The 56,336-nt window shown below is 69.2% G+C and carries 52 protein-coding genes, 1 tRNA gene and 1 pseudogene (2 of these 54 cut by a window edge); 31 read left to right on the forward strand and 23 right to left on the reverse strand.

Going from position 1 to position 56,336, the window contains the following annotated elements; translation table 11 throughout:
• From ACZ3H8_RS20530 to ACZ3H8_RS20565, 8 genes are all read left to right on the forward strand, one after another.
• On the forward strand, positions 1–406 hold the 3' portion of the coding sequence (locus ACZ3H8_RS20530) for a small secreted protein (protein ID WP_467403766.1). Its footprint begins 221 nt before the window's first position; 406 of the gene's 627 nt are visible here — the last part of the coding sequence; its start codon lies beyond the left edge, outside the window; the stop codon is at positions 404–406.
• A gap of 47 nt (positions 407–453) precedes the next feature.
• Positions 454–1,965 (forward strand): DUF7059 domain-containing protein, encoded by a 1,512-nt coding sequence (locus tag ACZ3H8_RS20535; RefSeq protein ID WP_467403767.1) that lies wholly within the window; start codon positions 454–456, stop codon positions 1,963–1,965.
• A 242-nt stretch (positions 1,966–2,207) separates the two neighbouring features.
• Entirely contained in the window at positions 2,208–2,405 is a 198-nt protein-coding gene (locus tag ACZ3H8_RS20540; RefSeq protein ID WP_467403770.1) for a hypothetical protein, read from the forward strand.
• A 304-nt stretch (positions 2,406–2,709) separates the two neighbouring features.
• Positions 2,710–5,532 carry a type I DNA topoisomerase gene (gene topA, locus ACZ3H8_RS20545; RefSeq protein ID WP_467403772.1) on the forward strand — a complete coding sequence of 941 codons (2,823 nt, stop codon included), beginning with the start codon at positions 2,710–2,712 and terminating at the stop codon, positions 5,530–5,532.
• Between the two features lie 122 nt (positions 5,533–5,654).
• On the forward strand, positions 5,655–8,714 hold the full coding sequence (gene tmk / locus ACZ3H8_RS20550; RefSeq protein WP_467403774.1) for a dTMP kinase: 3,060 nt from the start codon (positions 5,655–5,657) through the stop codon (positions 8,712–8,714).
• 196 nt (positions 8,715–8,910) lie between these two features.
• The gene (locus ACZ3H8_RS20555) at positions 8,911–10,116 is read left to right on the forward strand and encodes a DNA polymerase III subunit delta' (RefSeq protein ID WP_467403777.1); all 1,206 of its coding nucleotides are present in this window, start codon (positions 8,911–8,913) and stop codon (positions 10,114–10,116) included.
• Between the two features lie 205 nt (positions 10,117–10,321).
• Positions 10,322–11,872 (forward strand): alpha/beta hydrolase, encoded by a 1,551-nt coding sequence (locus ACZ3H8_RS20560; protein WP_467403779.1) that lies wholly within the window; start codon positions 10,322–10,324, stop codon positions 11,870–11,872.
• A gap of 229 nt (positions 11,873–12,101) precedes the next feature.
• Positions 12,102–12,175 (forward strand) — tRNA-Thr (locus ACZ3H8_RS20565).
• A gap of 47 nt (positions 12,176–12,222) precedes the next feature.
• On the opposite strand, the gene ACZ3H8_RS20570 is transcribed toward ACZ3H8_RS20565, so the two are convergent.
• The 18 genes from ACZ3H8_RS20570 to ACZ3H8_RS20655 form a co-directional block, all read right to left on the reverse strand.
• Positions 12,223–13,608 (reverse strand): tyrosine-type recombinase/integrase, encoded by a 1,386-nt coding sequence (locus tag ACZ3H8_RS20570; RefSeq protein ID WP_467403781.1) that lies wholly within the window; start codon positions 13,606–13,608, stop codon positions 12,223–12,225.
• Between the two features lie 65 nt (positions 13,609–13,673).
• The gene (locus ACZ3H8_RS20575; protein ID WP_467403784.1) at positions 13,674–13,877 is read right to left on the reverse strand and encodes a helix-turn-helix domain-containing protein; all 204 of its coding nucleotides are present in this window, start codon (positions 13,875–13,877) and stop codon (positions 13,674–13,676) included.
• Positions 13,878–13,995: 118 nt separating this feature from the next.
• A complete protein-coding gene (locus ACZ3H8_RS20580; protein ID WP_467404086.1) occupies positions 13,996–15,393 on the reverse strand; it encodes a DNA primase family protein in 1,398 nt (465 codons plus the stop codon).
• 5 nt (positions 15,394–15,398) lie between these two features.
• Positions 15,399–15,656: a hypothetical protein gene (locus ACZ3H8_RS20585; protein ID WP_467403785.1), complete on the reverse strand. Its 258-nt coding sequence runs from the start codon at positions 15,654–15,656 to the stop codon at positions 15,399–15,401.
• Complete coding sequence (locus tag ACZ3H8_RS20590; protein WP_467403787.1) at positions 15,653–16,531, reverse strand: bifunctional DNA primase/polymerase; 879 nt, start codon at positions 16,529–16,531, stop codon at positions 15,653–15,655. The genes ACZ3H8_RS20585 and ACZ3H8_RS20590 overlap by 4 nt, the downstream gene beginning before the upstream one ends.
• A complete protein-coding gene (locus ACZ3H8_RS20595; RefSeq protein WP_467403790.1) occupies positions 16,528–17,115 on the reverse strand; it encodes a DNA cytosine methyltransferase in 588 nt (195 codons plus the stop codon). The genes ACZ3H8_RS20590 and ACZ3H8_RS20595 overlap by 4 nt, the downstream gene beginning before the upstream one ends.
• A gap of 88 nt (positions 17,116–17,203) precedes the next feature.
• A complete protein-coding gene (locus ACZ3H8_RS20600; protein WP_467403792.1) occupies positions 17,204–17,674 on the reverse strand; it encodes a hypothetical protein in 471 nt (156 codons plus the stop codon).
• Between the two features lie 2 nt (positions 17,675–17,676).
• Positions 17,677–18,285 (reverse strand): hypothetical protein, encoded by a 609-nt coding sequence (locus tag ACZ3H8_RS20605; protein WP_467403793.1) that lies wholly within the window; start codon positions 18,283–18,285, stop codon positions 17,677–17,679.
• An 11-nt stretch (positions 18,286–18,296) separates the two neighbouring features.
• Entirely contained in the window at positions 18,297–18,485 is a 189-nt protein-coding gene (locus ACZ3H8_RS20610) for a hypothetical protein (RefSeq protein WP_467403796.1), read from the reverse strand.
• A 24-nt stretch (positions 18,486–18,509) separates the two neighbouring features.
• Positions 18,510–18,677 carry a hypothetical protein gene (locus ACZ3H8_RS20615; RefSeq protein ID WP_467403799.1) on the reverse strand — a complete coding sequence of 56 codons (168 nt, stop codon included), beginning with the start codon at positions 18,675–18,677 and terminating at the stop codon, positions 18,510–18,512.
• A 16-nt stretch (positions 18,678–18,693) separates the two neighbouring features.
• Positions 18,694–18,945: a hypothetical protein gene (locus tag ACZ3H8_RS20620; protein WP_467403800.1), complete on the reverse strand. Its 252-nt coding sequence runs from the start codon at positions 18,943–18,945 to the stop codon at positions 18,694–18,696.
• 151 nt (positions 18,946–19,096) lie between these two features.
• Entirely contained in the window at positions 19,097–21,322 is a 2,226-nt protein-coding gene (locus tag ACZ3H8_RS20625) for a cell division protein FtsK (RefSeq protein WP_467403802.1), read from the reverse strand.
• Positions 21,323–21,415: 93 nt separating this feature from the next.
• Positions 21,416–21,802, reverse strand: coding sequence for an RRQRL motif-containing zinc-binding protein (locus tag ACZ3H8_RS20630; protein ID WP_467403805.1), 387 nt, complete (start codon positions 21,800–21,802; stop codon positions 21,416–21,418).
• Positions 21,802–22,041, reverse strand: a complete 240-nt coding sequence (locus ACZ3H8_RS20635; protein ID WP_467403806.1) for a hypothetical protein — start codon at positions 22,039–22,041, stop codon at positions 21,802–21,804. Before ACZ3H8_RS20635 ends, ACZ3H8_RS20630 begins: the two co-directional genes overlap by 1 nt.
• A gap of 6 nt (positions 22,042–22,047) precedes the next feature.
• Positions 22,048–22,392 carry a hypothetical protein gene (locus tag ACZ3H8_RS20640; RefSeq protein WP_467403807.1) on the reverse strand — a complete coding sequence of 115 codons (345 nt, stop codon included), beginning with the start codon at positions 22,390–22,392 and terminating at the stop codon, positions 22,048–22,050.
• On the reverse strand, positions 22,389–23,354 hold the full coding sequence (locus tag ACZ3H8_RS20645) for a DUF2637 domain-containing protein (protein WP_467404089.1): 966 nt from the start codon (positions 23,352–23,354) through the stop codon (positions 22,389–22,391). The genes ACZ3H8_RS20640 and ACZ3H8_RS20645 overlap by 4 nt, the downstream gene beginning before the upstream one ends.
• Before the next feature lie 38 nt (positions 23,355–23,392).
• Positions 23,393–24,046 (reverse strand): GGDEF domain-containing protein, encoded by a 654-nt coding sequence (locus tag ACZ3H8_RS20650; RefSeq protein ID WP_467403810.1) that lies wholly within the window; start codon positions 24,044–24,046, stop codon positions 23,393–23,395.
• A 302-nt stretch (positions 24,047–24,348) separates the two neighbouring features.
• A complete protein-coding gene (locus tag ACZ3H8_RS20655) occupies positions 24,349–24,642 on the reverse strand; it encodes a hypothetical protein (RefSeq protein WP_467403812.1) in 294 nt (97 codons plus the stop codon).
• A 492-nt stretch (positions 24,643–25,134) separates the two neighbouring features.
• On the opposite strand from ACZ3H8_RS20655, the gene ACZ3H8_RS20660 reads away from it, so the two are divergent.
• The 4 genes from ACZ3H8_RS20660 to ACZ3H8_RS20675 all read left to right on the forward strand — a co-directional run bounded on the left by ACZ3H8_RS20660 (position 25,135) and on the right by ACZ3H8_RS20675 (position 28,841).
• Positions 25,135–25,515: a GntR family transcriptional regulator gene (locus tag ACZ3H8_RS20660; RefSeq protein WP_467403815.1), complete on the forward strand. Its 381-nt coding sequence runs from the start codon at positions 25,135–25,137 to the stop codon at positions 25,513–25,515.
• A 158-nt stretch (positions 25,516–25,673) separates the two neighbouring features.
• Positions 25,674–26,921, forward strand: coding sequence for an XRE family transcriptional regulator (locus ACZ3H8_RS20665; RefSeq protein WP_467403817.1), 1,248 nt, complete (start codon positions 25,674–25,676; stop codon positions 26,919–26,921).
• Between the two features lie 700 nt (positions 26,922–27,621).
• Complete coding sequence (locus tag ACZ3H8_RS20670) at positions 27,622–28,485, forward strand: transposase domain-containing protein (RefSeq protein ID WP_467403819.1); 864 nt, start codon at positions 27,622–27,624, stop codon at positions 28,483–28,485.
• 2 nt (positions 28,486–28,487) lie between these two features.
• Entirely contained in the window at positions 28,488–28,841 is a 354-nt protein-coding gene (locus tag ACZ3H8_RS20675) for a hypothetical protein (RefSeq protein WP_467403821.1), read from the forward strand.
• Between the two features lie 758 nt (positions 28,842–29,599).
• On the opposite strand, the gene ACZ3H8_RS20680 is transcribed toward ACZ3H8_RS20675, so the two are convergent.
• Positions 29,600–29,794 (reverse strand): hypothetical protein, encoded by a 195-nt coding sequence (locus ACZ3H8_RS20680; protein ID WP_467404100.1) that lies wholly within the window; start codon positions 29,792–29,794, stop codon positions 29,600–29,602.
• Between ACZ3H8_RS20680 and ACZ3H8_RS20685 the strand changes: the two are divergent.
• A pseudogene (locus tag ACZ3H8_RS20685) lies at positions 29,756–29,866 on the forward strand (IS5/IS1182 family transposase); the annotation flags it as partial. The gene ACZ3H8_RS20680 and the pseudogene ACZ3H8_RS20685 sit on opposite strands and share 39 nt — an antisense overlap.
• A gap of 189 nt (positions 29,867–30,055) precedes the next feature.
• Here ACZ3H8_RS20685 and ACZ3H8_RS20690 read toward each other — a convergent pair.
• The 4 genes from ACZ3H8_RS20690 to ACZ3H8_RS20705 all read right to left on the reverse strand — a co-directional run bounded on the left by ACZ3H8_RS20690 (position 30,056) and on the right by ACZ3H8_RS20705 (position 34,374).
• Positions 30,056–30,880 (reverse strand): glutamate racemase, encoded by an 825-nt coding sequence (locus ACZ3H8_RS20690; RefSeq protein ID WP_467403823.1) that lies wholly within the window; start codon positions 30,878–30,880, stop codon positions 30,056–30,058.
• A 385-nt stretch (positions 30,881–31,265) separates the two neighbouring features.
• Positions 31,266–32,546, reverse strand: coding sequence for an ATP-grasp domain-containing protein (locus ACZ3H8_RS20695; protein ID WP_467403825.1), 1,281 nt, complete (start codon positions 32,544–32,546; stop codon positions 31,266–31,268).
• Complete coding sequence (locus ACZ3H8_RS20700) at positions 32,536–33,747, reverse strand: ATP-grasp domain-containing protein (RefSeq protein ID WP_467404090.1); 1,212 nt, start codon at positions 33,745–33,747, stop codon at positions 32,536–32,538. The genes ACZ3H8_RS20695 and ACZ3H8_RS20700 overlap by 11 nt, the downstream gene beginning before the upstream one ends.
• 252 nt (positions 33,748–33,999) lie before the next feature.
• Entirely contained in the window at positions 34,000–34,374 is a 375-nt protein-coding gene (locus tag ACZ3H8_RS20705; RefSeq protein ID WP_467403827.1) for a winged helix-turn-helix transcriptional regulator, read from the reverse strand.
• Between the two features lie 524 nt (positions 34,375–34,898).
• On the opposite strand from ACZ3H8_RS20705, the gene ACZ3H8_RS20710 reads away from it, so the two are divergent.
• The 18 genes from ACZ3H8_RS20710 to ACZ3H8_RS20795 form a co-directional block, all read left to right on the forward strand.
• Positions 34,899–35,822 (forward strand): phytanoyl-CoA dioxygenase family protein, encoded by a 924-nt coding sequence (locus ACZ3H8_RS20710; protein ID WP_467403828.1) that lies wholly within the window; start codon positions 34,899–34,901, stop codon positions 35,820–35,822.
• A gap of 325 nt (positions 35,823–36,147) precedes the next feature.
• On the forward strand, positions 36,148–37,467 hold the full coding sequence (locus ACZ3H8_RS20715) for a KamA family radical SAM protein (protein ID WP_467403831.1): 1,320 nt from the start codon (positions 36,148–36,150) through the stop codon (positions 37,465–37,467).
• Positions 37,468–37,787: 320 nt separating this feature from the next.
• Positions 37,788–39,068, forward strand: a complete 1,281-nt coding sequence (locus tag ACZ3H8_RS20720) for an ATP-grasp domain-containing protein (RefSeq protein ID WP_467403833.1) — start codon at positions 37,788–37,790, stop codon at positions 39,066–39,068.
• On the forward strand, positions 39,065–40,333 hold the full coding sequence (locus tag ACZ3H8_RS20725) for an MFS transporter (protein WP_467403835.1): 1,269 nt from the start codon (positions 39,065–39,067) through the stop codon (positions 40,331–40,333). Before ACZ3H8_RS20720 ends, ACZ3H8_RS20725 begins: the two co-directional genes overlap by 4 nt.
• Positions 40,334–40,693: 360 nt before the next feature.
• Complete coding sequence (locus ACZ3H8_RS20730; RefSeq protein ID WP_467403838.1) at positions 40,694–42,016, forward strand: cation:proton antiporter; 1,323 nt, start codon at positions 40,694–40,696, stop codon at positions 42,014–42,016.
• A gap of 11 nt (positions 42,017–42,027) precedes the next feature.
• A complete protein-coding gene (locus ACZ3H8_RS20735) occupies positions 42,028–42,891 on the forward strand; it encodes a 4-hydroxyphenylpyruvate dioxygenase (protein WP_467403840.1) in 864 nt (287 codons plus the stop codon).
• Positions 42,888–44,555 carry a hypothetical protein gene (locus tag ACZ3H8_RS20740; RefSeq protein ID WP_467403843.1) on the forward strand — a complete coding sequence of 556 codons (1,668 nt, stop codon included), beginning with the start codon at positions 42,888–42,890 and terminating at the stop codon, positions 44,553–44,555. The genes ACZ3H8_RS20735 and ACZ3H8_RS20740 overlap by 4 nt, the downstream gene beginning before the upstream one ends.
• Positions 44,548–45,891, forward strand: coding sequence for an amidase (locus tag ACZ3H8_RS20745; protein ID WP_467403845.1), 1,344 nt, complete (start codon positions 44,548–44,550; stop codon positions 45,889–45,891). The genes ACZ3H8_RS20740 and ACZ3H8_RS20745 overlap by 8 nt, the downstream gene beginning before the upstream one ends.
• Positions 45,888–47,348 carry a type I glutamate--ammonia ligase gene (locus ACZ3H8_RS20750; protein WP_467403848.1) on the forward strand — a complete coding sequence of 487 codons (1,461 nt, stop codon included), beginning with the start codon at positions 45,888–45,890 and terminating at the stop codon, positions 47,346–47,348. Before ACZ3H8_RS20745 ends, ACZ3H8_RS20750 begins: the two co-directional genes overlap by 4 nt.
• Positions 47,335–48,360, forward strand: coding sequence for a GNAT family N-acetyltransferase (locus tag ACZ3H8_RS20755; protein WP_467403850.1), 1,026 nt, complete (start codon positions 47,335–47,337; stop codon positions 48,358–48,360). Before ACZ3H8_RS20750 ends, ACZ3H8_RS20755 begins: the two co-directional genes overlap by 14 nt.
• 35 nt (positions 48,361–48,395) lie before the next feature.
• On the forward strand, positions 48,396–49,811 hold the full coding sequence (locus ACZ3H8_RS20760; protein WP_467403853.1) for a phosphotransferase: 1,416 nt from the start codon (positions 48,396–48,398) through the stop codon (positions 49,809–49,811).
• Between the two features lie 5 nt (positions 49,812–49,816).
• Entirely contained in the window at positions 49,817–50,548 is a 732-nt protein-coding gene (locus ACZ3H8_RS20765) for a class I SAM-dependent methyltransferase (RefSeq protein ID WP_467403854.1), read from the forward strand.
• Complete coding sequence (locus tag ACZ3H8_RS20770; RefSeq protein ID WP_467403856.1) at positions 50,545–51,816, forward strand: lyase family protein; 1,272 nt, start codon at positions 50,545–50,547, stop codon at positions 51,814–51,816. The genes ACZ3H8_RS20765 and ACZ3H8_RS20770 overlap by 4 nt, the downstream gene beginning before the upstream one ends.
• Entirely contained in the window at positions 51,813–52,235 is a 423-nt protein-coding gene (locus ACZ3H8_RS20775; protein ID WP_467403858.1) for a GNAT family N-acetyltransferase, read from the forward strand. Before ACZ3H8_RS20770 ends, ACZ3H8_RS20775 begins: the two co-directional genes overlap by 4 nt.
• Positions 52,228–52,932: a gamma-glutamyl-gamma-aminobutyrate hydrolase family protein gene (locus tag ACZ3H8_RS20780; protein WP_467403861.1), complete on the forward strand. Its 705-nt coding sequence runs from the start codon at positions 52,228–52,230 to the stop codon at positions 52,930–52,932. Before ACZ3H8_RS20775 ends, ACZ3H8_RS20780 begins: the two co-directional genes overlap by 8 nt.
• Positions 52,929–54,098, forward strand: coding sequence for a methyltransferase (locus ACZ3H8_RS20785; RefSeq protein WP_467403863.1), 1,170 nt, complete (start codon positions 52,929–52,931; stop codon positions 54,096–54,098). The genes ACZ3H8_RS20780 and ACZ3H8_RS20785 overlap by 4 nt, the downstream gene beginning before the upstream one ends.
• Complete coding sequence (locus ACZ3H8_RS20790; protein WP_467403865.1) at positions 54,095–55,135, forward strand: GNAT family N-acetyltransferase; 1,041 nt, start codon at positions 54,095–54,097, stop codon at positions 55,133–55,135. Before ACZ3H8_RS20785 ends, ACZ3H8_RS20790 begins: the two co-directional genes overlap by 4 nt.
• Positions 55,132–56,336, forward strand: partial view of an MFS transporter gene (locus ACZ3H8_RS20795; RefSeq protein WP_467403868.1) — the 5' portion only. Its footprint extends 70 nt past the window's final position; only the first 1,205 of its 1,275 coding nucleotides appear in the window; it begins with the start codon at positions 55,132–55,134; its stop codon lies off the right edge, out of view. The genes ACZ3H8_RS20790 and ACZ3H8_RS20795 overlap by 4 nt, the downstream gene beginning before the upstream one ends.

Below are 56,336 nucleotides of genomic sequence, written 5' to 3' on the forward strand. Positions count from 1 at the left end.
GGCCTTCCAGGACATCGCCGACGCGGACAAGGCGCTCGCCACCGCTGTGCAGGGCGCCGGTACGCCGCCGGTCGACAACGGCGAGAAGCTGCAGCAGGACGCGGTCAAGGAGCTCAACGACACCGCCGCCGCCTACCTTGCTCTGAAGAAGCAGGTCGACGCTCTCGACGCCAAGGACCAGCAGAAGTTCGCGGACGGTCTGCAGGGTGTCGCCGACGGTCTGAAGAAGATCGAGAAGCTGGACCAGGACGCGCTGAAGAAGCTGCAGTCCGGCGAGCTCGGCAAGGCGATGGCGAAGGAGCCCGGCTGCCAGGCGGCGAAGACGTCGAGCCCCGCTGCCGGCGGGACAGGACCGACCCCGTCCGCACCGGCCAAGCCGTCCGGATCGGCGTCCACGAAGGAGTAGGCACCCTGTAGGCGGCGTTTGTCAGTGGTGGCCGCCACAATGGGCAGGTGAGTACGACCAGCCTTGTCCCAGGCCTTCCCTCGCCCGACCGCTCGCCCCGGCTGCGTGAGGCGCTCCTCGCCGCCGCTTTCACCGCCGACGGGCTGCTCGAGCTTCTCGGCGCACCTGCGTACGCCGCCCTCGCCCGCAGCGAGACCGTGCCCGCCCTGCGCGCCACCCGCGGGGACAGCGTCCTGGACACGCTCGTACGACTGTTCCTGCTCCAGCGACCCGTCGCGTACGAGCGGGCACGGGCCACGCTGCCGATCGAGGAGTGCCTGGCCGACGGCTGGCTGGTGCGGGACGGCGACGAGGTACGGGCCACGGTGGACGTGCGGCCGTACGGCGGCCCGGAGGGGCAGGACTGGTTCATCGTCTCCGACCTCGGGTGCGCGGTCGGCGGCGCCAGCGGTGCGAGCGGCCAGGGCGAGGGAGTCGTCCTCGGCGTCGGCGGAGCGTCCACCACGCTCGCCGGGATCACCGTCCGTACACCCGTGTCCTCCGCGCTCGACGTGGGCACCGGCTCCGGCCTCCAGGCGCTGCACGCCGCGCAGCATGCGACCCGTGTCACAGCCACCGATCTGAACCCGCGCGCCCTGCACTTCGCGCGGCTCACGCTCGCGCTCTCCGCGGCGCCGGAGGCCGATCTGCGCGAGGGCTCGCTCTTCGAGCCGGTCGGGAAGGACACGTACGACCTGATCGTGTCGAACCCGCCGTTCGTGATCTCACCCGGTGCCCGGCTGACCTACCGGGACGGCGGGATGGGCGGGGACGACCTGTGCCGCTCGCTCGTTCAGCAGGCGGGGGAAAGGCTGAACGACGGGGGTTACGCCCAGTTCCTTGCCAACTGGCAGCACGTGGAGGGGGAGGAGTGGCAGGAGCGGCTGCGCTCCTGGGTGCCGCGCGGCTGTGACGCCTGGATCGTGCAGCGCGAGGTGCAGGACGTGACGCAGTACGCCGAGTTGTGGCTGCGCGACAGCGGCGACCACCACGACGAGCCGGCCGAGTACGCGGCTCGGTACGACGCGTGGCTGGACGAGTTCGAGGCGCGCATGACCAAGGCCGTCGGCTTCGGCTGGATCACGCTCAGGAAGTCCGGTTCCAATCGCCCGTCGATCGTCGCCGAGGAGTGGCCGCACCCGGTCGAGCAGCCGCTGGGTGAGAGCGTGCGGGCGCATTTCGCGCGGCAGGACTATCTGCGTACGCACGACGACGCGGCGCTGCTCGCCGACCACTTCACGCTGACGGCGGAGGTCGTCCAGGAGCAGGTCGGGCTGCCGGGCGCGGAGGACCCCGAGCATGTGGTGCTCCGTCAGAACCGCGGAATGCGCCGGGCCACCAAGGTTGACACGGTCGGCGCGGGCTTCGCCGGCGTGTGCGACGGGACGCTGAGCGCCGGGCGGATCCTGGATGCCATCGCCCAGTTGCTCCACGAGGACCCGGTGCTGCTGCGCGATCGCACGCCGCAGGCGCTCCGGCTGCTGGTGGAAGAGGGCTTCCTGGAGCCGGTCCGCTCATGAGGTGAAACCGGCCAACATCCAGAAGAAGAAGCCAACATCCAGAAGAAGAAGGGGAGCGGCCGCCTCCGCCAAGCCCTCGGCGGGCCCCGCTCCGACCGGCACCGCGCGGCGCCGACCGGCACCGCGACCGGGCGGGTGAACCCACGCGGCGTTCACCCGCAATTCGCATCCGTGACGCCCGGAGGTGCCAGCCTCGGCCTCCGGGGCAGCACCTTGGCATCAGCGAAAGGCCGGGTACGGACATGGAGAGCGGGCCAGCGATCTTCGCCGGGACGGCGTTCACGCTGTTCGGGGCCGGGCTGCTGCTGTGGACGGGAGCGCGTCTGCGGCACCGGGCATCTGTCGCGCACGGAGTGAGTCCCGCCACGGCCGTCGCGCTCGCGACATTCTTCGGGGCCGCGTTCCTCGCCCTCGGCGTGTGGTGCTTCAGCCGCGTCTGATCCGCGTCTGATCTGCGTCTGATCCGCCCCTGACCCGCGGTCTGATCCGCGGTCTGATCCGGGTCTGGTCCGCGGTCCGATCTGGGGGCCGAAGCCCTGTCGTGCTGGTCTTGTGCCGGTCCGGGCGGCAGGAATAGCCGGAGTCGGGTTACCGTTCGAGTGGCCGTTGCGGGCTTTTGCCGTTTGACACGGGGGCGGGTTGTACCGTCACACTCCGCAGCGACAGCAGCGTCACAGCCGTGCCGCACCCAGTGCCGTACTGCCGTGAACGCCCACAGAGCGTCGACCGGAGAGAAGAGCGAAGTTGTCCCCGACCAGCGAGACCGCACAGGGCGGCCGCCGACTCGTGATCGTCGAGTCGCCTGCCAAGGCGAAGACGATCAAGGGCTACCTCGGCCCCGGCTATGTCGTCGAGGCGAGTGTCGGGCACATCCGCGACCTCCCGAACGGCGCTGCCGAGGTGCCCGAGAAGTACACCGGTGAGGTGCGCCGCCTCGGTGTCGATGTCGAGAACGACTTCCAGCCGATCTACGTCGTCAACGCCGACAAGAAGGCCCAGGTCAGGAAGCTCAAGGAGCAGCTCGCCAAATCCGACGAGCTCTACCTCGCCACCGATGAGGACCGCGAGGGCGAAGCCATCGCCTGGCATCTGCTTGAGGTCCTCAAGCCCAAGGTCCCGGTCCACCGGATGGTCTTCCACGAGATCACCAAGGACGCGATCCGCGACGCCGTCGCCAACCCGCGCGAACTGAACCAGCGCATGGTCGACGCCCAGGAAACCCGCCGTATCCTCGACCGTCTCTACGGCTACGAGGTCTCGCCGGTCCTGTGGAAGAAGGTCATGCCGCGGCTCTCCGCCGGCCGTGTGCAGTCCGTCGCCACCCGCCTCGTCGTCGAGCGTGAGCGCGAGCGCATCGCCTTCCGCTCCGCCGAGTACTGGGACCTGACCGGTACGTTCTCCACCGGCCGCGCCGGGGACGCCTCGGACCCCTCCAGCCTCACGGCCCGCCTGAACACCGTCGACGGACAGCGCGTCGCCCAGGGCCGCGACTTCGGTTCGGACGGGCAGCTAAAGTCCGGCCAGGTCCTGCACCTGGACGAGGCGAACGCCCGCGCGCTGGCCGCCGCGCTCCAGGACGCCTCGTTCGCCGTCCGCGCGGTCGAGTCGAAGCCGTACCGCCGCTCCCCGTACGCACCCTTCCGTACGACGACGCTGCAGCAGGAGGCCTCCCGCAAGCTGGGCTTCGGGGCCAAGGCCACCATGCAGGTCGCGCAGAAGCTGTACGAGAACGGCTTCATCACCTATATGCGTACGGACTCCACCACGCTCTCCGACACCGCGGTCGCGGCGGCCCGGGCGCAGGTCACGCAGCTGTACGGCGCCAACTACCTGCCGGACAAGCCGCGTGTGTACGCCGGGAAGGTCAAGAACGCGCAGGAGGCGCACGAGGCGATTCGTCCTTCGGGTGATCGTTTCCGCACTCCGGCCGAGACGGGTCTGACCGGCGACCAGTTCAAGCTCTACGAGCTGATCTGGAAGCGGACCGTGGCCTCCCAGATGAAGGACGCGGTCGGCAACAGCGTCACCGTCAGGATCGGCGGCCGGGCGAGCGACGGCCGGGACGCCGAGTTCACCGCGTCCGGCAAGACGATCACCTTCCACGGCTTCATGAAGGCCTACGTGGAAGGTGCCGACGACCCGAACGCCGAGCTCGACGACCGCGAGCGCCGTCTGCCGCAGGTCGCCGAGGGCGACCGGCTTGCCGCCGAGGAGATCTCGGTGGACGGCCACGCGACCAAGCCGCCGGCCCGCTACACCGAGGCCTCGCTGGTCAAGGAGCTGGAAGAGCGCGAGATCGGCCGTCCGTCGACGTACGCATCGATCATCGGCACCATTCTCGACCGCGGCTATGTCTTCAAGAAGGGGACGGCGCTTGTCCCGTCGTTCCTGAGCTTCGCCGTGGTCAATCTGCTGGAGAAGCACTTCGGTCAGCTCGTCGACTACGACTTCACCGCGAGGATGGAGGACGACCTCGACCGCATCGCGCGGGGCGAGGCCCAGGCCGTGCCGTGGCTGAAGCGTTTCTACTTCGGCGAGGGCGACGACGCGGGCGCCGCGTCCGGCGTCGGCAACGGCAACGGCGACCACCTCGGCGGTCTGAAGGAGCTGGTGACCGACCTCGGCGCGATCGACGCCCGGGAGATCTCCAGCTTCCCGGTCGGCGAGGGCATCGTGCTGCGTGTGGGCCGCTACGGCCCGTACATCGAGCGCGGTGAGAAGGACGCGGAGGGCCACCAGCGCGCCGACGTCCCTGAGGACCTCGCTCCGGACGAGCTCACCGTGGAGTACGCGGAGGAGCTGCTGGCCAAGCCGAGCGGCGACTTCGAGCTGGGCACCGACCCGGTCAGCGGGCACCAGATCATCGCGCGGGACGGCCGGTACGGCCCGTATGTGACAGAGGTGCTGCCCGAGGGCACCCCGAAGACCGGCAAGAACGCGGTCAAGCCGCGGACGGCCTCGCTCTTCAAGTCGATGTCACTGGACACGGTCACGCTCGAGGACGCGCTGAAGCTGATGTCCCTGCCGCGGGTCGTCGGCGTCGATGCGGACGGCGTGGAGATCACCGCGCAGAACGGCCGGTACGGCCCGTATCTGAAGAAGGGCACGGACTCGCGCTCGCTGGAGAGCGAGGACCAGCTCTTCAACATCACGCTGGACGAGGCCCTGGCGATCTACGCGCAGCCGAAGCAGCGCGGGCGGGCCGCCGCCAAGCCGCCGCTGAAGGAGCTGGGCACGGACCCGGTGAGCGAGCGCCCGGTGGTGGTCAAGGACGGCCGATTCGGTCCGTATGTCACCGACGGCGAGACGAACGCGACGCTGCGCACCGGCGACAGCGTCGAGGACATCACGCCGGAGCGCGGCTATGAGCTGCTCGCCGAGAAGCGCGCCAAGGGGCCCGCCAAGAAGACGGCGAAGAAGGCCCCGGCCAAGAAGGCCCCGGCCAAGAAGGCGCCGGCGAAGAAGACCGCCGCCAAGAAGACGGCTGCGAAGAAGACGGCTGCGAAGAAGACGGTCGCGAAGAAGACGGTTGCCGCCAAGAAGACGGCGGCGTCGGCGGACGAGTAAGTACGTATGTCGTCGCGTATTACGGGCGCTTTGTGCGAGGGAGCTTTCTCATCCTCTGTACAAAGCGCCCGTATGTTCGGCCAGGCCTCCGGGGAGCGGGGCGCTCCGGATAGGCTGGGCGGATGACGCGAGCCGAGCAGCCAGCCGAGCAGCAGGCGGTCGTGAGCACCGTCTCAGAGACTGCCTCAGACTCCGACGCATCCGACGCACTTGCCGCGGACTCACGTGAGCGAGCCGTGCGCGCCCTGCTGCGCTTCCCTCCGCTCAGGCGGTTGTGGAACGCCCAGGTCGTGGGCGGTGTCGGCGACGCCGTCGCCGTTCTTGTGCTTCTGCTGCTGACGCTTCAGGCGGCGGTCGCCGCGGGCTCGTTCGGGTCCGGTTACCGCGGGGCGGCCTTCGCCGTCGCCGCCGTGCTCGGCGCGCGGGTCCTCGCAACGCTGTTGTTCGGGGCCGTACTTCTCGGCCCGCTGACGAGCCTCACCTCGCCCAAGGGGCCGCTCGACCGGCGCTGGACCATGATCGGCGCGGACGGGCTGCGTCTCGCGCTCCTCGTGATCGCGCCGCTGTGGATCGACTGGACCCCCGACAACGCGCCCGCGATCCTGCTGATCACCGTCTTCGTCACGGGAGTCGCCGAGCGTTTCTGGACGGTCGCCCGCGACGGCGCGGCGCCCGCGCTGCTGCCCGCCCCGCCGCTGGAGGGCGCGGCGGTGCGCCCGCTGCCGGACCACATCGACGCGCTGCGCCGGCTCTGGCTGCGTACGGGCTTCGCCGTGATCCCCGCCGGGGCCGCGGTCCTGCTGGTGGCCACGCTCATCGGCAATCTGCTCGGCTCGGGCATCGAGTGGTTCTCGCTGCACCAGGCGGCCCTCGGTTCGTATGTCGCGGCCGGTCTCTTCGCCGCGTCCGTGTCGACGCTGTACTTCGTCGAGCTGCCCGGCTCGCTGACGCCGCGGCCGCGCTCGCCGCTCGAAGGACTGCGCCGCCCGTCCACCGGCAACGGCCTGGACAAGGGGCGTACGGGCGCCATTCCGCTGTTCGTACTCGCGTGCGCCGCGGTCGCGGGCGCGATCGCTTCCGCCGTCGCCGTCTCCGTACTGCACGCCTTTGACCTGGGCGGCGGGCCCGCCGCCTTCGCGCTGCTCGTGCTCGCGCTGACCGGCGGTACGGGGTTGGGCATCCGCGGGGCCGCGTCCGTACTGCCCACGCTCTCCCGCCGCCGTCTGCTCTCCCTCGCGGTCGCGGTCACCGGAGTCGCGCTGCTCGCCATGGGCCTGGTGCCGGACACCGCGAGCGTGCTGTTCATCGCGCTGCTCGCGGGCCTCGCGGCGGGTGTCGCCGCGAGCACCGGGCATGCGCTCATCGACCAGGAGGCCGAGGACTTCCGGCGCGCCCGGATCACCGAGCACCTCCAGGCGGTCGTCCGGGTCGCCATCGGCCTCAGCGCGCTGGCGGCCCCGCTGCTGTCCGCCGCGATCGGGCCGCACCGGCTGGCGAGCGGCGACTTCGTCTTCGCGCACGGCGGCGCGGCGTTCACGCTGATGCTGGCCGGCGCGCTGCTGCTGCCCGTGGCGGCGATCGTGCTCGCGAAGACCGACGACCGGTCGGGCGTGCCGCTGCGCCGCGATCTGGGCGACGCGTTGCGCCGCGGGTCCGACCCCGCGCAGGCGCCGGCCGCCACCGGATTCTTCATCGCCATAGAGGGCGGCGACGGCGCCGGTAAGTCCACGCAGGTCGAGGCGCTCGCGGAGTGGATCCGGGCGAAGGGCCACGAGGTCGTGGTCACGCGCGAGCCGGGTGCCACGCCGATCGGGAAGCGGCTGCGGTCGATCCTGCTCGACGTCTCTTCGGAGGGGCTGTCGAACCGCGCGGAGGCGCTGCTGTACGCCGCCGACCGCGCCGAGCACGTCGGTTCGGTCGTACGGCCCGCGCTGGAGCGCGGCGCGATCGTCATCTCCGACCGCTACATCGACTCCTCGGTCGCCTACCAGGGCGCGGGCCGCGATCTGTCGCCGACGGAGATCGCCCGTATTTCCCGGTGGGCCACGGACGGACTCGTACCGCATCTGACGGTGCTGCTGGACGTCTCGCCGGAGACCGCGCGGGAACGGTTCACTGAGGCGCCGGACCGGCTGGAGTCGGAGCCGGCGGAGTTCCACCAGCGGGTGCGGGCCGGGTTCCTTACGCTGGCCGCGGCCGATCCGGGCCGGTACCTGGTGGTGGACGCGGGCCAGGAGCCGCAGTCGGTCGCCACTGTCGTACGGCACCGGCTCGACCAGATGCTGCCGCTCTCCGACGCCGAGGTGAAGGCGCAGGCGGAGGCGCGCAAGGCGGCCGAGGAGGAGGCCCGGCGCAGGGCCGAGGAAGAGGCCGCGCGCAAGGCGGAGGAAGAGCGGATCGAGCGCGAGCGGCAGGAACAGCTCGCGAAGCTCCGCGCCGAGGAGGAGGAGCGCAAGCGCCACGAGCTGGAGGAGGCGCGGCAGCGCGAGGCCGAGCGGCAGGCGGAGGAGGCCCGGCAGCGGGCGGAAGAGGCGCGGCGCCGGGCGGAGGAGGAACGCCGCAGGCGCGAGGCGGAGGAGAAGGCACTCCGGGCGGAAGAGGAACGGCGTCGCAGGCAGGCCGAGGAGGAGGCCCGGCTGCGGGCGGAGGCGGAGGAACGGCGTCTCGAGAAGCAGCGGAAGGCGGAAGAGGCGCTGCTGAGGGCGGAGGAGGCACGGCGGTTGGCGGAGGCGGCTGCTGCGGCTTCAGCTCCGGCGAATGACGTCACGGTGCCGACGCCGGTGGTCAGGCCGGACGAGGTGACGCAGGAGGTCCCGTCGCCGGTGACGCCGCCGTCGCCTGCGGCGGATGAGACGGCTGTGCTTCCGAAGTTCCCGGCGGACGCGGAGGAGACGACGGTGCTTCCGCCGGTACGGGAGGACGCACGGGACGCGGACCCCTCCGACAAGGTCCCGCCGGGCATCTTCCGCGACGAGGCGCCGAGCGCGGACACGGGCGCGGACGAGGGCGCGAACGACCGCACCCGCGAACTCCCCCAGGTCGACCCGGACTCGGGCCGCCGTCGCCGCCGCTCGGACTGGGCGGAGGAGACGCCACTGGACGACCTCCCGACCCTGGCGGACGAACTGCTGGGCCCGCACGACGAGGACGACAACGGCGGCGGCGGCCGGGGCAGGCGCTGACGGCTGGCGCCGCGGAGCCGGCGCTCTTGGGGGAGTGGGGGCGTCAGCCCCCACAAACCTCCCTCCCCGGGGGGGTCTGGGGCCCGCCCCCAGTTTCGGGAAAGGGCGGGGTGGGGGAAAACTACCGTCCCGGCCGCGCTGTCAGACCCCTCCCCCACAATGGGAGACCCCAGCACGAAAGGCGGGTGACCCGCACATGGCCGTATGGGACGACGTCGTCGGCCAAGAGCGCGTCCAGGCGCAGCTTTCCGCCGCCGCGCGGGACGCAGACCTCCGCGTCACCGCCGAAGCCCGCGGTGAGCGGTCCTCCGACGCGTCGAAGATGACCCACGCCTGGCTGTTCACCGGCCCCCCCGGCTCCGGGCGTTCCACCGCCGCGCGGGCCTTCGCCGCCGCGTTGCAGTGCGTCAGCCCCGACCGCGCCCTCGGCGGGGAGCCCGGCTGCGGGTTCTGCGACGGCTGTCACACCGCCCTCGTCGGTACGCACGCCGACGTCGACGTGATCCGTACGGACCTGCTGTCCATCGGCGTCAAGGAGACCCGCGAGCTCGTCCGCCGCGCCCAGCTCTCCCCGGCCGGCCGCCGCTGGCAGGTGATCATCCTGGAGGACGCCGACCGCCTCACCGAGGGGGCGGGGAATGTTCTGCTCAAGGCCGTCGAGGAGCCCGCTCCCCGCACCGTGTGGCTGCTCTGCGCGCCGTCCTTGGAGGACGTGCTGCCCACGATCCGTTCCCGCTGCCGGCACCTCACTCTCCGTACGCCGCCCGTCGCCGCCGTCGCCGACGTACTGATCAGGCGCGACGGCATCGAGCCCGACGTCGCCGCGGCCGCCGCCCGAGCCACCCAGGGGCATATCGGCCGGGCCCGCCGCCTGGCCACCGACGAGCGGGCCCGCGCCCGCCGGGCCACCGTGCTCAAGCTGCCGCTGCGCGTCGAGGACATCGGCGGCTGCCTCAAGGCCGCCCAGGAGCTGATCGACGCCGCGGCCGAGGACGCCAAGCAGGTCGCTGAAGAGGTCGACGTCAAGGAGACCGAGGACCTCAAGGTGGCTCTCGGCGCGGGGGCCGGCGGGCGGATGCCGCGGGGGACCGCCGGGGCGATGAAGGAGCTGGAGGACAGGCAGAAGCGCCGCAAGACGCGTTCGCAGCGGGACAGCCTGGACCTGGCGCTCACCGATCTGACCGGCTTCTACCGCGATGTGCTCGCGCTCCAGATGGGCTCCGAGGTCGCGCTCGCCAATGACGATGTACGGGACGCACTCGACCGGATCGCCCGCGCATCGACTCCCGAGGGCACCCTGCGCCGGATAGAGGCGGTGGTCGCCTGCCGCCAGGCACTGGACAGCAATGTGGCGCCGCTGCTGGCAGTCGAGGCGATGGCGGTGGCACTGCGCGCCGGGTGACGGGCGAGGCGGGTGCCCGGCCGCGGGCGGGGAGCAACCGGCGTGGCCGCGCTGCGGGCCGGCCGACAGGCGGCCGGCTTGCCGCGCGGGCTGACCCGGCGCGCCGGCTGACCCGCACCTGTCACGGACGCCGCCGTCCCATTGACCGGCTCACCCGTACGTGCGCCGAAAGGCATCACCGCTCAGCGCGCACTACGCTCCGGGGATGGACACCAGGCGCCTGTTCCGCACCTCCACCCTCGCGCTGGCCACGGCCGGTCTGCTGATCTCCGGCTGTACGGACGGGAGTTCGTCGCCGAGCGCCTCTGCGACCGCCTCCGCCGCGGGTGACAGCGGGTCCACCCCCGACGCCGCGCTCAAGCCGTATTACGCGCAGCAGCTGAAGTGGCGGCCCTGCGGCGTTCCGGGATTCGATTGCGCCACCATGAAGGCCCCGCTGGACTACGCCAAGCCCGACGGCGAGTCGATCAAACTGGCCGTCGCCCGCAAGAAGGCAACCGGCCCCGGCAAGCGCCTCGGCTCGCTGCTCGTCAACCCAGGTGGCCCGGGCGGCTCGGCCGTCGGCTACCTCCAGGGGTACGCGGGCGTCGGTTACCCCGCCCCCGTCCGCGCCCGGTACGACATGGTCGCCGTCGACCCGCGCGGCGTCGCCCGCAGTGAGCCCGTCGAATGCCTCAGCGGCAAGGAGATGGACGCGTACACGCAGGTCGACCTGACTCCCGACAACGCCGCTGAGACGACCCGGCTCACCACGTCGCTGAAGGATTTCGCGGCGGGCTGCAAGAAGCGTTCCGGCGAGGTCCTGCCCCATGTCTCCACGGTTGAGGCGGCCCGTGACATGGACATCCTGCGCGCCGTGCTGGGCGACAAGAAGCTGAATTACGTCGGAGCTTCGTACGGCACCTTCCTCGGCGCGACGTACGCCGAGCTCTTCCCCGACCGCGTCGGCCGCCTCGTCCTCGACGGCGCGATGGACCCGTCGCTGCCTTCCCGCCAGATGAACCGCGACCAGACCGCCGGCTTCGAGACCGCGTTCCAGTCCTTCGCCGCGGACTGCATCAAGCAGCAGGACTGCCCGCTCGGCACCACGTCCGCGGCCGACGCCTCCAAACGCCTGAAGGCCTTCTTCTCCGCGCTCGACGCCCAGCCCGTCCCGACCGGCGAGAGCCGCAAGCTCGGCGAGTCGCTGGCCACCACCGGAGTGATCGCCGCGATGTACGACGAGTCCGCCTGGCCCCAGCTCCGCGAGGCCCTCGCGAGCGCCATGGACGGCGACGGCGCGCCTCTCCTCGCGCTGGCCGACAGCTACTACGAGCGCGAGGGCGACGGCTCGTACGCGAACCTGATGTACGCCAACGCCGCCGTGAACTGCCTCGATCTGCCGCCTGCCTTCACCGCCCCGGCGGCCGTGAAGTCCGCGCTCCCCGAGTTCGAGAAGGCGTCCCCGGTCTTCGGCAGGGGCTTCGCCTGGGCCTCGCTGAACTGCGGGTACTGGCCCACCCCCGCCACCGGCGCGCCGCACCGGATCGAGGCGAAGGGCGCGGCCCCGATCGTGGTCGTCGGCACCACCCGGGACCCGGCCACCCCCTACAAGTGGTCGCGGGGACTGGCCGAGCAGCTCTCCTCCGGGACCCTGCTGACGTACGAAGGCGACGGCCACACGGCGTACGGGCGCGGCAGTGACTGCATCGACACGGCGATCAACACCTACCTGCTGGAAGGCACGGTTCCGCCGGAGAACAAGCGCTGCCGCTGAGCACAGGCCCGCAGGCCCGCAGGCCCGCAGGCCCGTAAGCCGCTGGTGGGCGCCGGGCCCGCCCGTGCTCGGCGTCCTTGAACTCGGGCAACAGCCACCCCGACGGGGCGTATGTCGACGGGGGTGCGGGGTGCCCCGGACTGGTTCGGGGCACCCTGAACAACCCTGTAGACTTGGCGCCGCTGCTGATGCGAACGTGTCCTCGCGAGGACGGGTATATCCGCAGCTTGCCGCCTTAGCTCAGATGGCCAGAGCAACGCACTCGTAATGCGTAGGTCTCGGGTTCGAATCCCGAAGGCGGCTCTGTAGAAGCCCCAGGACTCACTCGCCGTGACCTGGGGCTTTTGCTTTTAGCGGATGCGGCGGCGGCGCCGTGCACGGGCTGCGCGGCGGTCCTCGGTCTCAGTTTTGGTCTCAGTTGCGGGTTCCGGGCCAGGCATGAAGTGGTCTCCCATGCGGCGCATCGCGTCCTTGGAGAGGTGTGATCTTCCCTTCACGTACCGGCGGGTCTGGCTGATCTGGGTGTGCCGGAGGATCTCCATGATGGTCGGCATGTCCACCCCGAGTTCGTTGAGGATGGTGCCGGCGGTGTGGCGACTGCCGTCGTAGAGGCGGCGGTCGTCGATGCCCGCTTCCGCCAGTAGTTCTTTGAACTCTTCCCAGTCCGCGCGAGGATCCAGGGGGCGCCCGTCCGGTCGGCTGAAGACCACTTCGTGTTCCTGCCATGCGTCGCCCGCTACGGCGCGCATTTCCTCTTGCTGGGCTTTGTGCTCGTGCAGGTACGGGATGAATGGGGGCGGGATGGGCACGGCATTCGTGCTCTTCTTGGTCTTGGGACGGGTGAAGACCAGGCCTCCGCCCTTGCGCTCGGGGCACGCGCTCGCGTGCTTCGTGCACTCGTTGGGGCACGGCTTGGGGCATCCGCGCTTGTAGTTCCTGTGCGTCTTGCAGTCCGGTGGACACGGTTCGAAACGGTGGAGCCGCTCGCCGCAGGCATGGGGGTCCTTGCAACCGTGGCGCCACGTGAGGCGTTGAAGCTGCCACTGGGGGTGGAACAGCTCGTTTTCGAAGTCCACGTACGACCACCGCAAGCCGAGCGTCTCGCCCTGCCGAAAGCCCATCCCCACACCGACGCACCACCGCATGAAGGTGGGCCGCTTCGCTGCGGCTTCCAGAAATGCCTTGGCCTCTTCCTTCGTGAACGGGTTCGCCTCCGTCTCGTCGACCGTCGGCGGGTCCACGAGCGTGGCCACGTTCTCGCTGATGATCCTGCGACGGTGGGCGATTTTCAGGGCGCGCGACAGGATGCGGTGAACCTTGAGTACATGGGACGGCGCGTGCCCCTCGTCGAGCATGACGCGGTACATCCGCTCAAGGTGCTCCGGCTGGAGTTTGTCGAGCCGGTGCTTGCCGATGCCGGGAATGATGTCGTTGCGGGTCTTGGACCAGTAGTCGTCCAGGGAGCGCGGCTTGAGCTTCAGGCTCGCAATGTTGGTCAGGTACGTGGTCATCCACTGCTCTACGGTCGGCTTGCGGCCGGCCTTGGGGGCGCGCCCCTTGTCCCGCAGCTTCTCCAACTCGCGAACTTTGCGGCGTACTTCAGGCTCGGTCTTGGCCCTGCGGTGGCGCCGGTCCGGGCTTCCGTCGTCCTTGACGCCCATCGTCACGCGGCCGTGCCACCAACCGTCATTGCCCTCGTAGACAGACGACTCCAGATTCGGATTGCGGGGGCTCATGTGTTCCTCCATGCGGGAGGCGGCCCCAGACGTATCGGTCTGGGGCCGCCTCAGGTGTTCGTGGGTCAGTTGGGCATCGGTTCGAGGGCGTTCACGTAGGCCTCAAGGTCGCTCCGACGGATGCGGCGGGAGCGGCCTCGCTTGACGTACTTCAGGACCCCTTCGGCCATCAGCTCGTAGACGGTTGATCGGCCGAATCGGAGGACCGTGGCGGCCTCCTCTGGGGTGTAGAGCAACTGCTCGGCGGGCGGTACGAGGGCGGTACTCATCGGGGCGTACCTCCGTGGCGGGACTGCTCGGAGCTCGAACTGAGATGGAGTGACATTGCTCTGAGTCGTGACTCATCGCGACTCAGAGCGGGTTGGCTGGGTGTTGAGTCGCGATGAGTCACGACTCAGGCAGATGTGGTTCGGACAGGTTGAGGGCGATCCCGTTGTAGGTGGCCACTTGCTGGCCGTAGGCGTCGCGGGGTCGGGTGCGGTTGAGTTGGGGGATGACGGAGAGCAGGTTGCGGCCAAACACCTGCTTCGTGCCGGCGCGGACGCCGTTGTCTTCGGCCCACTCGCGCCAGACCGTCCACAGGGCGTCCACGGGCACGCTGCACGTGGGTCCGGTGGTGCAGCGTTCGCGGACGAACGCGCTGGTGGGTGAGGCCGTGTCCCGCATGGTGGTGACCGCTTCACGGCTGGACTTTGGTTCTGTGATCCGGCCTGTGCGCTGGAGACGGGCCAGCCCGTCGAGAGCCCAGTTGAGGATGCCGGGCATCTCGGCGGTGAGCCGGTCGGTGAGGGTGGGGTCTTCCTTGCCCAGCCACGACAACCGCATGCTGAGCAGCACGAAACGGTTGGCGATGACCCCGGAGGAGTCGCCGAAGTGCGGCAGCTCGTTGGACAGGATCATCAGCCGGGAGGGCAGCTTGCCGGTCCACTGCTCGCGGTACTTGCGGTCGACGTCGATGGTGTCGTCACCCGAGATGGTCAGCAGCCGCTCCACCACCTGACTGTTGTCGTTGCCGGACAGCCGTGCGTCGGAGATGATCGCCAGCGATTTGCCGACCAGAGTCGACAACCCGAAGTTCGTGCCCAGCCCGGCCAGCGTCGGGCCGGCAAGGTTCTCCTTACCGACCAGCGCTTTCAACACCCGCGCGATGGTGCCCTTGCCCGAGCGGGAGGGGCCCACGATGAGCAGGATCTTCTGTAGGTCGGTGCGGCCGGACAGGACGTAGCCGAACCACTCCTGTAGTGCGGTGATGGCGTCGGTGTCGTCGGGCCAGACTTGCGACAGGAAGTGTTCCCATGTCGGCGCCGTGGCGGTGGGGTTGTAGGCGAAGGGGACGGACACGAGGTTGAAGAAGCCGGGCGTGTGGGGCAGCAGCGCGCGGTCCCGGATCCTCAGCAGCCCGTTCTTGCACGCCACGATCGGACCGTCGTCCTGTTCGCCCTCGCCCTCGTTGTCGAGCCAGGTGGGGGCATCGGTGTCGGTGGACAGCAGGGTGATGGCTCCGAGTGCGTCAAGCAGGTTGCTGATCTTCTGCTTCGTCGGTGCCCACTCCCGCAGCTCCGGCTGTCCGTCCTTGCCAGGGGTGCTGTAGCAGGCGTGTTCCAGGCGCGTGTACATGGCCGCGCGCACCTGTGCTTCGTCCAGCTCCCGCCAACTCGTTCCGGTCCAGCGCATCCAGGAGGCGCGCCAGCGCCGGCGGACGAGCTGTCCGACCTCGGTCTGCCAGTCCGGCAGCAGGCGGCGGGCTACGGCCAACGGGTTGGACGGTGCGGGCAGTTCCTTCATGCCGGTCACGCGGCGGTCCTCCCTTCCCGGGAAGTACGGAGCGAGCATTCGTCGCGGTGGGCGGTGTGCGCGTCGATCAGAGCGAGCACCCGGGGGCGGCCAACGGCGGTGCGGTCCCGGCCGCACAGGCACTTCGACGTGGCGGTCGGCACCGCGCCGTACGGTGCGGTGATGCGGAGCCACGCGACGGGATAACGGCCGTCCCCCTGCTGCCGGTCAGAACTAAAGGCAGATAGGACGCCCTTGCGGGCGACGTCCTTCATGCCGCACGCCCTGAGGCCGTCTCAAGGCCGTTGGTGACGGCGCGGCGGGCGTAGTCCTCCGGGACGCCCACCAAGACGGCGGCGGCCACGATCTCCTCCCCGATCAGGTCCAGTCCGCACGGTCCGGGGCATCCGGCGTGCTGGACGGCCAGGAAGCGAGCAGCCCCGAACGCCTGTGATCCGGCCCCCGATTCGGTGCGCTCCCGCACCAGGGCAAGGCCGCGTTCGAGGCCGGTACGCACGAACCGCTCGGTGTGGCGGCACCCGGTGGCCACGCTCCGGTCCCACGTGGCGCCGCCGGGGACGGAAGACACCACCCTCCCCGGCGGCGGGGTGGTGTCTTCCTTCACGACCAGGGCGCGGACGGCCGGCGGCAGTGCGGTCATGCGGCCGGTGCCGGGTCCCAGCCAGCGGGCGTAGGACATGAGCGACTTGACGTCGACACCGGGCCGGACCGCGTTGTGCGACCGCATGGCGCCCTGGTAGATCCAGTGCTGCCCGCGCGTCGTCGGCACGATCCGGGTGGCGGGCAGGGTGGCACGGGCCCATACGACGGCCGCCGCGTTGTCGAGGTCGACGACGGTCAGTCCGGCGCCGCCGGGGTGGTAGCCGACACAGACGGCCTGACGCCATGCCGCCGCCCACGCGCGGGAGGTGATCACCCTCGGGTCGGTGGTGGCGGCGGCCCATGCGTGGCAGACGCCCGCGCAACGGCAGGTGCCCGCGCTCTTCATGTTCGGCCGTCCACCGCAGGCGTTCTTGGCGCACGCGCGGCAGTTCCCGAACGGCCCCTTGCCGTCCCGCAAGGGCAGTACCGGCACGTTGGCCGTGGCCAGGTGCAGCGCGGTGTGCAGCAGGTAGTTCACGGTGCTCATGCCGCCTCCCTCAGCGTCGCTGTGGTGGCGAGGTAGGCGCGGCCGTGCCTCCAACCGCGCACCTTGCCCCGATGCGTGGGGTGGGTCGGCTGAGCGGCAGTCCACCGGCCGAGTTCGAAGTAGCGGTGCATGAGCACGCCGAGCCCGAACTGTTCCCCGCACAGCCGGATGTCCTTGCGGACCTCCGAACCGGCCACGTTCTCGATCACGTACGGGCGGCCGGTGGCTTCCAGGGCGGCGCGGGTCGGTGCGATGAGCCGGGGGTAGGTGCGGCCGATCACCGCGTTGCGGGACGCGTTGGTGCCCTTGGTGGGTGCACCCTCGCCCTGGCAGGGCGGTGAGGCGTGGATGAAGTCGAATTCGTGGCCGTGGGCGCGGATGAACTTGATGGCGTCGCCCCGGTGGAAGGCATCGCCGCAGTAGTCCGGCTGAGCCTGAATGTCGACGCCGGTGACGTGCCATCCGAGGGACTGGTAGCCACGCGTGGCGCCGCCGATGCAGCAGAACGCGTCCAGAACACGGATCGCGTCCAGCAGGCGCGTCCCTAAGGCGCGCTCTCGCCGGATGTCGGTGGGGTGGGTCATGCTGGAGACCTCCACAGATCTGTTGGGATCGGGTGGACAAGGGCGGCCCCGGTTTCATTGGCGTGAGAGGGGGCCGCCCTTGGCATAGCTACTGGTTCTTGGCCCACAGGGCGTATTCCTGGCGGACGTAGCCGCGCGGGTCGGCGATGCCCTCGACGTGGTCGATGTCGAGCAGGCGGCGGGCCGCATCGGTGGCGACCTCGCATGCATCGGCGAACACCTCCCCGGCCTCGTCCCCGAGGGCGATGCGGTCCAGGACCGCGGCCCTGCGGAGCCAGAACTCCCGCCCGAGCAGGGCACCGGTTGGACGCCCAACGGCGTGGTAGGCGGTCCATCCAAGCTCGCTGGTGATGCACGGGGCGGTGGCGTATGCCTCTTCCGGCGTCGTCCACGTCTGCGGCTGCGGCAGCGACCGGTGATCGGCGGTGACGTACAGCCGCTGCATGTCCGTGTACCGGGAGGGCAGGCGGCGCACGGCGCCGGTGTCGAAGATGCCGTTCAGCGCGGTGGTGATGCGGTCGGTGTCGGCGGGGTCGCAGATGATGCGGATCTCGAACATTCTCAGTCCTCCGGCGGGCGGTTGATGGTGGGGAGTTCGGGCAGGCCCGCACTCTCAAGGGCCTTGGGGTCGAAGCCGGGCAGGGCGGCGCGGGTGATGAGGGCGGTGGCGAGGGATTCGGCGTAGGCGGCCCCCGATCGAGCAACCTCGATCTGTGCCCCGGCGCGCAGCGCTTCCACGCGCTCGACGTGCGCGTGTTCCTCGCGTTTCGCGCTGATGTGCCGGTTGTGGGCGACGCTCTCGCGGCGGTCGGTGCGCCAATAGCGGGCCGCAGTGCCGTAAGCGACGGCGGTGGCCAGCACCCAGAGCAGCAGCGGCAACGGGAGACCGTCGGCGTATCCGGCGACCCCGGCGAGGGCGAGCCCGCCGGAGGCGGCAAACGCGGTTCCGGCGATGACGCTGTCCCCGGCGCGTCCGGCGGAGGCGAAAGCGCCGGCCGTCGCGGCTCCGGTGGCGAGAACGACCATCAACGCGGCGTTGCCGACGGAGTGTTCAGCGCCGTTGGCGTTCCAGATCCGGCCGAGGATGAGCACCGTGGAGGTGGCCAGTGCGGGTGCCGCTTTGGGGGCGGCGATGGTGAGCCAGTGGCGGGCGACGATGGGTTGGTTCATCGCACGCTCCTCTACAGGTCGCCGATGGCGTTGACGACGGCGGTGGTCAGTTCGTTCATCGGCCCCGACGCGCCTGTGGAGGCGAGGTAGAAGCCGAACATCATGGCGACGAACGCGGAGCCGTAGCCGAGGGTCTTGGAGCGCAGCAGGAAGAACAGCACGAGTCCGAACAGGGCGACGAGCGAGACGGTGATGGCCATCGGTGTTCCCTTCGGGTCGGGTGGTCAGCAGGTCTCGAAGCGGTGGCGCATCTCGGCAGCATGCCGCAGCAGGTCCTGGTACGTGGCCGTGCTCTTGCCCCATCGCGGGGCGTCTGCGGGGGCTGGGAAGTCCAAGGCCTCGTCGTGGACGACGATGACGTTGGGGGTGGGCTGGTCGGGGTTGTGGTCCATGGCGGGTCTCCCTGGGTCAGCGGGTGCCGTCCTGGTAGAGGCGGGCGGCGACGTTGTAGAGGTGGCGGCCGATGCGTATGCGCTTGCGGTCGCCTCGGCAGCGGCGGCAGGTCTTGCCGGGCTTGAGGTTTCCGCGGCGGTCTTTCTTGAGCGCGTAGCCGAAGCCCTTGCACTTGCGGCAGTCGCCGAATGGCGAAGCGGCACACAGACTGACGTAACCGAGAGTGACGACGAGGAGGCAGGCGCTAGCAAGGAGGAGTAGCGTCATGGGGTGCCTTCCAGGCGGGTTTCCGGGGTTTCCGCAGGTGGGGTGCTAGGTGCGAGGTTGCTGATCAGACCCGGTATGGGGTGCTAGTGGAGGTGCTAGACCTAGCAGCGGTGGCTGCTAGGTCTAGCACCAGTACGCGTCAGCTCCCGGACTACTTTCCGTCACGTTCAGTGATGACCTTGGTGATGTCGGCGGGGACGATGCCGCGCCGCGTGGTGCCCTTGCCGCGGTCGGTGGTGCCCCAGACGTCCTGGGCGGTGATGCCTTGCGGGCCGAGGTTCTTGGCGACGGTCTCGGCCTTCCACCCTGCGTAGATTTCAGGGCGCAGGGTCGCGAGGCGGGTGGCGACCTTCTCGTTCCACACCTTGTCCTCGTCCGCCGGCACGACGCGCAGGATGTCGGCGAGCAGATCGAAGGTGGCCTCCCCACTCTCGGGCTGCTGACCAATCGCGTGGCCGGTGAGGTTGCCGTACTCCTCGCGCATCTTCCGGGCCCGGACCACGACCCGTTCGGCCGCGACCGCGTCCACGAACGCCGAGGCGACGATGCGCGGGTCGTCCCCTTCGCCGGACATCCAGCAGATGCCCAGGTCGGAGCGGCTGAACATGGTGGCGCGGATGCCAGCCTTGTAGGCGCCGGTGCCGAGAACCATGTCGTTGGCCTGGTGGCCCATGACCTTCAGGCAGAACCGCAGCACCGCGTTCGCGGAGATACCGGGCGGCAGGGACTTGGCGTCCGGGCGCTGCGTGGCGAACATGCCGACGATGCCGAGCGCCGGTCCTCGCTTGGTGATGTCCGTGCAGATGGCTTCGATCTCGGCCCCGTGCTTCTCGTGCTCGAACAGCACCTGGCACTCGTCGATGCCCATCGCGATCGGGTGCAGCCCATACCGCTTGTCGCTGGCCAGCTGCGGCGTCACCTTCGACTCGGGGCAGATCGAGCGGGGCAGCGACTTGATGACCTTTGCCCGGCGCCGCAGTTCTTCCTTCAGCTCCCGCAGCGCGTGCAGGATGTACTCGATGTCCTCGTCTTCCTCGCCTGCCCGGTAGCGGTGGCAGATCGGCTCCAGGGCGCCGAGGTCGCCGGTGCCCTTCAGGTCGAACGCGTACAGCTGCGCCCGCGGGTCGAGCCCGGCGATGAGCAGCAGCAGCCTGAGCAGGAACGTCTTGCCCATGCGGGGAATGGAGCCGATGACGATGGCCGCGAACATCAGGGTCACGGTCATGTCCCGCATGCGCTGGTCATTGCCGAACACGACCGGCTTGAACAGGTCCACCTGCCCGTCCTTCAGCAGCGGCCACGGCGGCTTGGTCGTCTCGTTCATCGGCCGGTCGCCCACCCACAAGACCATGCGCCCCTCGTGCTCGTCCGGGTCGGGCGCCGGCCACACACAGCCCACCTTGCGCCGCAGCCCTGAAGCCAGCGCTTGGCGGGCCTCCATGACGTCGTCGGGCACGACACCCCAGGGCAGGTCCACGTCGGCGCGGTAGCCGGGCCCGTCGCGGGTGATCTCGGAGGTGAACCGCATGCCGTTCATGTCGCCGCCCTTCTTGATGGCGGCCGACAGCTTCGCGTTGCCGATGTTGTCCAGCGCGCGCAGCACGATCGGACCGGTGAGCTTCTGCAGCTCGGTCTTCAGCACCGCCGGGCCGATCACCGGCTGATCCTGCGGAGCACCCCAGAACCCCGCCACCAGCACAGCGGCCGACGCGAACACCGCGAGCCAGCCCGGGGCCATCACATACACGGTCAGCGCGAATGCGGCGCCGAACACGATGCCGACCGTGGCGACCAGGACCCGCAGCCGCACCCGCCCATCCCGCTGCCGCGACAGCTTCAGGTACTCGGCCGTGTTCTCCTGCTGCACCTCATAGGCGCGCAGCGGCGCACCCTCCGCGTCCCACACCCACCGGCCGGTCTCCCGCACCAGACGGGCCATGCCGCGCGGGGCGAGCAGACCAAGCTGCAACGCATACCAGGGAGTTCGGATGCCGTGATACGCCGTGGCGTACGCGGCGTTCCCGGCCGCGCGCTGCACCGTGGTAACGAACCCGAACTTCGAGGTCAGCCAACTCGGCACGATCGGCCGGCGCTTGTAGGTGGTGACCCCGGGAGACGGCAGCGTCGGTGAATCCACCGGCCGCGCCACGGGCGTCTCGTCGTCGTCCATGGGCCAGTCGAACTGCCCGCCCGACTCGGCACCCGACTGCTTCGGGGTCGGGTCGGGCGACTCGCTCGTCTCGGGGTCGGCCGACTTGCTGCGGGCGGATCGTGCCTTGTCGAGATCGACCACATCCGCCCCGGAGTCGGCTGCGGGGTCGGTGGCCATGTCGGCTTCGAGTCGGTTGAACAGTTCGCTTTCGTCGTCGTGATTCACTGAACGTCCCTCCCTGGGACACGGGGTTGGAAGGGGCCCGGACAGCGCTTTGGACGGCAGGCGTCCGGGCCCCCACTTGGCGAGTCGTACGGGTCATGCGGCGCGCTGTTCCTCGGGGTAGGCGCAGGGGATGCACATGCCGAGCGAGGTGGGGATGCAGTAACCCGCGTCGCCCTTGTGGACGGGGCACCAGCGGCGGGCGGCCATCGCCTTGGCGAGCGCGGCCCGCTTCGCACGCGTCATCGGCCGCACGGGCTTGGCCCGGTCGATGCGGTACAGGTAGGCCACCAGCACCCCGGCCTTACAGCCGCGGGCCCGGCGCATCACCTGCGCGGCGACCGGCTGGTCGCCAGGCCGTAACCCGCGATCTCGGAGCTGACGGCGGGTGGCGTATCCGTCCGGGGCGAACCGCCACGGGTAGGTAGGGACCCCGTACGTGGTGCCCTTCGGGTCGTAGCAATTGCCGGACGTCGGGGACATCAGTCAGCCGCCTCGTCTTCGGCCCGCCAAGCGGCCTCCCGCTGCTCCAAGCGGTGCAGCACAGCCTGTTCGCCCTCGTAGTCGCGGTCCTCCCGGGCCTGCGCTGCGAGCTGCCGATACGACAGTTGGACCTCGCCGCGCTTGGCTTCGACGGCGGGCCTCTCCAGCGCGGTGACGCGCTTCTTCAGCAGCGTTGAGTTCGACGCGCATCTGCTCGACTTCAGAGGCCGCGGTGACATTGCCGATCATGCCGCCACCGCCTGCGCGGGCTGCAGCTCGGGAACCGGCAGCGGGCCGTAGCCGTGGACCTCAATCCACACCCCACCCCACTCCGTCGCCGCTGTCAGCGAGGCCGCCATGGACAGCAGCTGGTGCTTCACGTCCTCGGGGCGAATACCCAGGACCTCGCGCCACGCCTCGAAGTCGGCCAGCCCGTCGTGCACGCTGATCACGACCGCCGGACGGAACTCATCGCCCTCGTAGACGGTCTTGACCGCCATGTCCGTGGCCGGGAGGTGACCGAACACCTTGGCCAGGTCGCCAAGGGTGTGGATCGCGGGCTCCAGTCGGTGCAGACTCTCAGCGCTCATGCTGCTGCTCCCTCTCCTTCTTTGTCGGTGTCGCGCTGGTCGGTGTCGCTCTGGCCGGTGGTGGGCGGTCCGGGCCGGAAGCGGGCCGCCTCGGCACGCTCCGCCTTGAGCGCGTCGCGCAGCATCCGTGCGTTGGCCTGCGAGGTATGAACGGCCTTGCGGATCGCGTCCGCGTTCAGGTCCGCATCGGCCCAGCCGGCCGTGATGGTGCGTGCGTCGGAGAGCAGTTCCTCCGGCGTGCGGGCCGCCTTCGACTTGGCCGACCGGTGCGGGGCCCGCGGCTTGCGCTCCCGATCCTTGGCCGGTGCCGGGTTGGCGGGCGGGGGCTTGGGCAGCGGCTCCTCATCGGGAGTGCCGCCGGGGGTGAGGTCGCCCATCTTGAGCAGGACCCGGGTGCGGTGCGGGGTGTGTCGCCGCCACTGGCGGCCGTGCTCCTGGCGGAGCTCCGCGCGGGCCAACTGCCGCCGCTGCTCGCGTGCCAGGGCTTCGCTGTAGGAGGTGATCTCCCACAGCGTCATGCGCCGCCACAGCGCGAACGTGGACAGCGGTGCGAGCAGCCAGCGGGAGCGGCGGATCTTTTCCATCCGCGTCCCGGTCGCAGCTCCGATGCGGACGGCGTAGATGTGGGCGGCGATCTCGGAGAACACGACCCACAGCAGAGGCATCGTGCCGTGCGCCAGCTTGGCCGACATGCCGTGTCCGGCCGCGATGTTGAGCCAGCACGTCACGCCGGTCAGGATCCATGGCACGAACCGCACCCAGGCGAGCGGCATGTTCATCCGGATCAACAGCAGGTTGGCCACGGTGAATGCGGGGATCGCCGCGTCGATGCCGACGGGCAGCATCCACGGCTCCCCGAATCCCCACCGCACCGCAGCGGACGACACGGCGTCGAAGGAGGACGCCAGACCGAGTGCCCCGACCCCGGCAGCGGCCAGCGCGCCGAAGCCCATCAGTCCCATCTCGCTCCGCTTCAGCGGCGGGGCCTCTTCGCCAGTGCTCACGGCGTGCTCCCTTCCGAGACGGTGTGGTGGGTGCCGCGTCGTCCGGCCCGGCGGCCGTTGACCGTGGGGCGAACCGGGGCGAGCCGTTCGGTCAGGAAGCGGCCACCGCCGTTGCGCTTGGCGGTGTACATGGCTTCATCCGCCCGGCGCAGCAGCCCGGAGAAATCGGTGCCGCTCGCCTCGCAGCGGACCGCGCCAATCGACGCGCCGACCGCGAGCGTGCGGCCGTGGTGATGAACGGGCTGCCGGAGAGCGTGGTTCAGCTCGTCCAGCATCCACACCAGCTCAGCCTGGCTGCGGACCTTGGTGACGGCGGCGAACTCATCCCCGCCCAACCGCGCTGCCACGCCATCGTTCAGCCGGGCCCATGCGGTGAGCCGCTCACCCGTGGCGCGGAGCACCGCATCACCAGCGGCGTGCCCGTGCGTGTCGTTGATCTCCTTGAACCGGTCCAGGTCGATCAGGTAGACGGCACTACGACCATCGGCCACCGCCCGAGTGGCGCGCTCGGTGAACGCGTCCCGAGTCACGAGACCGGTCAGCGGATCACGCCGCGCCGCCTCGATCCGGCGGCTCATCCACAGACTGTGCACAGACCAACCGGCCGCCAGCGGCAGGGATGCGGCCAGTGCCGTCATCGTGTGGCTCATGACCCGCCCCCCGCACGGCGCTGCATGGGGGCCAGCATCTCCGCCTCGACCTGAGCAAGCGGCGTACCCGGCACATAGACGAAGTGCGGAAGTCTCGAACGGCCCGAAGTCCGCGCTGCCCTGGCAGTCCGTGACGTGCAGACCCTCGACCAGGGGGAGCGGCGTGTCCTCGTCCAGGGTCCAGCGCCACCCGGCCCAGTCCGCCACACGGTCCGCCAGCGGAGCCGAGTAGGAGGCCATCCGGCGCGGCGCGTGAACGAGGACGTACAAGACGGGGCGCGCGATCCAGTCGCGGATAGCCATCACGCCACCGCCTTGAGGGACTTGCGGTTCTTGGCTTTGGCCGGGCGGGACAGCGGGATGACGTTCAGCAGACCCGGCGCGTGGGCCTCGATCGCCTCCACAGCGATCCGGGTGACGGTGTCGTACAGGCCGGGGTCGTCGGCGAGGATGTCGCGGGCCGCGTCCAGCCGCGCCGCCCGTTCCATCTCGCTCTCGCCCTCCACACCCAGCCACAGATCCAGCGGGGTGCCGAGCGCGAGCTCAACGAACTCTGTGGCGGTAACAGCCACATGACCAGCAACGATGTTCTTCATGGGTCGTACTCCTCTCAGGGCGGAACGGCCCAAACCAGCGGCCCCGGTGTTCGAGCACCGGGGCCGCGCGCCGTTGGAGACCAGGGGATGTCCGGCTCCCCTCAGCCCCGCCCGTACGAGACGGGCGGAGGAGGCAACCGGCCGCAGCCCAGTCGGGCGCTGCGGAAGTTGAGGCAGTGCGTGTCTCCTTCATCGCGACCGCGCTCCCGTGTGAGGTAGAGCTGTCCGGCCTCGAAGTAGGCGTATGGAGACGTGACCTTTCGGTCTAAGCCCTCCGGTTAATGCCAAGGCGCCGGGTCGCCTCCCCCCGTCCACCGCGGGGCTCCTGGTCGTGCGGTCTTGCAGGTCAAGCACTTGCGGACACAACAGGTGAAGCCCCTTCGGGCTCGCCGTGCTGATGCGTAACAGCATGTACTAGCACGTACCATGGCGCAAGAGGGTGGCACAGACTCGTGCTAGGTCGTACTAGGGGTGGGTACGCTCGATTGCGTGATGAGCGCTGAAATCTCTAAAGACGACCCCAGGCCGGAGTCTGAGCAGGCGGCCGACATCCTGCGGCACGAGATCTTGAGTGGTGACATCAAGCCCGGAGCCCATGTGGGCTCCGTGCGGGACTTGGCCACGCGCTTCAAGATCTCGGGAATGACCGTGCAGCGAGCCCTTGCGATCCTGCGCGAGGATGGGCTCATCATGACCACGTCGCGCGGCAGCTACGCCCGCGACCCGGAGCAAGCCACCGAGGGTAGCGAAGCCGACGTAGGTGTCGACCTTCCTGAAGTCCTGCGCCAGCTCGAACATCTCACCTCCCAAGTCTCGGAACTTCGCGGCAGGCTCGAAGCGCTCGAAAGCCGCTCCGTGCCGGGTGGTGCGTGATCTGCAACCAGCATGCAAGGAACGGGAGTTGAGAGGTAAGTGACAGCCAGGGGACGGCAGAGCGGAGCAGGGGACATGTCCGGTGACACCCCTCTGTCACCTTCCCTGTCCCCCTGGCTCGCGGGTGAGACTCGGAGTAGGCACTCGGAGGAGGGCACATGACCGACGACAGGCCCGCATGGGCGCGGCGCATTGCTGCCGAGCGATCGGCACGTGACTGGTCGCAGCGTGAGGCAGTCAGGGCGTTGCGGGCGCACGCTCCCACGGAGCTGCCCGCCGAAGACAGCATGATTCGCCAGTGGAAGCGCTGGGAGTCAGGCCAGATGCCGAACGACTTCTATCAACCGATCATTGCTGCCGTCTTCGGCACCGTGACGCATGCGCTCTTCCCAGCCCCCTCGCGCCGGGATGGACACAAGGAGATCTTGGCAGCGAGCGGCATGGAGACGCTGGAGATCGTAAGCCGTCTGAACCGGTCCGACGTCGACAACGCCACGCTTGATGCCCTGCGGATCACGACGGACCGGCTCTCCTCGGAGTACCCGTTCATGCCGAGTGCACAGCTCCTCATCGAGGGGCGCCAGTGGCTTCGCCGCGTCGTCGACCTCCACACGAAAAGCCTCACGCTCGCACAGCACCGCGAAGTACTCGCCCTGTCCGGCTGGCTCGCTCTACTGGTCGGTTGTGTCGAGTACGACACGGGTGACCGTCACGCGGCTGAGTCGACACGCCGCGCCGCCCTCTGTCTCGCCACCGAGGCTGAGCACGCAGAGGTGGCCGGGTGGGCGCACGAGATGCGGGCATGGTTCGCGCTCACGACCGGCGACTATCGCGGCGTCATCGCGGCAGCGCAGGCCGGAGCGGACACAGCGCAGCACCACGGTGTGGCAGTGCAGCTTGCCGCACAAGAAGCCAAGGCGTGGGCGCGACTGGGGGACCGCCGGCAGGTTGAGGTAGCCCTCGACAAGGGGCGGCGGATGCTCGAAGCAATGCCGCACCCCGAGAACCTGGACAACCACTTTGTGGTGGACCCCGCCAAGTTCGACTTCTACGCGATGGACTGCTACCGCCTGGTCGGTGAGGACAAGCTTGCGCGCACGCTCGCCGAAGAAGTGCTGAGGGCCGGAACGGACTTCGACGGAACCGAGCGCTCGCCGATGCGCATCGCGGAAGCCCGCGTAACACTGGGCGTCACGGCGGCACGTGAAGGCGACTTGGAGCAGGCACTCATCATGGGAGAGCGCGCTCTCGAAGGCGACCGTCAGTCGGTGCCGTCGCTCATCATGACCAGCCGCGAACTCGCTGCCGAGATGCGTCGCCGGTACAGCTCCGAACCAGCGGCACAGGACTACCTTGCACGGCTCCACACGCTCGCCGAGCAGAAGCCCGGCTTCATGCCTCGGTGATCCGCCACAACGGCCGCGACCTGCTCGAATCCGCATCCGGCACGCGACCGCCGGGGCGCCAAACAGGGGGCCAAACGAGGCAGCCGCACCAAGACCGTCCCGGACAGTAATGGACAGTGCCGGAAGCGAATGAGCAGGTCAGTGACCAGCGACAGAAGGTCACGAGGGGGTCTGATCGCGTTCGGGACGGAGGGGTCGTGAGAAAGGTCAGCACTCTCCAGGTGGACGCAAATCAGGTGTGCCTGCCAAGTGAAGGATGAGACACCAGTGCCTGTCCCAGCGCCCATCGCACCGCATTGAGGCCCCGGCGCGGTAGGACTTTCTCTACTTCATCAAGGCACCCGGCGTCGCTCACGCTCCGCCGGGCGCGCGGCCCGCGTCCGGCCCGCCCACGCTCCTGCCTCCGTCCCGCTCGGCGCGCCGGCCGCCGCCGCGCGCCCACGGAGGTAGGCCGAGGGGCATGAGGTGAAAACCGCGGTGGCTGGGGCAGGCGCCGACACGATCTTTAGCCACCTCCCCGGTCCGGAACCCGACGTCGAGCAAGACCAGGGGGCCCATCGGGCTTGTTGGGGGCAGGCAGGAGCCTAACGTCGCGTCTCCAAATGCTAGTTGGGGTCGCGCTTCCTGGCGAGGGGCTTGACGGCCATCGAGGCTCCTGGCAGGTCGGATAACGGTGAGAGATCTGACTCGTGGAGCCTTGATGTCCTGTCGTCGTGTCACCGCGGCGGGAGCGAACTCCAGAGTCGGGCAGCGGATCGCGGCGGCGCGGGTGGCGGCTGGGATCCGGCTGGAGGCTTTGGACGAGTTCGTCACCCCGCAGGCGGTTCAGGAAGCCATCAGTTCATGCGGCCGGCAGGAGAAACGCTGGTGCGCGTGCCTGCCGGCCAGCGCAGTGGTCTATTTCGTGCTGGCGATGTGCCTTCACTTCAGCGAGGGCTACGCGGAGATCCTGCGCAAGCTGACCGACGGCCTGCGTGACGCGGTCCACGCGCGAGCCCTGCAGGTGGCAGGGACCTCCGTCGTTAGGGGACAAGCCTGCCCGAGTAGCTGGCAAGCGTACGGCCCCCTGGCCATGCTCGACCCCAGCCCGGGCAGGCCACCGGCCAAAGATCGCGCCAACGCCCCGCGGTACGTGCCCCGGGCAGTTCGGAACGGGAGGGGGCGCATTCCGCAATCCGCGCGAGGTCGGAAAGTGCGGCGGGTGCATGTCGTGCTGATCGATGGGACTTTGGTGATTGCCGCAGGTACCGATGCGAACTCGCGCATTTCTGCTGGTCATCGCCGTGTTCTCACAGCAATTGAGGCGTCAATCACGCGCATTAGGGTTATAAGTGGACAAAACGGGTGCCGCTCGCTACGGTCGAACTGCAGGCGCCACAAGTGCAGGAGTAGTCCAATTCCGCACGCAGGGAAGTTGGCGTCACAAGCCGGAATCCACCGGCCCTCATGGTTGCCCAGCGCATCGCGGTGTAGATACCGCTCCCTGGATCGCAACCGCACACGGGATGTGTCCTGGACCAGGTCAAGGCACCAGTGCGCGTACCGACTCGAAGAAAGAGGATAGCTATGCGCGCGAAGCGAATCATCGCGGTCGTGGCGAGCCCCCTCGCCGCAGCAGCACTGGCCTTCTCGCCGGCGCTGATGACGCAGGCGGTAGCCGACACCACCCAAGCGCCAGCGGTGTCCGCCCCACAGGCCCCCAACGCCAAGAGCCCGGCGGAGCAGGGCAAGACAGACGGGAAGAAGGTTGGGACGACGGACGGCAGGAACTGCCAGCATAGGGCGTCCTACAATCCCGGAGCAAAGAAGGTGTTGTTCACGAAGTCGGAATTCACGAAGTACAAGGCCGCCTACAATACGGCGTATGAAAAGGCCTTCGACATTGCCTTCGACGAAGACGCTTGCGAGGACGACGAGTAGCGTTCATCGCCCGCAAGGGTGGGGCATCTGTCGCCCGGTGGGGCCACCCACCCTTGCGTGCTTGCCCTCCGGAGCCGTGTCCCCACGTCGGTGGCATCATGCATGAAGGCCCCTACAGGTTGCCGTGACGGCAGTCTCTGACGGCAACGCCAGCACACTGAAGCGGTCTTGAGCGCCTTCCGGGGCTCTCACCGTGCCGTGCCATGGGCTTGCTACCCAGGTGGGCCGTTCAGTTGGTCGAACTCCTAAAGTGGTGGTCAGCCAGCACCACATCCGAGGAGGAGGCTCTACCAGAGCAAGGGCCGACAGCGGTGAGTGTCTAACTGCGTGACAACCGCGACGGACAGCGCCGAACAAGCGCGGACACTGGCGGATCATCACCACAGGTCAGCGACACGCTTGCCCCTGTTCAAGCCCCCATCCGAGTTGCTTCGGGACGAAGCGGTCGTGGTCTCAATTGTGGTCTCAACAGCCGCCCGTTCCAGGGCGATCCGCTGACGTCCACGGAAGTCCGGCAGCCTCTCTGACCAGGCACGTGAGCCCCACAGTGGACGCCGGTGGATGCCCCCAGAGCAAGATCGGACAACTCGTAATGCGTAGGTCTCGGGTTCGAATCCCGAAGGCGGCTCCATTAAACCCCAGGTCGGATAGTCGCTGACCTGGGGTTTTCTGTTGCTCGGGGCATGGTGGGGCACGTGGCCGGGGTGCCGTGACGTGGCTTGCGTGAGCGATGCGTGAGCGGAGCGCCGCCGGGACCCCTACGTCTCGGACTTCCGGCGCTTGGCCTTCCTTTTGGCCTTGGCCTGGGCGTTGCCTTTGCCGTTCTTCTTGGCCCTGGCCTTCTTGGCGGCCTTCGCAGCCTTACGGGCCGCCTTCTCTGCCTCGGCCTTGCGCTGAAACGGGACCAACTTGGCGAAGTCGTCAACAGAAACCCGGATGCCCGGGGGTTTCACGTCGTGAAGAGGCGCTGGGCGGTCGAGCGGAGTATCGGTTGGATCATGATGCACCGCCGTCTTGCCCGCGACTCTGTCGTGACCGGTACGCCGCCGTCGAGTTGCCCGTAGGACGCCGTGCGGAAGGCGGAAGCGAGTCGTGTTGAAAGTGGCATGGGCGGGTTGTCACAGTGTCCGCGATGCTCTGTGACACCTCGGGGCCTACCTCCGGTGGAGTGACGGCACGCCTGGTGGTGAAGGTGAAGAGGATCTGAGGCCTGCTCAGATCGCCGGTGAAGCCATCGGGGAGCGAGTTACGGCTGAGATGAGAATGTCGCGGGGTACCCGCTCTGCTGCGGCGAGAGCGCGACCCACGGGGTAGGCGTGGGCGCCGGTCGGGAGGCTTCCGCGGCGACCGCTGAGTACCACGTCGATGGAGCCCATCGTGCTGCGAGAGTTCGTGGCTCTACCCAATCGTCGCAGCGTTTGACGGGCGACTGCCTCCGCGGTGTCGTACAGAGTGATTCCACTGGGCAGGCTACGTAGGATCTCTGGCACAACTAGAGGGTAGTGCGTGCATCCCAGCACCACGGAGTCGCAGCCTTGGGGGGTTCGCTCGGCCGCGTCGGCGATGGCTGCCGTTGCTGCGGCCATGTCGCCGTGGTCGATCGCCTCCGCCAGACCGGGGCATGCGACACGCGCCACGGGTCGGCCGTTCGCGTGGTCCGCGATTAGGCGCTCCTGGTATTTACTCGACGTGGTCCGGACGGTTGCCCACACGGCGATGCTTTGGCCAACTGCTGCGGCCGACTTCACGGCGGGCACGGTTCCGATCACGGGTACGCGCGGCTCGTACCTCTCGCGCAGAGCGTCGATCGCGGTGACGGTGGCGGTGTTGCAGGGGACCACGATGGCCCCCGCGCCTCGCTCGATGGCGAACTGAGCGGCGGTCAACAGACGGTCCGTGACGAGGGAGGCCTTCTTCGACCCCCAGGGAGCGCCGTCGGGATCGAGAAGCAACAGCAGGTCGAGTTCCGGGGCCAGGTGCCGAAGCCAGCCCGTAGTGGAAAGGAGGCCAAACCCTGAGTCGATCAACGCCACCGTCATGGGGCCAAGTTATCAGCCAGGCCGGAGGCGAGGACGCGCTGGTCGGCCGGGGTAACAGGGCATCACTGGCTGCTCGAGCGGGAGCTGAAAAAGCTCCCGCTCGAGATCGCAAAGGTGGGCCGACAGGCCCGCGATGTCGACGTGCAGGCGCTCCTCACGCGAGGAGGCATCCTGTTCGCTTTGTGCGAGTTTGTCGAGCAGCGGGTTCGGCGAGACGATCCTGGTGACGCCGCCGATCGCGAATCACACGCCGAGCCAGTCGGGCGTCGCTTCCATAACTGCATTAAACACGGCACCGAGCAAGCCACGAAGGTGCCGCGGCCCCGGCAAATTGATGACGACGGCTATGCCAGGTGGCCAGAATTGATCGACATGGAGCGCAGCATCACGTCTGGCCACCGGGTTCATCGGCGAGATCGAAGGTGAGCGAGTCCACTGCCGCCTGAGCACGCTCTGTGGCTTCCTCCGGCGTCGCGCCGAGTGCCCAGGCGAACGCGAGTCGCGCGAGCGAATCGGTGAGATCGCCGACCTGCTCACCGACACCGGCCACAGCGGCGACCTCCATCACACCGGGCATCTCGTGCGCCTCCTCGATGCCGTGGACTGCGGTGAGGACGCCTCGGCGGTCAGCACACCGGTACCGGATCGCTGCGAAGTCCGCGCGTTCGCCGCTCCGGTGACGCTCTATCGCTTCCTCGATCTCCGCGGTGATCGAGTGGCCGACCGCTTGACGAGCCCAAGCCTTCTGGATATCGATCCCCGTCGCGGCCGAGAGCATGTTGGGGATCCGGTCGCCGCCGTAGCGTAGATGGGTCTCGATGATCCGGACAGCGTTCTCGGTGAGGATCACCTCGGTGTGGGTCAGGCCGTCCTGGATCTCAAGTGCGTCCAGCATCCGGAGAACGGTGTCGGAGATGGCTGCCGCCTCCGCGTCAGGAAGCGGCGCCGGCAGCAGGTGCCCGACTTCGACAAAGCTGTCCTGGTCGATGGACTTTTGGGTGATGCCTGCCACGAAGTGTTGGCCTGTCTCACTGATGCACTCGACACTGAACTCCCGGCCTTGGTGGAAGGGCTCGGCTATGAGCTCGTCCGCGTCCAGGCTTGAGGTTCCTTCCATGCTCCAGGTGAAGGCCCGGGGGACGTCCGCGGGAGACGCCAGTTTGCTGATGCCCAGGCTTCCGGTACCTCCTGTGGGCTTGCAGATGACGGGGTAGCCGAGCTCGGCGGCGGCCTTGGCGAGCTCATCCGGGCCGACCACCTTCATCGCGGGAGTGTCATCGACGCCCGTCTCGCTCAGGCGGGCGCGCATGAGGTACTTATCGGTGACCCACTGAACGGTCTGCGCGGAGTAGCACCTCAGCCCCAGCCTCTCGGCGATGTAGGCGGTCTTGTCCGCATCCGACTCGGTGAAATTGACGATCGCATCGATGCGGTCGTTCTCATGGATCACCCGGGCGATGCCCAGCCATTCTTCCCGGCTGGTCTCACGATCGAGGAGCAGCAGCCGGTGCAGGTCCTTCTTGTCCCATACCTTGCTTTCGAACTCCTGCCGACAGATCACGCTGATCCGCAGCCCGGGGGCAGCCTGGAAGCAATTCCTCGGGACCTCGCGTGCTCCACCGACCATGAGAAGGTGTTCGGCAACCGCTGCTCTCTCAGTACTCATCCGACCACTCCGCATTCGCATAGAACCAGTCGGCACAGATGCGAAGGCGTTCTTCGACCTGGTCACTGGTCGCGCCGGAAACGACGAAAGTCACGATCTCGCTGCTGGTGTGCCGCAACTGGTAGTCCAGCACCCAGTCGAACGGAGCCGACTGAGGGGCCTTCGTCAGGACCCTGGCGGAGGAGATCTCTCCGTGTCCGGCGATCTGCTTCTGCAGGGCCTCTGTTCGCGGCCAGTCACACGGTTCGAACCCACAGAACGCACGGACTGCGTCCATCTTGTAATCGACCCCGAAACTGGCCCGGCTCTCTTCGAATATCGGACCGCCGGCGAGCCGCTGTGCGGCCTCGCCGAGGACGAGCTCGCCGTTCGGACGCTGCCAGATCTCCACATGGAAGAGGCCGTCGGGCCCAAAGGGAAGCACATTCTCCAGGAGGTTCCTGGTGAATTCGATGAGTTCCCGGAAAATGTCGCTCTGGGCGTCGAGAATCGTGCTACCCAAGAACCCGCCGCCCTGAAAGAAATCCAAATGACTGCCGACATATCGGGCCGCGCTCATGAAGCGGCAGACGCCCTGGGAGTAGTAGCCGTCGACGTGAAACTGCGTCCCGTCGACGAAGGCCTCGGCGAGCATGTCCGGCTCGCGGTCGGCCCCGGCGAAGATTCCCGCACTCAGCAGGGAGTCCAGCTCGGTCTGCGAGCTCAGGATGAAAGTCTCGGCCGATCCCCTGCCCGAGATCGGCTTCAGTACGACTGGGAAGCCGACCGTGTCCGCGAAGTCGAGTAGCTCGAAGGCATTGCGGACCCTCCTGCCCTCAGCCACCGGAACGCCTGCCGCAGATGCGCACTGCTTCATGAAGAGCTTATCGCGCATGTAGACCACGTCCTCTGGAGGGATACCTGCCAGCCCGTGGCGTTTGCGCAGCCATGCCGCTCGCAGGACGTCTGCCTCCGTCATGGGGATGATCCGCTTGAACCCGCCGTTCGCGAGCAGGTGGTCGGCCCGCTTCGCTACCAGGTCGTTCGCCTCGTAATTCTCGAAGCACTCAATTTCCTGGAATGCATCACCATAGTGCGCCTTAATCCATTCCGGCGGGTGATCGCAGTCTGTTCCCGTCAACAGATAGGCCGTATTCTGGGTAGCGTCGGACCATTCCCGAGGTGTACTGCGAAGCAACGCACTGAGTGGCGACATGATCATGTTTTCCACGGTGCCTCAATCCTGCTGGGCGGAGTATATGCTTGGCCATTTCGTCCGCATCGTCAAACGGACATTTAGGGCAACGACGCGGACTGTGAATACGCCGCATCCATAGGAGAGTTGGGTCGTACTATTCCGCGAAAGCGCGTTCAATTCGAGCTAGAGCGTCGATGAGGCCCAACTACATCTGCTCATGCTCGCTCCTGCGCCTCGCAGGCGGCACGATCGGGCAGCACGCTCCGTGTTGGACGGTTATGAGTTCTTGGACCAGAGAGCCAGCGGAATGATTGCCCTGGCCAAGTCTTCGCCCCTCGGGGTCAGCTCGTAATGCACACGCACTGGAGAGGTTTCGCCACTGACTATGCGATCCACGACCCGCAGCTCCCGCGCGCGAACGAGCGTCCGAGACAACTGCTTGCTGTCCATGCTGGTCTCACGAGCAAGCTCATTATGCCCCAGTGGGCCGAACGCCAGAGCGTTCAGAACGGCGATCATTCCACGTCGGGCTAGAACGTCTACTACCTCAATCGCGCCATGGAGCTCGATCGAATTTATCGCTCCATCCTTCTCGACGCCGCCCCTATTTGCTCGTTTTACTTTTTTTACGAACGAGTAACTAGAATCCATAGTTTAAAAAATTCCCCCGATGTGCTGCAGCCCGCCTCTTTCCGGCTGTAGCCGGTGACGGTTGTTTGGCGCCGAATCAGCTGCTGTGATGGTGCTCACATTCGCCTCGCTCAGCTCGGCAGGAGTCTGCCAACGACAGCCTGCAAGATCAAGTTGCTCAGTCTGTTTTGTCGGTTACACCCGCGAAGGTCCACCCTGTGAAGCCTGGGCAATGGGTTGCCAATGGCGGGTCGTCTATCAATTGCGCTATCGACTCGATGTCTCGATGTCACTAGGTGGCATGAATGTCTCTTGATGTGCGATCGACCGTATGGATTACTCGGTTGGGGGTATGCCGCTCGTTGAGCCCTGCCGTGCGTGGAATCTTCGCTGCGTGCGAATTTGGGATGCCCAGGCCTGATATAGGGTATCTGCGGTCCTGGGGAAGAGGCTCGGCGATCTGGATATCCGCTTGGCGTGCCCATCTACCGTAACCGCCGGCAGCCCACTACCCCGTTCCGGAAACATCAAACAGGAGTCCGCACGTGATCAATCCGAGCTTTTCTGTCTCTGGCACAGATATTCAGAACTTCCGTGAGCACGGCTTCCTGAAGCTCAAGGGCATCTTCTCGCTGGAACTCATCGAGCATATGCAGAAGCTTTGCACCTCGGAGGTCGCTCCCCCGTCGGACAACTACGGCAAGGGCTTCAGCAAGCTGAAGTACGACGTGGGTAACGACGACCCCACCGTTCTCGACGTGATGCGCGACGAGACCTTCTCGACCGCTATAGCCAAGCTGACCGGACAGCAGCTGTTCTTCACCCAGGGGCTCGGATTCGAACTGGCGAAGGGCAAGAGCACTGGGTTCCCGTGGCACGTGGGCAACAAGAGCTTCGGCTTCCAGCGCCGCCAGGACGCAGGCTTCACCGTCTGGACGCCGCTGTGCAGCATCGATGCCCAGGGCCAGCGCGGCGGCATGAAGTACGTGTCCAAGCAGCACCTGTCGGGCGAGTTCGTCTACCAGCACTTCAACCTGGTGCCCGAGTACTGCAAGAGCGAGGTCGAGGCCGGCCGCGACCTTACCTACGAGGACTTCAGCACCCTCAAGGACGGCCCGCTCAACTCGCCTTCAACGAAGGCGCTGCTGGACCACTTCGCGGTGGAGGACTCCTTCGAACTGGGCGACGCCCTTCTCTTCGACAAGTACGTGCTGCACCGCAGCATCAAGCTCGAGGAGGGCCCGATCCCGTCGCGGCTGGCCTACGCGCTGCGCTTCTGCTCGGTCGACGCCCGGTACGACAAGCGCCGCGTCGAGAACCTCGCCGCCCCGCGGACCACGTTCAACTACGACATCGGCCGCGACTTCAACGACAAGGTCGCTACCGAGGACGGCGAACTGGTCTACGCCAGCCCGTACTTCGACGGCACCCGGGAGGCCCGCACGCTCCGGGCTCCCCGCGAGGCTTGAGAAATTCGTGACCTGCTCGACCGGCAGGCGCGAGGGTTGAAAGCGTGACGAAGGTGCCGTTCTCGGCCTGGCATTGATCGGGAGCCGCAGTGGCCTAGATCTATGCAGGGGAACGGCACCTTCAAAGTGAACTTACGACATCAAGTGGTTTGCAGAAAAAGTCCGGAGTGCTGCGGAACGGTGTCTCCGTCGCCGCCTGGAGAAACGCCCGGGCAAATCAGGGCAGCAGACGGGTCATGGGCTTCTGCTGTCTGCCACGCGATTTGCATTGTTACCACCAGAAGTTGCGGCACCAGACCGTATGACACCAGAAGAGGGTCCACGAGTGACATTGCTCAATGACGCACCGCCCGCCGGGTTGGCCGGTATGTCGGTGCGCGCCACGCAACGCTTCCGCGCCTACACCAACAAGCACCTCGACGAACTGGTGGCCCGAGCCGGGCTCGGGCCCGAGGCGAGGCTCGCGACTCGAGCCGTGGCGACGGTGCTGCCCTTTCGGACGAACGCCTACGTGGTGGACGAGCTGATCGACTGGTCCGCCGCCCCCGACGACCCGATCTACCGGCTCGTCTTCCCCCAGGCGGACATGCTGCCCGACTCGGACGTCGCCCGGATCGCGGACCTGCTCCGCCGGGAGGCACCGCCCAAGGAGATCCAGCGCGCGGCCCACGAGATTCGGATGAAGCTGAACCCCCATCCCGCCGGGCAGATGGATCTCAACGTTCCCGACGAGATACAGGGCATCCAGCACAAGTACCGAGAGACGGTGCTGTTCTTCCCCAAGCAGGGCCAGACCTGCCATGCATACTGCACGTACTGCTTCCGGTGGGCGCAGTTCGTCGGGGAGCCGGACCTGAAGTTCGCTTCCGATGACATCGATGGCCTGGTGAAATATTTGGTAGCGCACCCTGGCGTCACCAGCGTACTCATCACCGGTGGCGATCCCATGATCATGGGTGAGTCGGTCCTCAAGCGCTACATCGAGCCGTTGCTTGAGCTGCCGCAGCTCGAATCGATCCGGATCGGGAGCAAAGCTCTGGCGTACTGGCCGCAGCGGTTCGTGACCGACCCGGACGCAGACGCCACGCTGCGGTTGTTCGAGCGGGTCACCAAGGCCGGCAAGAATCTCGCTTTCATGGCGCACTTCAGCCATCCGCGGGAGATGGAGTCGCAGCTGGTCTCCAAGGCGGTCCGCCGCATCCAGTCGACGGGCGCGACCATCCGGACCCAGGCCCCTCTGATCCGGTCGATCAACGACAATCCCAGCGACTGGTCGAACATGTGGCGGCAGCAGCACGCAATGGGGATGATCCCGTACTACATGTTCGTCGAACGCGACACCGGCCCGCAGGACTACTTCGCGGTCCCGCTCGGCCGGGCGTACGAAATCTTCCGGGATGCCTATACGTCGGTCTCCGGCCTCTGCCGGACCGTTCGCGGCCCCTCTATGTCGGCCACGCCGGGCAAGGTGTGCGTCGAGGGCGTCACGGAGATCAACGGCGAGCGGCTGTTCATGCTCCGGCTTATCCAGGCGCGCGACGCGTCGCTGGTGGGGCGGCCGTTCTTTGCCCACTACGACCCGGAAGCCACGTGGCTGTCGGACCTGAAGCCGGCGCTCGCCGGTAAGTTCCCCTTCGAAGAGTAAGGGCATCGCTTTTCTGAAGCCCGACCGCTCAAGGACGCGGACGCCTACGCGCCCCGGATGCCGGCCGCCTGGGCGTACGACTTCGGTGCCTTGCATCTGCGGTTCTCAGTGCTGAGACGCCCCGAGCTGGAGCTGGTGGAACTGCGACCCGCGTGTGCGTGGGGCGGTGCTGGCGGTGATCCGGACTGCACCGATCTCGGCCCGAGACGTTCCGGATTCCCCAGTACGCCAGGTTTTCGTCGGGCCGATATGGCGTTCCAGCCCATACGTCCTGAGCTGCTCATCTCAGCTATTCAACCTTCTGCGACAAGGCACCTTCGATGTCCCTGAGCGACTCCATCACCCACGTCCTCGTAGGCTTCAGCGCCGGGAGCCTCTCCGACCTGGAGGAACGCCTCCCGGAACGGTCCGTGCTGATCCTGGAGGAATCGAGCGTCATCGAGGCTCGGCGAGCCCGCGAGCAGGCCGCCAAGTTCCGTTGCGTCGCGGCTCTGTTGGAGGCCCCCACCCAAGATGAGGAGCACCCCGAGCGGATCGTGGCCGCCGTGCAGCGTCCGCCGCGCGTGCAGGCGGTGATGCCCGGTGTCGAGTACGGGGTGGTCTCGGCCGCCGCGCTCGCCGACGCCTGGGGCGTGCCCGGCGCCGGGCTCGCCGCCGCGCGGGTGTTCCGCGACAAGGCGCGGCTGCGCGCTGTGGCCGGTGCGGCCGGCATCGCCCAGCCTGCCTGGGCCGAGGTCAGCGGGCCAGACGAGGTCGAGCGGTTCCGCTCCGTGCACGGGCGGGCCTGCGTTATCAAGCCGGGCAACAGTCAGGCCAGCCTCGGCGTCCAGCGTCTGGAGCCTGGCGACGACGTCCACGCGCTGTGGTCGCACACCGCCGGGGCCAGGGACACCCGGCAGCGCGCCCAGTACGCTGACGCCGACCGCTACTTGGTTGAGCAGCGTCTGTACGGCCCTGGGGTCAGCGTCGAGGTCTTGGTCCACAAGGGCGTGGTCGGCTTCCGCAACATCACGGCCAAGACCGTGCTGCAGTCTCGTTACCCCGTCGAACTGGCCCACACAGTCCCGGCCGGGCTTCCCGCCGCCACCGAGGAGGCGCTGTACCGGGCCGTCCGGCTGCTGGCCGAGACAGCCGGCTTCCGCAACGGCGTGCTCCACGCCGAGTGGATCCTCGGCGACGGCGGCCCGTACCTGGTCGAATGCGCGGCCCGGCTCCCTGGTGACAACATCCCGCAGCTGATCGACCTCGCCTATGGCGGCTCCCTGGCCAGCGACATGCTCGGCATCCTGGAGGGCGGCGGTCCAGTCGGGCCGCGCGACCCGCTGGGAGGCGCCGCAATCCGCTTCCTGAGCTCGCCTCCCGGTGTGGTGGCCGAGGTCCTGGGCGAGGAGAAGGCGCGAGCTGCCAAGGGCGTGCATTCTGTGCACGTCGGCGTCGCGCCCGGGGAGGTAGTCCGGCCAACGACCAGCTCCTGGGAACGGGCCGGTCATGTGATCGCCACGGGCGCGGACGGCCCCGACGCGGCCGCCAACGCCGAGGACGTCGCGGGGCGGATCGCCGTGGTGTGCACGGATGGTGCCGCAGAGGAGGAACAGCGGTGAAGCTGCCCTCGTACAAGGACTACGTGCCGCCCACCGCCGCCGCGCGGACCTTTGCGCTCACGGCTCTGATTAGCTCGATCGGCACCGGTCTCTTCCTTGCGGGCTCCACGGTCTTCTTCATCCGCTACGTCGGCCTGAGCAACTCTCAGATCGGCCTCGGGCTCGCCACCGCGGCAGTCTTCGGCTTCCTGGCCACGGTGCCGATCGGCGCCCTCGCCGACCGGATCGGCTCGCTGCGAGCCCTGATCGGCACTCAGCTCTGGCGTGCCTGCTGTTTCATCGGGCTCTGCTTCGTGAGCGGCCCGATCGGCTTCACGGTGGTCGCCTCGTGCATGGCGGTGGCCCAAGGGTCGACCCCGCCCCTGAACCAGGCGGTGGTCGCCGAGACCACCGGTCCCGAGGACCGGCTCCGAGCCATGGCGATTATCCGCACGGTCCACAACGTTGGGTTCTCGCTGGGTGCCCTGCTCGCCGCCCCACTGGTGTCGGCGGACAGCCCCTCGGCCTTCCGGCTGCTGGTTCTCGGCAACGCCCTGGCCTTCTTCGTCTCGGCCGGCCTGCTGATGCGGCTGAAGTTGCCCCGCAGCCCGGCAGCCCGTGCCTCCGGCAGCGTGTTCAGTGCCATCAGGGGTTTCCGCGACTGGCGTTACGTGGCGCTGAGCACCTTGAACGGCACGCTCTGCCTGCACGTGACGATCCTCTCGGTCGGCATCCCGCTGTGGACGGTGACGGCCACCGAGGCCCCCACCGCGGTGGTGCCGATCCTGGTATTCGTCAACACCGTGATGGCCGTGGTGCTGCAAGTCCCCTTCTCCAGAGGGGCCGACGACGCCAAGGGAGCCAGCCGGGCTCTGCGCCGCGGTGGTCTGGCGCTCGCCGCGTGCAGCGTGGCCTTCGCGTACGCCCACGGTACGAGCGCCGCGGTGGCGCTCGCGGTGCTGCTGATCGGTCTGGTGCTGCTCACCTTCGGCGAGCTATGGCAGTCCGTCGGCGGCTGGCAGTTGTCGTACCTGTTCGCTCCTGAGGGCCGGAAAACCACCTATCTCTCGGTTTTCAACCTCGGCTCCACGAGCGAGGGCATCATCGGGCCGAGCCTGATCACCATCGTAGTGATCGGCACCGGCCGGGTCGGCTGGCTGGGTCTGGCGGTCTTCTTCCTGCTCGCCTCACTCCTGGTACACCCGTTGGTGGCTCTGCTGGAGCGGCAGCAGCAGCCGGCCGAGTCCAAGGAGGCGATCGGGGCCCCGGAGCCACTCGGCTCCTGAGGTCCCGGTGGCCTCGGCACCGCTGCGTGCCGTTGTCCGCCGTCCTGGACGCCCGGGGGCGGTGACGGATGCGGCCACACCGAGGTGGTGCTGACGGCGCAGGGATCGGTCCTGATCTAGATCGGGGCCAGGCCGGGCGGCGGCACCAGGCCAGCCGTCGTGGAGAAGGTCCCCAGGGCAGCGCTGCTCGCCGACGCGCTGATCGGCCTGAGGCGGCTAACGGAGGTCGATGAGGCTTCGGCCGACCTGTGCCCTGCTCACCGGCTCATCCCGGCCGCCCCGCGCGCGCTGCGGGCCACGAAAGAAGCTACCCCCTGCACCGTGACCACGCCGTAGCGCGGTCTACCCGAAAGGAACGCAATGACGCTGGCCACGGGACCAGTGCCTGGTCTCACCCACCACCAAATCCTGATCTTCCTGCTGCAGACGGGTCTGCTGCTTGCCACCGCGATCGTCCTCGGCCGCCTCGCCGTGCGAGTGAACCTGCCGCCGGTCGTAGGCGAGCTGACCGCCGGAGTCGTGCTCGGGCCCTCGCTTCTGGGCAACTGGCTCCCAGGCCTGTCTAACTGGTTGCTGCCCCGCAATCCCGAGCAGATGCACCTGCTCAGCGCCGTGTCGCAGTTTGGCGTACTGCTGCTGGTGGCGATCACTGGCGCGCACATCGACCTGGGCCTCCTCAAGCGCAAGCGTCGGGTGATCGCCTCGGTCAGCGCGGGCACAGTGCTGCTGCCGCTGCTTCTGGGCTGTGGGCTCGGCTTCGTGCTGCCCACGCAATTGATGGGCGATCCGGGCAACCGACTCACCTTCGCGCTGTTCATCGGGGTGGCGGTGGCGGTGAGCGCGCTCCCGGTGATCGCCAAGACGTTGCTGGACATGGGACTGCTGCACCGGAACGTCGGTCAGATCATCATCGGTTCGGCGGCGGTGAGCGACATCATCGGCTGGATGCTGCTGTCGATCGTGTCGGCCATGGCCACCCGCGGTCTCCACTCGGGGGTGGTTCTCGAGTCCGTCGGCTACCTGCTGATCGTGCTGGCCTTCGCGGCGTTCCTGGCCGGTCCACTCATCGCGCGGCTGATGGGATGGGCCGAGCGGGCTGGCGGGCCGGCAGGTACCCAGGTCAGCCTCTCGGTCGCGATTGTGCTGATCATCCTGTCCGCGGCCGGTACCCAGGCACTGGGCATGGAACCGATTCTGGGCGCCTTCCTGTGTGGCATCGTGATCGGCTCGTTGGGCAAGGCCGGGCGCCGAACGCTGGGCACCATGCGGCCCTTCGTGATGGCGGTCCTTGCCCCGATCTTCCTGGCCACCGCCGGGCTCCAGGTGGACCTGTCCGCGCTCAAGAGTCCGAAGATCCTGCTCGCCGGGCTGGCCACCCTCGCCGTCGCGATCGGGGCGAAGTTCGTCGGCGGCTACCTCGGCGCGCGGGTCGGACGACTGTCGGGCAACGAGGCGCTCGCCATCGGCGCAGGCCTCAATGCCCGTGGCGTGGTGGAGATCGTGCTCGCCTCCGTCGGCCTGCGCATCGGGGTGCTGACCAGCGGGTCTTACACCATCGTCGTGCTTGTGGCGGTGGTCACGTCGGTGATGGCCCCGCCCATCCTGCGACGGACCGCCGCACGCATGCCACTGACCTCCACCGAGATCGAGCGTGAACGTGAGTTCGCGACTCAGTCCGCCTGAGGAGGCTTGGCATGACTGTGCAGGACATCGCGTATGTCGAGCTGTTCGTGTTGGACAAGGTCGCGGTCGTCGACCGCCTAGTGGCCGATCTCGGATTCGCCCGGGTCGCGGACAGCGTCCAAGCGGATCGGAGCTCGGTACTGCTGCGGCAGGGTGAGGTCCTATTGGTTGTCACCTCGGGCTGGGGCACCCGCAGGTTCGTCTCCGATCACGGGGACGGCGTCTTCGACATCGCCCTGAGCTGCGCTGACGTCGCGGCGACGGTCGAGGCCGCCCAGGCGGCCGGGGCGAGAACCCGGGCCGCGCCAAGGGGCGGCTGGATGGTGTCCGGCTTCGGCAGCGTCTGGCACACGCTGGTGCCGACCGCTCCGCAGGGCGTGCCGGCTTGGCCGTCGGGCCGGCAGTGGATCACCACGGCCGGATCCCCGGCTACGGCGGCCGTACCGGACTCCCCGGCCGAGCCGACTGGACGGATCCTGCGCCTGGACCACATGGACATCCTGCTGACCGCGCGCGGTCTCGCCGATTACGCAGCCTTCTGCGAGGACGCCCTGGGCTTTACCCGGCTTCCTGCCGAACTGCCCGGCCGGACCGGCGATGCGGCCGACTCGGCGGTGCTGCGCATCGGCCCGGCGGGTCCCTCCGTGGCGCTCACCGCATCCGCCCACCGGGACGGCCGGCCGAACGAATCCGACGAGTTCCTGGAGCGCAACGGTGGCCCCGGCGTTCACCGCCTCGGCTTCCGCACCGGCGAGATCCGTTCGGAGATATCGGCCCTGCAGCTGGTCGGGCGGCGCGACCACGACTCCGTCCCGGGCCGCGGCACCGGACCCAGGCCACTGCGGGACCAACTACCTGACGGGGTACCGCGATGATCGGCAGTGGAGGTTGGGACGGTCTGCTGCACCACGTCGCGGCAACCGCCCTGGACGCAGCTCCCGAAGCCGCGGCGGTGACTGGGGTGCTGCTCTCGATGGACGGTCGCATCCCGGTCGATCAGGGCTTGGACCGGCTGCCACGGGAGTCGCGCGAGCTGCTGCGGCGCGTCGCCGAGCTGCCCTGCCGGGCGGTCGCCGCCACGGAGCAGGTCGAAGGCATGCCCGTGGGGCTGAGCCGGACTGGGCAGGTCTGGGCGGTCCAGGCGCCGGACGGCTCCGAGCCGCTGGTACGGGTCCTCGGTGGCGCCGCTGCCGCCGAGCTGGACCAAGCGGTACGCCGCTGGGCTGCGGAACGGCGCACGGCCGAGGCCGAGCGGCTGCGGCTGCGGGACTGGCTGGCCGCCCAGGCCGGCGAGGCGGTCGACGAGTGTCTGGACCGCCTGGGGCACCTGTTGCTGCACATGGCGCCGGTCCAACTGCACGTGGGCGATGCCTGCTTCACCAACCTGGGCCGGGGCAACCTCCCCGGCCGCTCGGTGTCGGCCGGTGCCCCTGCCGACACGCTGGCCCGGCTGCGCAGCCAACCGGTCGGCACGTGGAGCGGCGAGGAGGCCGCCTTTGTGACGGCGTGCTGGGTACTGATCACCAGCGGCCCGCCGTCCCGGCTGGAGGAGGCTAACGGCTTCCACCTCGACCTGCGCTGGTTGAGCGGGTTCCTGCGGGGACACGCGGAACGGTATGGAGTGCAGGTGGTGGCACCGGGGCGCCCGACGGAGCCGGAAGCGCTCATGGCCCTGGCCGCGCGCCTCGCCGAGCGCCGGGCGGAGCTGCTCGGGCAGGGCACGGTCTTCTACCGTGAGATCCACGGGGTGAGCCTGAACAAGCGGGAGCGGTCGCTGCCAGCCGTGCCGGACGCCCGGCTGCTGGCCCGGCCGCAGTACCGGTGGTCCAGGTGGTCGGCGCAGGCGCCGACCCTGGCCGACATGGGGCGCGAGGCCGCGCACCAGGTTCAGGACGCCGCCGTCGGCAAGCGTCCGGCCGTCCGCGCGGAGATCCTCCGCGACCTGCTCCAGGACCTCGCCACAGCCACCGGCTCCGATGTGACCATGGCCCGCGGCCCGCGGGAGCTCTTCTTCGTGGACGACTCCGAGCCGGAGCGGCACGCGCTCACCCTGGGCACCACCGACTTCTACTGCTGCGTTGTCCCCAGCGGATCCTTCGCGAACCAGCACCGCGGTGGGGAACCGTCACTCGACAAGATCCTCGCCGCCTACAGCGCCCGCATGCGCTTCAACAGCTGGCACTACCTCCCACACGTGCTCGGGCAGACCGACGATCCCCGGCGCGACGACTGGTTCTTCGCGCCGACCATGCCCGACCTTAGCCACCACTCCGAATGGCACCACACCGGGCACGTGAGGTTCGGCGTGCGCTATGCGATGCGGGTGCCGCTGCAGGTGGCCCTGGACGGCCGGACCTTCCCCGGTCTGTACGACCTGCGTCTGATGCGGGCCGACGGCGTCCCGTTCACCGCGGCGGACCTGGAGACCGCCGTTGCATTCGGCCAGGTCCTGCAGGTGTTCCACGAGGAGATGTACCGCGTGTGCCGGGACAAGGTCACCGAGTTCGACAACGCCTGGTTCCGGAGCACCTATGCGTAGCGGGCCCGGGTGCTCGGCGCGGAGTCTCACCGGGCGGTACGCCGAGGGCGCGTTGCTGCCGTCGAGCCATGTCGCCGAGCTGCTCGACCGGATCACCGACGGGACCCCGGAGGGGTCCGCCTTCGTGTCCGTCGCCCGGGACTCGGCGATGGCCGCGGCCCGGCGTGCGGACCTGGCGTACCGCAGCGGAAGGGTGCCCCCGCCGCTGTGCGGGGTGCCGGTCTCGGTCAAGGACCTGCTCGACGTGGCGGGATTGCCGACCGGCCGTGGGCGCGCAGGGGACGCCCCGGCGGCGGCGACGGACTCGCCCGTGGTCGAGGTGGTGCGCCGGGCCGGAGCGGTGATCCTGGGCAAGACCCGCACCTCCGAGGACGGCTGGTCGGCCAGCACCGTCGGTGCCTGCGGCCCGGCCAGCGTGAACCCGCGCTGCCCGGACCGCAGCAGCGGCGGATCGAGCGGCGGAGCCGCCGTCGCGGTGGCCACAGGTCTGGGGCCGATCGCGATCGGGACAGACGGCGCCGGTTCGGTGCGCATCCCCGCCGCGTGGTGCGGGGTCGTCGGGTTCAAACCGACCTGGGAGCGCTGGGCCTACGGGCCGCGCGGCGACAGCCTGTCCCACGTCGGAGCGCTCGCCGCGACGGTCACGGACTGCCTGCTGCTGGACCAGTTGGCGGCAACGGTCACCTCGGAACCGGACAGGGCGGCCCACCCGCTGCACCGGATCGCCTGGCTGTCGCTGCCGCACGCCTCCCACGGGCAGGACACCCTGCGGGCCGACCTGCACGCAGTCTGCGGACGGCCGGCGGCCACCGTCGCCCTGGACACCACCGACGCCTACTCCCGGGCGCTGGTGCCGATGTTGGCCGCAGGGGAGCACCCGCGGCTAGCGCGGCACGAACTCTGGCCAGGCCACGCCGAGGTGGCGCGATCGGGCGCCGCCGTAACCGAACGGCAGCTGCGCCGGGCCGAGGAGGTCCGCGCCCGGCTGGCCGCGGATCTCGATGCGGCCCTCGCCGAGTACGGGGTGCTCGCGCTGCCGACGGTGGCGGTGCCCGCCTTCGGAGGGGACGAAGAGTACCCGCCGGGCACGGACGTCCAGGACTGGCTGGGCTGGGCGGAGAACACCTTCCTCGCCAACCTCACCGGCCACCCCGCGATCAGTCTGCCCTGGGGCACAGACTCCGACGGCGTACCGCTCGGCCTCCAGCTGATCGGTCGGCGCGGCCAGGACCGGGCCCTGCTGGAAGTGGCTGGCCTGCTGGAAGCGGAAGCCGCCCGGACACCGCATGACGAGGGCCGTCCGGCAATGACGACGAAGAGAAGGGGGGCGCAGTGAACGAGATCGGCATCGGAGCCGGAACCAGCACGCGGCCCGGCGTGGTGGGCCACCGGGACATCGACGCGGTGCGCGAGGCAGCAGCCGGAGTGGACTTCGTGCACGTGCTCTACGGAGACCCGCACGGGATCGCACGGTCCAAGGCGCTCTCCCCCCACGCACTGACGGGCGCACTGCAGCACGGGGTGGACTTCAGCCCCGGCCCGCTCGTGTTCGACACCGGGCACACCGTCGCCCTCAGCATCGACGACACCGCCTTCGTGCAGGAACTGCACGGCGCAGGGGACATGGTCGTGGTGCCGGACCTGAGCACCTGGACCGTCACCGAGCACCAAGGGCGGCGCACCGGGTGGGTGATCGGCGAGGAGCGGCTGCGCAACGGGGCCGAGCACCCGCTGTCGAGCCGCCGGGTGCTGCGGGAGGTCGTCGAGCGGGCGGTCGGGCTGGGCTGGAGCCCGGTCGTCGGCATCGAGCTCGAGTTCTACCTGCTGCGCAGACTGCACGAGGGCTACGCCGGCGCACCCGGTGGGTTCGGTGTGCAGGGCAGCCCCGAGCCGGTGGCCCTGGTGGACGGCGGCTACCAGTTCAACTCGACCCGTCTGCTGGAGGCGGCCCTCGACCTACTCGCCCCGCTATGGGCGCCGCTCCGCTCGCTCGGCGCCCAACTGCGCACCGTCGAGCACGAGTCGGGGCCCGGGCAGCTGGAGATCACCTTCGCGCCCCAGCACGCACTGGCCGCGGCCGACACCGTGCTGCTGCTGCGCACTTGGCTCAAGTGCTTCGCCCGGGGGCAGGGATTGCACGTCTCCTTCATGGGGCTTCCGGCCTTCCCATCGGCGGATCCGAGCGGCTGGCACCTGCACCAGTCGCTGCGGCAGTCGGACGGGAGGCCGGTCTTCGCGGACGCGGCCACCGGCGAGCTGGGCGAGGTCGGCGGCGGCTACGTCGAGGGCCTGGTGCGGCGGGCAGCGGAGTACTCGCTGCTGAGCAATCCGACGGTCAACGCCTACCACCGCTTCGGCTCCGCGCATTCGCTCTCTCCCTCGCGCGCGAGCTGGGCCCGGGAGAACCGGGGTGCCCTGGTGCGGGTGGCGGACGGAGGGGCACCAGAGGCGGCCCACGCGGAGAACCGCATCGGTGACCCCACGGCCAACCCTTACCTGTACCTGGCGTCCCAGATCTCCTCCGGCGTCGAGGGGGCGGCGGAGGCGCTGATCCTCTCCGCACCGGCGCCGAGACCCCAGGAGCAGGGGACGCCGCTGCCGGAGACCCTCGGTGCCGCCATCGAGGCGTTCGAGTCTTCCGAGGCGGCCCGGGAGTTGGTCGGCGACGACCTGCACCGTGCCCTGGTCGAGCTCAAACGCAGCGAGTGGAACCGGTTCATCGAGGCGGAAGGCGGATTCCGCAGCGGACGAGTGAGCGAGTGGGAAGGGCGGGAGTACGGTGACGAGTTCTGAGGAGCGCTACCGGGTCGAGGTGCTCACCAGTGTGGAGGACCTCCCCCCGGAGTGCGGGACGATCGCTAAGGAGTTGGGGATCTCCACCTTCTACTACGGTCTCGAGTTCCTGCGCGCCTACGAGCGCGAGCCGATCCAGCGGGTGCTGCACACGCGGTACCTGGTGGTCAGGGATGCCGACGGGGAGTTTGTGGGTTTCGTGCCCTGCTACGTCCAGGGCGACCCGTTGCGGGCGCTCGACCTGGCCGAGAACGAGGTGGTGCTGCTGAGCCACGTCTGGCACTGCTCCGATACCAGGCTGGCCTTCCGACGGGAGGATCCGGAGATCGCCGCCGCGGTGGCCTGGACCATGGAGTCGCTGGCGCGTGAACTCGGTGCTGGGCGCTACGGGTTCATCAACGTCGCCGAAGGGCCGAGCCGGGACATGCTGGTGGCGGCCGGTTTCGTCCCCCGGCACATCGACACCCGCTACGTCATCGATCTCGCCGCGACGGGCGACTTCGAGGGTTACCTGCAGAGCCTCCGGCCCAACGCCCGCGGGGAGTACCGGCGCCAGCTCAACCGGGCGCGCGACGCGGGGGTGCGCGCGACGGTACGGGTGCCCGACGGCGCCGAGGACCCGAGCAGCCTTGACATCTTCGAGAAGCTGATGGCCAACGTGGGCTCGGCCGGTTACTACGACAAGGAGCGGATCTCCCGCTTCCTCACCTACGTGCCGTCCGGGGCCAGGATCGTTGAGCTGCACCAAGGCGAGGAGCTGCTCGGCAAGGCGGTCGTCTTCCTGGAGGAGACCAAGATCCACGCCTGGGCCGGCGGCTACGACCGGTACGAGGATGCGAAGGTCAAGCGCCCGTTCAGCAGCTACTACCTGCTGATAGCGGAGATCATCCGGCTGGGCTACGAAGCCGGGGTGCGCTACTTCGAGGGCGGTCGGCGCAACGGGCCGTTCAAAGAGCGCTACGGGATGAGCCCGGTGGAACTCGACGCCTTCATTCGGGAGGTGGCCCCGTGACCGGCGGCGGCATGGGGCGGGGTCGCCTCTTGGACGTGCGCGAGCTCGCGGAGTTCGTCGCCGCGCTGTCTGCCGCAGGGGAGGGGAAGACGCAGCCGGGCCCAACGGAGGTGTATTTGCTCGGCACCGGCCCCGCGGCGGACGTCTGCGCGGAACGCCTCAGGGAGGGACTCGTCCCCTTTGGCTTCCGGGTGGTGGCGCTGGACGACGGCCGACCGGAGGTGCGCGCCGTCTCCGCCCACCGGCCTGGCCCCTGGGCGGCCTGGACCGCCGAGGAGTTGGACGGACTGGTATCGGACGTCCAGGCGGAGCGTGTGGCCCACTGGGCCCAGACCGCTGCCGCCCAGCCGCGGATCCGCACCTTGCACCGGCCAGGCTCGGACTCCATCGGGGTCGTCGAGTTCGACTGCGCCGCGGGCAGGCTGGTCGCCAAGGTCGGCCCGGAGGACGTAATGCTGGTGGAGCAGGAGCACGTGCTCCGCGCCCACGCGGCCGGTGCGCCGATCTTCCCCGCGCCGCGCGGCTTCGAGGCGCGGGACGGAGTGGCCGTCCGCCTCATGGACGCCGTCGTCGACGGCGGCTTCGTGGACCGGGTATTCCGCCGCAGCCTAGACGGCCTGCTCCGTGCCGACCCGGCGGGGGTCCCCGTGCTCGATGGGCACCTGCGGGTCCTCGCCGAGTGGTACGCCGACACCCTCACCGAGGGTGAGCCGCAGGTCGCGGCCTACCTGTACACCGAGCGCCTGCACCGGCTGCCGGAGACCGGGGCGTGCCGCCGCGTCGGTGAGTCGGTACTGGGCACGGTCGCCTACCGGCAGGCCTTCACCAGGCCGGTGCGGCTGCCCGACGGCAGCCGCAGCAGCTACGCAGAGCTCGTCGCCTGGGTGCGCGAGACCTACCCGCAGTGGCGCCCGCTGCGGTCGGCGGTCGTACACGGGGACATCTTCACCAGCAACCTGATGTGGGGTCAGGCCGGAGAGCCACGGTTCATCGACCCGCGCAGCGCCTGGGACGGCGCGGCGGAGGCGGTGGCCGGCCACGGGGACCCGGTCTTCGACCTGGGCACGCTGCTGCACGCGGTGTCGCCGATGGTGACCCTGCTCGATGCCGTCAGCCGCGGCCAGGAGGAGCTGCTGTCGCCCTCCGTGGATCCCGGCTCCGACGGCGAGGTGGACGCCCGCAACCTGGTGTCCACCGGGGACTGTCCGGCGCGCCCGGTCTACCTGGACCGGGCTGCCCGGCTCATGGCGGGCTGGGCGGACCCGGGGGCACCGGTACGCATGCACCTGGCCTCCGCCTGCAGCCTGCTGGGCTGGCTCAAGTACCCGAAAGTCGTCCGCACCCCCGGAATCTGGTGGGCGGTCTTCCTTGCGGTGGTCGCCGACCTCGCCCGTGCCCGGCGCGTGCACGAGGGACTCGACCCCGCGTTCACACACGACGGACCACGGTGAATGCATTGAGCGTCAACTACGACCCGATCGCCCGCGAATACTCCACCCACCGCCGGGCCTATCCCGGCCTGGCCGAACACCTGGCCGCCCTCGTGCCGGAGCACGGCACAGCGGCCGAGATCGGCTGCGGCACCGCCAACCACCTGCACGGCATCACCAAGCGGGTCAACTGCACGGCGGTCGGCCTCGACCCTTACGCCGGGATGCTGGAGATCGCCAGATCCGCAGGCAGCTCCGCGACCTTCGTCCAGGGCGTGGCGGACGACCTGTCGGCGCTCGGGATCGCGCCGGACAGTGCGGACCTGATCTTCAGCGTGGACATGGTGCACTACCTCGACGACCCCTCCGGGTACGCGGCCCAGGCGTGGACCTACGTGAAGCCCGGCGGGTACTTCTGCACGGCCACGGACTCCGAGTTGATCATCCGCAACAGGCAGCCGATGACCACCTACTTCCCCGGCACCGTCGCCCTGGAACTGGCCCGGCACCACGCGCTCGAGCGGTTGCAGCAGGCGTTCGGAGCAGCTGGCTTCGTCGCCGCCGAGCAGCGCGTCTTCGGCGAGGAGGGGACGCTCACGGACGCCTCCCGGTTCCGGGGCAAGGCCAACTCGGTGATGCACCTCCTGCCGGAGCAGGAGTGGCGGGACGGACTGGCCCGGCTCGAGGCCGACCTGGCGCACGGTCCCGTCCCCTCCAACAATCGGACCTGCCTGCTCACAGTGAGGAAGCCGTCGTGATCGGACGCTACGCCACCCCCGCTATGGCGGAACTGCTGAGCGACGGCCACCGCTACCGGGTCTGGCGCGAGGTCGAGGAGGCCGTCTGCCGCGCCTACGTCAGCCTCGGCCTGATGGACCCGCAGGTCCTGGCGGACGTGCTGGCCTCGGAGTCGCCCGACCCCGCCGAGATCAGGCGGGAGGAGCTCAGCCGCGACCACGAGGTGCTCGGTTTCCTGGCCGCATGGACACCGCTGATCCCCGACCGAAGCGCCGCGCAGGTGCACCGCGGGCTGACCAGCTACGACCTGGTGGACACCGCCAACGGCGTGATCCTCAAGGAGGCGGGAGGGCTGCTGCTGCGCGGGTGCGAGGAACTGCTCGGCGCTTTCCGCGAGCAGATCACCCGGCACTGGGCCACCCCGTGCCTCGGGCGCACCCACGGCATGGCGGCCCAGCCGACGACCTTCGGGCACCGGCTCGCCACGGTGGCCCTGGAACTGCGGCGAGCGGTGGAGGTGCTGGCGCGAGCATTTGAGGCGGTGGCCGTCGGTACTGTCTCCGGGGCGGTCGGCACCTACGTGGAGCTTCCGCTGGAGCTCGAAGCTGCGGTCCTCGACGAACTGGGCGTCGGCTGCGAGCCGTTGGCCACCCAGGTGGTGGGCCGTGACCGGCACGCCCAGCTGCTCAACGCACTGGCACTTGTCAGCGCCGTGGTGGAGCACCTCGCTGTCGATCTCCGGCTGCTCTCGCAGACCGGGGTGGAGGAGGTCGAGGAGCCCCGGCCACCGCTGTACCAGGGGTCGAGCATCATGCCCCACAAGCACAATCCGACCGGCAGCGAACGGCTTTGCGGGCTCGCCAGGATCGTCCGCGGCCACGCCGGAGCGGCATTGGAGACCGTGGCGCTCTGGAACGAGCGGGATCTGTCCAACTCCTGCGTCGAACGGGTTGCCACGGCTGACGCCCTGAGCGTGGTGGAGTACCAGGTCACCTTCGCCGCCGGACTACTGCGCGGCCTGCAGGTCCGGCCGGAGGTCATGCGCGACAATCTGCGCCGGGCCGCGGTGCGGCTCGGCAGCCCCCGGGCGATGATGCGGCTGGTGGACGCCGGGGCGAGCCGGGAGGAGGCGTACCGGCGGGTCCAGTCCGCCATCGACGCGGGAGACCCGGTCGCACTGGCCACAGTCGGCCTGGCCGAGGACGAGGGTCTCACTGAGAGCGCGCTGCAGCAGATGCTGCCGCACCGCAGCGCACTGTACGAACGAGTCATGAAGGAACTGGGATGACCATCACTTACGAACGCGTGCTGCCCACCGACGCCGATGTCGCCGAACTGGCCCAGGTGTACCGGGAGTCCGGACTCGCCGAGCGCCGACCGCTCGAGGACGGCGCGCGGTTCACGGCGATGGTGCGCGGGGCCAACCTGATCGTCGTCGCCCGGGAGGAGGGCCGCGCCGTCGGGGTCGCCCGCTGCCTGACCGACGACTGCTACGTCACCTACGTCAGCGACATAGCCGTCTCCCGCAGCCACCAGCGCAGTGGTGTCGGCAAGGCGATCCTGGACGAGATCGAGCGCCTGGTGCCGGGCGTGAAGCTGGTGCTGCTCGCGGCCCCCGACGCGGCCGGCTACTACCCGAAGGTCAGCTTCGACCAGCACCCCTCGGCCTGGGTGCGCCAGCCAGCCGAGGAGTGGAAGCGTGACTAGGCCGCCACTGGTCGGTGTCACCACCTATCAGGAGGACGCGTCCTGGCGCGGCTGGCACCGGCGCGCCTCGCTGGTTCCCCGGGACATCATCAAACCACTGGAGCAGGCGGGCGCCGCGGTCTGCCTGCTCCCCCCCGCAGCGGGCGAGCAGCACACGCTGCGGGCGGCCGCCGGCATCGACGCGCTGCTGCTGGTGGGCGGCCCGGACATCGCCCCGGGGATGTACCAGGGCGGCAGTGACGGTTCGACCCGGGACCGGGCGGAACGCACGCTGCTGCTGGACGCTCTGGACCGCGGGCTTCCCGTTCTTGGCATCTGCCGCGGCATGCAGCTGATCAACGTCTGCCTGGGTGGCACCCTGGAGCCAGACATCCAGCCCGCCGCCCGTGCAGCGCAGCACCAGCCCGCGGAGCCGCGTTTCGTGGACCGCAGGCTCCGCATCGACCCGGACCACCGCTTCGCCGGAATGTTCGGCGAGGATCCCGCCCTACCCTGCTTCCACCACCAAGCAGTGGACCAACTCGGCAAGGGCCTGCGGATCCTCGGCCGTGCGGAGGACGGCACCGCCGAGGTGGTGGCCTCCGACGAGCACGCCTTCGTGCTCGGGATCCAGGGGCACCCGGAGGCGCCCGGCTCCGGACGGGCGCACCCGGTCTTCGCCGCCCTGGTGAACCACGCCACCGGGAGGACGGCATGACCAGGTCCCTGCTGGAACGCACCATCGACATGGCCCGGGCCGGGCGGACCCTGGTAACGGACGAACCGATACCCACCGGCTGCCGACACCCCGACGGCTACATGGAGTACCTGGCCGGCGACGGCTACGCCTACGCCTCCGAGCCAGGCGGCGAAGTCTACCTCGGGGCGGACTCGCTCCAGTTCGCCGCATTCGTCCAGCAACTACGGCTGCGCGGACGCGCGCTCGACCTCGGGTCCGGCTCGGGGCTGCTGGCCGCCCGGTTGGCCCGGAGTTGCACGCACGTGACCGCGCTCGACAACAGCGCCGCCGCAGTCGGGGCGAGCCGGGCCACCCTCGCCGCGGAGTGCGCACCGGACCGCTTCGAGGTGGTGCACACGGACCTGTTCGCGTACCTGCGCGAGACGCGTCCGGTGGACGCGGTCGTCACCAACCTGCCCTTCGTCCCGGTGCCCGACGGCCTCTCCTACAGCGGCTACGGGGCGGGCGGGCCCACCGGTCTCAGCCTGGTCGAACGGGTGCTCACCGAACTTCCCGCAGTGCTCTCCGCGGAGGCGGTGTTCTGCCTGAAGGTCCACTGCGCGGTCGGTCCCCAGGGGCCGCTGGTCGCCGAGCCGATCCGACGCTTCCTGGAGCGGACCGGACACGCCGGCTGCCTGATGATCGACGGGGATGTGCCGATGGCGTTCCGGGCCGCTCAGTCCTCCCGGAACGCGGTTCCCTTCAACCCCGGGCACGATGACCTCCTCGGTGTCTTCGACCGCCACTACTCGCACCTCGGCGAAGAGTTCGTCAGCACGATCGTGGTGACCCAGTCGGCGTCGGGCTCGCTCCGGCCGGGCGAGCTGATCACCGTGGACCGGCGTCCCGCGCCCTCGGCGACAGCACCGGCTGGGGCCGTACCGCTGCCGCTGGTGCTCCGCCGCTACGGCGCACTGACGGCGCAGATGCCGGAGGGCTACGAGGAACTCGGCACCGCGGCCATGGTGGACGAGGTGGCCGCGCATGCCGAGCGGATCCTCGAACTCGCCGCCGCCGGTGCAGGGCTGGAGCAGTGCGTGCGGGAGGGGCTCCCCGGCGTGGCCGGACTGGACCCGGTGGCGGTCCGCGGCTACCTGGTCCCGGTGGACAGGCTGCGCCGGGCCGCCCAGGGGGAGGCCGGATGAGCATCACCGTCAGCACCGGCGTGCCGCACCACTGGGAACAGCGCTATCCAGGGGCCACGGTCTTCGCCGGGCGCCGCTGGATCGACCTCGGCTCCGTCTGGTACCCGGGCGAGCTGCTCACCCTGGAGGCGGTGGACGCCCAACTGGCGATCACCGGCGCGGTGGTGGAGACCCCGCTGAGCGCCGCCCGGCGCTGCCCGTGGTCCATTGCCTCGGGTGCCATGAGCGGACAGGGCTTCGCGGCCGACGGTCCGCATCCGTGGGCGGGACTGGAGGCGCAGGAGCTCTCGCCGGTCCTCTTCCTGATGTTCCCCTACTACCTCGGGGACGTCGTCGGTGGCGATGCCCGCCGCCCCGAGGCCCTGGACGTCTTCCTCGCAGACTGTGAGGGGTGGGCCCGCGCACAGGGCTGCCGCAGCGTCGCCTTCATGTACGGCACCGACATACCCGAGCAAGCGGCCGCGCTGGCCCGGGCCGGGTACGCCCGGGTCCCGGTCACCCAGCGCGGGGAGCTGCGGATCACCTGGTCCGACTGGGAGGGCTACCTGGCCGGCTTCCCGAGCCGACGCCGTCAGCGGCTCCGCAAGGACCGGGAGGCCATCGAGGCCGCTGGCGTGCGGCTGGCGGAGGAGCCGCTCCCCGACGATACGGCGCAGCTGGTCGAGCTCCGCTGCAACCTGCTGCGCAAGTACGGCGCGCTGCACTCGGTGGCGGACGAGCAATCCATGGTGGACCGGGTCGCCGCGCTGCGCCCCAGGGACTCGCTGACCATGATGACCGCCCGCCACGGCGGCAGGCTCGTCTCCTACACGGCCTTCGTCCAGGACGGCGTGCAATGGACGCCTATCTTGGCTGGTAGCGACTACTCCGACGAGAGCAGCAACTGCTACTTCGGGACCACGTTCTACCTGCCCGTCTCGCTGGCCGCCGGGCGCGGGGTGGAGGTCATTGATTACGGGGCCGGTGCCATCGCCACCAAGCAGTTGCGCGGCTGCGCGGTCACCGATCTGGTTGCGCACGTGCGGAGGCTCGGATGAGCGCGGGAGCCGCAGCCGTCGCCCCTGGGCCGGCCAAGGCCGATGCGCGCCGGCAGACGCGGCTGCTGCTGAGCGCGACCGCCGTGGACACCTTCGGCTCCGGTCTGAACTACGCGATCCTGAGCCTTTTCCTGGTGCGAGCCGTGGGGCTGAGCGGCACCGCCGCCGGAATCGTCATCGGCGTCGCCGCGGGGATAGCCCTGCCCGGCGGCTACCTCACCGGACGGGTCGTCGATGCGATCGGCCCACGGCGCCCGCTGATCGGCAGCTACTGCCTGCAGGGCGTCGCAGCGGCGCTGCTGCCGCTCGCCTCCGGCCCAGTCGGAGCCTGTCTGGCGCTGTCGGCCCTGATGTTCTTCACCGAGGGCTCCCGCGCCACCCGCTACGCCCTGATCGCCCGGATCGGCCCGGAGGGCGGGGTACGGCTGCGCGGCCGTTCGACCGTGGTGTCGAATGTGGCCGTGGCCGTGGGCGTGGGGGTCGGTGGCTTACTGGTCGGGATCGGCGACCCGTGGCTGCTGCGCTGCGGCCTGTGGGCGAACGCGGCCACCTTCCTGGTCGCCGCCCTGTTCCAGCAGCGCCTGGCTGAGCTCCCCGCCGCGCCCGGCGCAGGCGGCACGGCTCCGTTGGCGACGCGACCGACCGCGGGATCGCCGTTCCGGGACACGGGGTACCTGCGCGTGGTTCTCGTGAACGCGGTGCTCATGATCCAGGCGCAGATCCTCACCATCGGCTATCCGCTCTGGGTGGCGAGTTCCGGCCGGGTGCCGCTATGGACGACCTCGGTGCTCTTCGTCCTCAACACCCTCCTGGTCGTCACTTTCCAGATGCGAGTGGTGGGGCAGATCGGATCGCACGGCGACGCCGCCGCCGGCTGGCGCCGGGCAGGCCTTCTCTTCCTGCTCGGTTGCACGGTGACCGGCGTGGTGGTCGGGTTCCCCGCGCTGCCGTGGGCGGCGACGCTGACACTGGTTCTCGCCGCTGTGACGGTGCACACCTTCGGCGAGATATGGCACGGCAGCGGCCAGTTCTTCCTGGCGCTGGGGCTGGCCGAGCCGACGCAGCAGGGCCGCTACCAGGGCCTCTTCAATCTGGGTGAGGGCGTCGCGGGCTTCATGGCACCGCTGTTCGTCGGCTACCTGTGCACCGGTGCCGGAGCTTGGGGCTGGATCGGCCTGGGCGTGGCGCTGGCGTCGGCGGG

The organism is Streptomyces sp. NPDC002868, assembly GCF_055563295.1.

Excerpts from the sequence above, each read along its gene's own strand:
- ACZ3H8_RS20695 (WP_467403825.1), bottom strand. The coding sequence starts at position 32,546 with ATGAGTACTGAGAGAGCAGCGGTTGCCGAACACCTTCTCATGGTCGGT.
- ACZ3H8_RS20690 (WP_467403823.1), bottom strand. The coding sequence starts at position 30,880 with ATGACGGTGGCGTTGATCGACTCAGGGTTTGGCCTCCTTTCCACTACG.
- ACZ3H8_RS20785 (WP_467403863.1), top strand. The coding sequence starts at position 52,929 with ATGACCAGGTCCCTGCTGGAACGCACCATCGACATGGCCCGGGCCGGG.
- ACZ3H8_RS20555 (WP_467403777.1), top strand. The coding sequence starts at position 8,911 with ATGGCCGTATGGGACGACGTCGTCGGCCAAGAGCGCGTCCAGGCGCAG.
- ACZ3H8_RS20670 (WP_467403819.1), top strand. The coding sequence starts at position 27,622 with ATGTCCTGTCGTCGTGTCACCGCGGCGGGAGCGAACTCCAGAGTCGGG.
- ACZ3H8_RS20615 (WP_467403799.1), bottom strand. The coding sequence starts at position 18,677 with ATGGACCACAACCCCGACCAGCCCACCCCCAACGTCATCGTCGTCCAC.
- ACZ3H8_RS20635 (WP_467403806.1), bottom strand. The coding sequence starts at position 22,041 with ATGTCACCGCGGCCTCTGAAGTCGAGCAGATGCGCGTCGAACTCAACG.
- ACZ3H8_RS20720 (WP_467403833.1), top strand. The coding sequence starts at position 37,788 with ATGTCCCTGAGCGACTCCATCACCCACGTCCTCGTAGGCTTCAGCGCC.
- ACZ3H8_RS20665 (WP_467403817.1), top strand. The coding sequence starts at position 25,674 with ATGACCGACGACAGGCCCGCATGGGCGCGGCGCATTGCTGCCGAGCGA.
- ACZ3H8_RS20700 (WP_467404090.1), bottom strand. The coding sequence starts at position 33,747 with ATGATCATGTCGCCACTCAGTGCGTTGCTTCGCAGTACACCTCGGGAA.
- tmk (WP_467403774.1), top strand. The coding sequence starts at position 5,655 with ATGACGCGAGCCGAGCAGCCAGCCGAGCAGCAGGCGGTCGTGAGCACC.
- ACZ3H8_RS20655 (WP_467403812.1), bottom strand. The coding sequence starts at position 24,642 with ATGAAGAACATCGTTGCTGGTCATGTGGCTGTTACCGCCACAGAGTTC.
- ACZ3H8_RS20740 (WP_467403843.1), top strand. The coding sequence starts at position 42,888 with ATGATCGGCAGTGGAGGTTGGGACGGTCTGCTGCACCACGTCGCGGCA.
- ACZ3H8_RS20595 (WP_467403790.1), bottom strand. The coding sequence starts at position 17,115 with ATGACCCACCCCACCGACATCCGGCGAGAGCGCGCCTTAGGGACGCGC.
- ACZ3H8_RS20590 (WP_467403787.1), bottom strand. The coding sequence starts at position 16,531 with ATGAGCACCGTGAACTACCTGCTGCACACCGCGCTGCACCTGGCCACG.
- ACZ3H8_RS20675 (WP_467403821.1), top strand. The coding sequence starts at position 28,488 with ATGCGCGCGAAGCGAATCATCGCGGTCGTGGCGAGCCCCCTCGCCGCA.
- ACZ3H8_RS20560 (WP_467403779.1), top strand. The coding sequence starts at position 10,322 with ATGGACACCAGGCGCCTGTTCCGCACCTCCACCCTCGCGCTGGCCACG.
- ACZ3H8_RS20580 (WP_467404086.1), bottom strand. The coding sequence starts at position 15,393 with ATGAAGGAACTGCCCGCACCGTCCAACCCGTTGGCCGTAGCCCGCCGC.
- ACZ3H8_RS20570 (WP_467403781.1), bottom strand. The coding sequence starts at position 13,608 with ATGAGCCCCCGCAATCCGAATCTGGAGTCGTCTGTCTACGAGGGCAAT.
- ACZ3H8_RS20775 (WP_467403858.1), top strand. The coding sequence starts at position 51,813 with ATGACCATCACTTACGAACGCGTGCTGCCCACCGACGCCGATGTCGCC.
- ACZ3H8_RS20585 (WP_467403785.1), bottom strand. The coding sequence starts at position 15,656 with ATGAAGGACGTCGCCCGCAAGGGCGTCCTATCTGCCTTTAGTTCTGAC.
- ACZ3H8_RS20600 (WP_467403792.1), bottom strand. The coding sequence starts at position 17,674 with ATGTTCGAGATCCGCATCATCTGCGACCCCGCCGACACCGACCGCATC.
- ACZ3H8_RS20660 (WP_467403815.1), top strand. The coding sequence starts at position 25,135 with ATGAGCGCTGAAATCTCTAAAGACGACCCCAGGCCGGAGTCTGAGCAG.
- ACZ3H8_RS20620 (WP_467403800.1), bottom strand. The coding sequence starts at position 18,945 with ATGACGCTACTCCTCCTTGCTAGCGCCTGCCTCCTCGTCGTCACTCTC.
- ACZ3H8_RS20650 (WP_467403810.1), bottom strand. The coding sequence starts at position 24,046 with ATGAGCCACACGATGACGGCACTGGCCGCATCCCTGCCGCTGGCGGCC.
- ACZ3H8_RS20575 (WP_467403784.1), bottom strand. The coding sequence starts at position 13,877 with ATGAGTACCGCCCTCGTACCGCCCGCCGAGCAGTTGCTCTACACCCCA.
- ACZ3H8_RS20790 (WP_467403865.1), top strand. The coding sequence starts at position 54,095 with ATGAGCATCACCGTCAGCACCGGCGTGCCGCACCACTGGGAACAGCGC.
- ACZ3H8_RS20540 (WP_467403770.1), top strand. The coding sequence starts at position 2,208 with ATGGAGAGCGGGCCAGCGATCTTCGCCGGGACGGCGTTCACGCTGTTC.
- ACZ3H8_RS20735 (WP_467403840.1), top strand. The coding sequence starts at position 42,028 with ATGACTGTGCAGGACATCGCGTATGTCGAGCTGTTCGTGTTGGACAAG.
- ACZ3H8_RS20640 (WP_467403807.1), bottom strand. The coding sequence starts at position 22,392 with ATGAGCGCTGAGAGTCTGCACCGACTGGAGCCCGCGATCCACACCCTT.
- ACZ3H8_RS20645 (WP_467404089.1), bottom strand. The coding sequence starts at position 23,354 with ATGGGACTGATGGGCTTCGGCGCGCTGGCCGCTGCCGGGGTCGGGGCA.
- ACZ3H8_RS20730 (WP_467403838.1), top strand. The coding sequence starts at position 40,694 with ATGACGCTGGCCACGGGACCAGTGCCTGGTCTCACCCACCACCAAATC.
- ACZ3H8_RS20745 (WP_467403845.1), top strand. The coding sequence starts at position 44,548 with ATGCGTAGCGGGCCCGGGTGCTCGGCGCGGAGTCTCACCGGGCGGTAC.
- ACZ3H8_RS20630 (WP_467403805.1), bottom strand. The coding sequence starts at position 21,802 with ATGTCCCCGACGTCCGGCAATTGCTACGACCCGAAGGGCACCACGTAC.
- ACZ3H8_RS20605 (WP_467403793.1), bottom strand. The coding sequence starts at position 18,285 with ATGAACCAACCCATCGTCGCCCGCCACTGGCTCACCATCGCCGCCCCC.
- ACZ3H8_RS20705 (WP_467403827.1), bottom strand. The coding sequence starts at position 34,374 with ATGGATTCTAGTTACTCGTTCGTAAAAAAAGTAAAACGAGCAAATAGG.
- ACZ3H8_RS20610 (WP_467403796.1), bottom strand. The coding sequence starts at position 18,485 with ATGGCCATCACCGTCTCGCTCGTCGCCCTGTTCGGACTCGTGCTGTTC.